Annotated in this window: 53 protein-coding genes (2 of these 53 only partly in view); 27 read left to right on the forward strand and 26 right to left on the reverse strand. The window is 69.0% G+C overall.

The genetic code is table 11. The features are described 5' to 3' along the window. On the forward strand, positions 1–128 hold the end of the coding sequence (locus NVS89_RS06145; protein WP_258731702.1) for an HlyD family secretion protein. It extends 1,060 nt beyond the left edge of the window; only the last 128 of its 1,188 coding nucleotides appear in the window; its start codon lies beyond the left edge, outside the window; it ends in the stop codon at positions 126–128. A 9-nt stretch (positions 129–137) separates the two neighbouring features. Continuing rightward, positions 138–1,703 (forward strand): DHA2 family efflux MFS transporter permease subunit, encoded by a 1,566-nt coding sequence (locus NVS89_RS06150; RefSeq protein ID WP_258731704.1) that lies wholly within the window; start codon positions 138–140, stop codon positions 1,701–1,703. 38 nt (positions 1,704–1,741) lie between these two features. Here the strand turns inward: NVS89_RS06150 and NVS89_RS06155 are convergent, their stop codons facing one another. The 4 genes from NVS89_RS06155 to NVS89_RS06170 are packed head-to-tail and all read right to left on the reverse strand — an operon-like array spanning position 1,742 to position 8,328. Further along, complete coding sequence (locus NVS89_RS06155; protein ID WP_258731705.1) at positions 1,742–3,796, reverse strand: hydantoinase B/oxoprolinase family protein; 2,055 nt, start codon at positions 3,794–3,796, stop codon at positions 1,742–1,744. Between the two features lie 11 nt (positions 3,797–3,807). After that, on the reverse strand, positions 3,808–5,967 hold the full coding sequence (locus tag NVS89_RS06160; protein ID WP_258731707.1) for a hydantoinase/oxoprolinase family protein: 2,160 nt from the start codon (positions 5,965–5,967) through the stop codon (positions 3,808–3,810). Positions 5,968–5,998: 31 nt separating this feature from the next. Continuing rightward, entirely contained in the window at positions 5,999–6,331 is a 333-nt protein-coding gene (locus tag NVS89_RS06165; RefSeq protein WP_258731708.1) for an acetone carboxylase subunit gamma, read from the reverse strand. Then, positions 6,328–8,328, reverse strand: a complete 2,001-nt coding sequence (locus tag NVS89_RS06170; protein ID WP_258731709.1) for a hydantoinase/oxoprolinase family protein — start codon at positions 8,326–8,328, stop codon at positions 6,328–6,330. The genes NVS89_RS06165 and NVS89_RS06170 overlap by 4 nt, the downstream gene beginning before the upstream one ends. 201 nt (positions 8,329–8,529) lie before the next feature. Between NVS89_RS06170 and NVS89_RS06175 the strand changes: the two genes are divergently transcribed. After that, positions 8,530–9,318 (forward strand): enoyl-CoA hydratase/isomerase family protein, encoded by a 789-nt coding sequence (locus NVS89_RS06175; protein ID WP_258731710.1) that lies wholly within the window; start codon positions 8,530–8,532, stop codon positions 9,316–9,318. Between the two features lie 15 nt (positions 9,319–9,333). Here the strand turns inward: NVS89_RS06175 and NVS89_RS06180 are convergent, their stop codons facing one another. Both NVS89_RS06180 and hutC read right to left on the reverse strand, forming a co-directional pair. After that, entirely contained in the window at positions 9,334–10,524 is a 1,191-nt protein-coding gene (locus NVS89_RS06180) for a CaiB/BaiF CoA transferase family protein (protein ID WP_258731711.1), read from the reverse strand. Positions 10,525–10,630: 106 nt separating this feature from the next. Beyond that, complete coding sequence (gene hutC, locus NVS89_RS06185) at positions 10,631–11,380, reverse strand: histidine utilization transcriptional repressor HutC (protein ID WP_258731712.1); 750 nt, start codon at positions 11,378–11,380, stop codon at positions 10,631–10,633. Positions 11,381–11,593: 213 nt separating this feature from the next. On the opposite strand from hutC, the gene NVS89_RS06190 reads away from it, so the two are divergent. The 4 genes from NVS89_RS06190 (at position 11,594) to NVS89_RS06205 (ending at position 16,998) form a co-directional block, all read left to right on the forward strand. Beyond that, entirely contained in the window at positions 11,594–12,520 is a 927-nt protein-coding gene (locus NVS89_RS06190) for an NAD(P)-dependent oxidoreductase (protein ID WP_258731713.1), read from the forward strand. A gap of 132 nt (positions 12,521–12,652) precedes the next feature. Further along, positions 12,653–15,037: a cytochrome c3 family protein gene (locus NVS89_RS06195; RefSeq protein ID WP_258731714.1), complete on the forward strand. Its 2,385-nt coding sequence runs from the start codon at positions 12,653–12,655 to the stop codon at positions 15,035–15,037. 285 nt (positions 15,038–15,322) lie between these two features. After that, positions 15,323–16,042: a hypothetical protein gene (locus NVS89_RS06200; protein ID WP_258731715.1), complete on the forward strand. Its 720-nt coding sequence runs from the start codon at positions 15,323–15,325 to the stop codon at positions 16,040–16,042. A gap of 239 nt (positions 16,043–16,281) precedes the next feature. Next, positions 16,282–16,998, forward strand: coding sequence for a sulfate transporter family protein (locus tag NVS89_RS06205; protein WP_258731716.1), 717 nt, complete (start codon positions 16,282–16,284; stop codon positions 16,996–16,998). Here the strand turns inward: NVS89_RS06205 and nth are convergent. Next, positions 16,955–17,824, reverse strand: coding sequence for an endonuclease III (gene nth / locus NVS89_RS06210; protein ID WP_374114531.1), 870 nt, complete (start codon positions 17,822–17,824; stop codon positions 16,955–16,957). The genes NVS89_RS06205 and nth overlap by 44 nt on opposite strands. Before the next feature lie 106 nt (positions 17,825–17,930). Between nth and NVS89_RS06215 the strand changes: the two genes are divergently transcribed. After that, positions 17,931–18,461, forward strand: coding sequence for a DUF2244 domain-containing protein (locus NVS89_RS06215; RefSeq protein ID WP_258731717.1), 531 nt, complete (start codon positions 17,931–17,933; stop codon positions 18,459–18,461). Positions 18,462–18,534: 73 nt separating this feature from the next. Then, positions 18,535–19,428 (forward strand): methylated-DNA--[protein]-cysteine S-methyltransferase, encoded by an 894-nt coding sequence (locus NVS89_RS06220; RefSeq protein WP_258731718.1) that lies wholly within the window; start codon positions 18,535–18,537, stop codon positions 19,426–19,428. A 15-nt stretch (positions 19,429–19,443) separates the two neighbouring features. Here NVS89_RS06220 and NVS89_RS06225 read toward each other — a convergent pair whose 3' ends face one another. The 3 genes from NVS89_RS06225 to dapB are packed head-to-tail and all read right to left on the reverse strand — an operon-like array spanning position 19,444 to position 21,259. Further along, a complete protein-coding gene (locus tag NVS89_RS06225; protein ID WP_258731719.1) occupies positions 19,444–19,785 on the reverse strand; it encodes an SMR family transporter in 342 nt (113 codons plus the stop codon). Between the two features lie 16 nt (positions 19,786–19,801). Next, positions 19,802–20,425: a 2,3-bisphosphoglycerate-dependent phosphoglycerate mutase gene (locus NVS89_RS06230; protein WP_258731720.1), complete on the reverse strand. Its 624-nt coding sequence runs from the start codon at positions 20,423–20,425 to the stop codon at positions 19,802–19,804. 18 nt (positions 20,426–20,443) lie between these two features. Continuing rightward, positions 20,444–21,259 (reverse strand): 4-hydroxy-tetrahydrodipicolinate reductase, encoded by an 816-nt coding sequence (gene dapB, locus NVS89_RS06235; RefSeq protein ID WP_258731721.1) that lies wholly within the window; start codon positions 21,257–21,259, stop codon positions 20,444–20,446. A gap of 328 nt (positions 21,260–21,587) precedes the next feature. On the opposite strand from dapB, the gene NVS89_RS06240 reads away from it, so the two are divergent. The 6 genes from NVS89_RS06240 to NVS89_RS06265 all read left to right on the forward strand — a co-directional run bounded on the left by NVS89_RS06240 (position 21,588) and on the right by NVS89_RS06265 (position 26,563). Beyond that, positions 21,588–23,348, forward strand: a complete 1,761-nt coding sequence (locus NVS89_RS06240) for an acetolactate synthase 3 large subunit (protein ID WP_258731723.1) — start codon at positions 21,588–21,590, stop codon at positions 23,346–23,348. Between the two features lie 155 nt (positions 23,349–23,503). After that, positions 23,504–24,019 carry an acetolactate synthase small subunit gene (gene ilvN, locus NVS89_RS06245; protein WP_258731725.1) on the forward strand — a complete coding sequence of 172 codons (516 nt, stop codon included), beginning with the start codon at positions 23,504–23,506 and terminating at the stop codon, positions 24,017–24,019. 165 nt (positions 24,020–24,184) lie between these two features. Next, positions 24,185–24,844 (forward strand): TetR/AcrR family transcriptional regulator C-terminal domain-containing protein, encoded by a 660-nt coding sequence (locus NVS89_RS06250; protein ID WP_258731726.1) that lies wholly within the window; start codon positions 24,185–24,187, stop codon positions 24,842–24,844. 14 nt (positions 24,845–24,858) lie between these two features. Next, positions 24,859–25,878 (forward strand): ketol-acid reductoisomerase, encoded by a 1,020-nt coding sequence (ilvC, locus tag NVS89_RS06255; RefSeq protein WP_258731727.1) that lies wholly within the window; start codon positions 24,859–24,861, stop codon positions 25,876–25,878. Positions 25,879–26,076: 198 nt separating this feature from the next. Next, positions 26,077–26,370 carry a BrnT family toxin gene (locus NVS89_RS06260; protein ID WP_258731728.1) on the forward strand — a complete coding sequence of 98 codons (294 nt, stop codon included), beginning with the start codon at positions 26,077–26,079 and terminating at the stop codon, positions 26,368–26,370. Next, positions 26,360–26,563 carry a hypothetical protein gene (locus NVS89_RS06265; RefSeq protein ID WP_258731730.1) on the forward strand — a complete coding sequence of 68 codons (204 nt, stop codon included), beginning with the start codon at positions 26,360–26,362 and terminating at the stop codon, positions 26,561–26,563. Before NVS89_RS06260 ends, NVS89_RS06265 begins: the two co-directional genes overlap by 11 nt. A 10-nt stretch (positions 26,564–26,573) precedes the next feature. Here NVS89_RS06265 and NVS89_RS06270 read toward each other — a convergent pair whose 3' ends face one another. The 7 genes from NVS89_RS06270 to NVS89_RS06300 form a co-directional block, all read right to left on the reverse strand. Next, positions 26,574–27,104 carry a DedA family protein gene (locus tag NVS89_RS06270; RefSeq protein ID WP_258731731.1) on the reverse strand — a complete coding sequence of 177 codons (531 nt, stop codon included), beginning with the start codon at positions 27,102–27,104 and terminating at the stop codon, positions 26,574–26,576. A 2-nt stretch (positions 27,105–27,106) separates the two neighbouring features. Continuing rightward, a complete protein-coding gene (locus NVS89_RS06275; protein ID WP_258731732.1) occupies positions 27,107–28,402 on the reverse strand; it encodes an NAD(P)/FAD-dependent oxidoreductase in 1,296 nt (431 codons plus the stop codon). Between the two features lie 40 nt (positions 28,403–28,442). After that, positions 28,443–30,323 (reverse strand): DNA mismatch repair endonuclease MutL, encoded by a 1,881-nt coding sequence (mutL, locus tag NVS89_RS06280; protein WP_258731734.1) that lies wholly within the window; start codon positions 30,321–30,323, stop codon positions 28,443–28,445. Positions 30,324–30,487: 164 nt separating this feature from the next. Then, positions 30,488–31,135, reverse strand: a complete 648-nt coding sequence (locus NVS89_RS06285) for a dual specificity protein phosphatase family protein (protein WP_258731735.1) — start codon at positions 31,133–31,135, stop codon at positions 30,488–30,490. Positions 31,136–31,278: 143 nt separating this feature from the next. Continuing rightward, on the reverse strand, positions 31,279–32,097 hold the full coding sequence (locus tag NVS89_RS06290; protein ID WP_258731736.1) for an ABC transporter permease: 819 nt from the start codon (positions 32,095–32,097) through the stop codon (positions 31,279–31,281). After that, a complete protein-coding gene (locus NVS89_RS06295) occupies positions 32,097–33,002 on the reverse strand; it encodes an ABC transporter permease subunit (protein ID WP_258731737.1) in 906 nt (301 codons plus the stop codon). The genes NVS89_RS06290 and NVS89_RS06295 overlap by 1 nt, the downstream gene beginning before the upstream one ends. Positions 33,003–33,011: 9 nt before the next feature. Further along, complete coding sequence (locus NVS89_RS06300) at positions 33,012–34,187, reverse strand: ABC transporter ATP-binding protein (protein WP_258731738.1); 1,176 nt, start codon at positions 34,185–34,187, stop codon at positions 33,012–33,014. Between the two features lie 191 nt (positions 34,188–34,378). Between NVS89_RS06300 and NVS89_RS06305 the strand changes: the two genes are divergently transcribed. Next, on the forward strand, positions 34,379–35,779 hold the full coding sequence (locus tag NVS89_RS06305) for a glutamine synthetase family protein (RefSeq protein WP_258731739.1): 1,401 nt from the start codon (positions 34,379–34,381) through the stop codon (positions 35,777–35,779). A 38-nt stretch (positions 35,780–35,817) separates the two neighbouring features. On the opposite strand, the gene NVS89_RS06310 is transcribed toward NVS89_RS06305, so the two are convergent. Both NVS89_RS06310 and NVS89_RS06315 read right to left on the reverse strand, forming a co-directional pair. After that, positions 35,818–36,867: an LLM class flavin-dependent oxidoreductase gene (locus NVS89_RS06310; protein WP_258731740.1), complete on the reverse strand. Its 1,050-nt coding sequence runs from the start codon at positions 36,865–36,867 to the stop codon at positions 35,818–35,820. A gap of 238 nt (positions 36,868–37,105) precedes the next feature. Next, positions 37,106–37,462, reverse strand: a complete 357-nt coding sequence (locus NVS89_RS06315) for a DUF1127 domain-containing protein (protein WP_258731741.1) — start codon at positions 37,460–37,462, stop codon at positions 37,106–37,108. Positions 37,463–37,647: 185 nt separating this feature from the next. Between NVS89_RS06315 and NVS89_RS06320 the strand changes: the two genes are divergently transcribed. Beyond that, the gene (locus NVS89_RS06320; RefSeq protein WP_258731742.1) at positions 37,648–38,532 is read left to right on the forward strand and encodes a LysR substrate-binding domain-containing protein; all 885 of its coding nucleotides are present in this window, start codon (positions 37,648–37,650) and stop codon (positions 38,530–38,532) included. A 27-nt stretch (positions 38,533–38,559) separates the two neighbouring features. Here the strand turns inward: NVS89_RS06320 and NVS89_RS06325 are convergent, their stop codons facing one another. The 3 genes from NVS89_RS06325 to NVS89_RS06335 form a co-directional block, all read right to left on the reverse strand. Next, a complete protein-coding gene (locus NVS89_RS06325; protein ID WP_258731744.1) occupies positions 38,560–39,930 on the reverse strand; it encodes a glutamate--cysteine ligase in 1,371 nt (456 codons plus the stop codon). A 162-nt stretch (positions 39,931–40,092) separates the two neighbouring features. Then, positions 40,093–41,214, reverse strand: coding sequence for a carboxylate-amine ligase (locus NVS89_RS06330; protein ID WP_258731745.1), 1,122 nt, complete (start codon positions 41,212–41,214; stop codon positions 40,093–40,095). 292 nt (positions 41,215–41,506) lie between these two features. Then, complete coding sequence (locus NVS89_RS06335) at positions 41,507–42,274, reverse strand: 16S rRNA (uracil(1498)-N(3))-methyltransferase (RefSeq protein ID WP_258731746.1); 768 nt, start codon at positions 42,272–42,274, stop codon at positions 41,507–41,509. Between the two features lie 129 nt (positions 42,275–42,403). Here NVS89_RS06335 and NVS89_RS22905 point away from each other — a divergent pair, with 129 nt between their 5' ends. From NVS89_RS22905 to NVS89_RS06385, 10 genes are all read left to right on the forward strand, one after another. After that, positions 42,404–43,228, forward strand: coding sequence for a hypothetical protein (locus NVS89_RS22905; RefSeq protein WP_309486523.1), 825 nt, complete (start codon positions 42,404–42,406; stop codon positions 43,226–43,228). A 9-nt stretch (positions 43,229–43,237) separates the two neighbouring features. Then, positions 43,238–44,179 carry a 4-hydroxybenzoate octaprenyltransferase gene (ubiA, locus tag NVS89_RS06345; RefSeq protein ID WP_258731747.1) on the forward strand — a complete coding sequence of 314 codons (942 nt, stop codon included), beginning with the start codon at positions 43,238–43,240 and terminating at the stop codon, positions 44,177–44,179. A gap of 92 nt (positions 44,180–44,271) precedes the next feature. After that, positions 44,272–44,904, forward strand: a complete 633-nt coding sequence (locus NVS89_RS06350) for a ribonuclease D (RefSeq protein ID WP_258731748.1) — start codon at positions 44,272–44,274, stop codon at positions 44,902–44,904. A gap of 196 nt (positions 44,905–45,100) precedes the next feature. Then, entirely contained in the window at positions 45,101–45,892 is a 792-nt protein-coding gene (lptC, locus tag NVS89_RS06355) for an LPS export ABC transporter periplasmic protein LptC (RefSeq protein WP_258731749.1), read from the forward strand. 41 nt (positions 45,893–45,933) lie between these two features. Continuing rightward, positions 45,934–46,608 (forward strand): LptA/OstA family protein, encoded by a 675-nt coding sequence (locus NVS89_RS06360; protein WP_258731750.1) that lies wholly within the window; start codon positions 45,934–45,936, stop codon positions 46,606–46,608. A gap of 340 nt (positions 46,609–46,948) precedes the next feature. Beyond that, positions 46,949–47,788 carry an LPS export ABC transporter ATP-binding protein gene (lptB, locus tag NVS89_RS06365; protein WP_258731751.1) on the forward strand — a complete coding sequence of 280 codons (840 nt, stop codon included), beginning with the start codon at positions 46,949–46,951 and terminating at the stop codon, positions 47,786–47,788. Between the two features lie 52 nt (positions 47,789–47,840). Continuing rightward, positions 47,841–49,517 carry an RNA polymerase factor sigma-54 gene (gene rpoN / locus NVS89_RS06370; RefSeq protein WP_258731752.1) on the forward strand — a complete coding sequence of 559 codons (1,677 nt, stop codon included), beginning with the start codon at positions 47,841–47,843 and terminating at the stop codon, positions 49,515–49,517. Between the two features lie 178 nt (positions 49,518–49,695). Beyond that, entirely contained in the window at positions 49,696–50,298 is a 603-nt protein-coding gene (gene hpf / locus NVS89_RS06375) for a ribosome hibernation-promoting factor, HPF/YfiA family (RefSeq protein ID WP_258731753.1), read from the forward strand. Between the two features lie 79 nt (positions 50,299–50,377). Further along, on the forward strand, positions 50,378–50,842 hold the full coding sequence (gene ptsN, locus NVS89_RS06380) for a PTS IIA-like nitrogen regulatory protein PtsN (protein ID WP_258731754.1): 465 nt from the start codon (positions 50,378–50,380) through the stop codon (positions 50,840–50,842). Between the two features lie 204 nt (positions 50,843–51,046). Further along, positions 51,047–51,373, forward strand: a complete 327-nt coding sequence (locus NVS89_RS06385; RefSeq protein WP_258731755.1) for a helix-turn-helix domain-containing protein — start codon at positions 51,047–51,049, stop codon at positions 51,371–51,373. 33 nt (positions 51,374–51,406) lie between these two features. On the opposite strand, the gene NVS89_RS06390 is transcribed toward NVS89_RS06385, so the two are convergent. The 4 genes from NVS89_RS06390 to rnpA form a co-directional block, all read right to left on the reverse strand. Beyond that, the gene (locus tag NVS89_RS06390) at positions 51,407–52,480 is read right to left on the reverse strand and encodes an NAD(P)-dependent alcohol dehydrogenase (RefSeq protein WP_258731756.1); all 1,074 of its coding nucleotides are present in this window, start codon (positions 52,478–52,480) and stop codon (positions 51,407–51,409) included. Positions 52,481–52,582: 102 nt separating this feature from the next. Continuing rightward, positions 52,583–53,236 carry a ribosome biogenesis GTP-binding protein YihA/YsxC gene (yihA, locus tag NVS89_RS06395; RefSeq protein ID WP_258731757.1) on the reverse strand — a complete coding sequence of 218 codons (654 nt, stop codon included), beginning with the start codon at positions 53,234–53,236 and terminating at the stop codon, positions 52,583–52,585. A gap of 160 nt (positions 53,237–53,396) precedes the next feature. Next, the gene (gene yidC, locus NVS89_RS06400; protein WP_258731758.1) at positions 53,397–55,244 is read right to left on the reverse strand and encodes a membrane protein insertase YidC; all 1,848 of its coding nucleotides are present in this window, start codon (positions 55,242–55,244) and stop codon (positions 53,397–53,399) included. Further along, on the reverse strand, positions 55,234–55,579 hold the 3' portion of the coding sequence (gene rnpA, locus NVS89_RS06405) for a ribonuclease P protein component (protein WP_258731759.1). The gene runs 65 nt beyond the window's last position; 346 of the gene's 411 nt are visible here — the last part of the coding sequence; the start codon falls outside the window, past its right edge; its stop codon occupies positions 55,234–55,236. Before rnpA ends, yidC begins: the two co-directional genes overlap by 11 nt.

Genomic DNA, 55,579 nt, shown 5'->3' on the forward strand with positions numbered 1-55,579 from the left:
GGATCGACCTCGACCCGACCGACCCGCTCGCCGGGCGGCTGCGCCCGGGCATGTCGGTGACGCCGACCATCCATATCGACCAGCGCTCGCCCGCCGCGCCGGCCACTCCCTCTCCCACCAGATCGTGAGGTGATGCCATGGACACGACCGCATCGCCTCCCCTCGTGCCGGCCGACGCCGAGCCGGGGGCCAGCCTCACCACCTGGATCGCCGTATTCGGCTGCATGCTCGGCGCCCTGATCGCCGTGCTCGACATCCAGATCACCAACGCCTCGCTGCCCGAGATCGAGGGCGGCATCGGCACCGGGATCGACAACGGCACCTGGATCTCCACCGCCTATCTGATCGGCGAGATCATCATGATCCCGCTGACCGACTATCTCAGCCGGGTGTTCGGCTTCCGCCGCTTCATCCTCGGCTCGGTGATGCTGTTCCTCGCCTTCTCGATGGGCTGCGCCTTCGCGACCAATCTCAGCGAGATGATCGTGATGCGCGGCTTCCAGGGCTTCTTTGCCGGCTGCCTGATCCCGCTCGCCTTCACCATGGTGCTGACCCGGCTGCCGCGACGCCAGCAGCCGGTCGGCATCGCCATCTTCGCGCTCACCGCCACCTTCGGCCCGTCGATCGGGCCGACCATCGGCGGCTATCTGACCGAGCAGTATGGCTGGCCCACCATCTTCTTCGTGAACCTGATCCCCGGCTCGGTGATGCTCGCCCTGCTCTACCCGACGCTGGAGCGCTCGGCGATGCAGCTCCACCTGCTGCGCGAGGGCGACTGGTGGGGCATCGGCTTCATGTCGATCGGGCTCGCCTGCCTTCAGACGGTGCTCGACGAGGGCAACAAGGACGACTGGTTCGGCTCGCCGCTGATCGTGCGGCTCAGCCTCGTCGCCGCGGCCTGCCTTGTCGTCTTCGTCGCCATCGAGCTGACGGTGGAGCGCCCGGCGGTGCAGCTCCGGCTGTTCCTGCGCCGCAACTTCGCGCTCGGCACGGTCGCCAACACCATCGTCGGCTTCGCCCTGTTCGGCTCGGTCTACGTGCTGCCGACCTATCTCGACGAGGTGCAGGGCTACAATGCACAGCAGATCGGCGCGGTGCTGGCCTGGGTCGGGCTGCCGCAGCTCGTCATCATCCCGTTCATGCCGTTCCTGATGAAGCGGATCGACGCGCGCCTGCTGGTCGGGGTCGGGCTGGTGGTGTTCGCGGTCAGCTGCTTCATGAACAGCCATCTGAGCTTCGACGATGGCGGGCAGCAGTTCATGCTCACCAACATCGTCCGGGCGATCGGGCAGGCGATCGTCATCTCCCCGCTCGCCAGCATCACAATGATCGGCACGCCGCCGGCGCTGTCGGGGCAGGCGTCCGGCCTGTTCAACATGATGCGCAGCCTCGGCGGGGCCGTCGGCACGGCGATCCTCGCGACCATCATCTCCAAGCGCGAGCAGTTCCACTCGAACATCATCGGCCAGTCGGTCACGCCGTTCGGCGAGCAGGTGCGCGACTTCCTGGACCGCATGCAGCACTATTTCATGACCCACGGCGTGCCCGACCCGGCGCGGGCCTACCACCAGGCGGAGGTGCTGCTCGGCAACCTGGTGGCGCAGCAGGCGCTCATCATGGGCTTTTCCGACACCTTCGCGGCGATGGGCGCGCTGCTGCTGTTCGCCGCCATCGCGGTGGCGCTCATCCGCAAGACGGCATGAGGCGTGTGGGGCGGACGCCACCCGCACGGGCGGTAGCCTCAGATGCGGATCACCTCGCGGTTCGGCTTGGCATCGGGCCACGAGCCGAAGAACTTCAGCGCCTGCGGGTGCGGGCGCTTGGCGCTCCATTCGCGCATGAACTCGCCATAGGGCTTGGCCCGGGCGAGGCGGGCGAGGCGCGCCTCGGCGCGGGCGGCCTCGGTCGCCTCCTCGTCCACCAGCAGCGTCTCGGGCTCGATCACCACATGGTAGACGCGCCGCGCCGTCTCCGGCGTGATCGCGCGGGTGCGCACATCCTCGGCGACCTCGGCGGCGGGGCGCTCCAGCACGTCGCCATAGCCGCCCCCGCCCTGGGTCGAGGAGCAGATGATCTCGCCGCGATGGACCACGCGCGCCGGGCGTGCCTGGTGCTCCATCACGATCGTGCCGCCGAACGGGTTCTCCTTCACGAGGTCGGCGTCGCCGTCGGCGAGCGCCAGCGCGCCGTCCTTCATCGCCGCGACGGCGTCGGTGCCGACCACGCGGATCGCCGGCACCACGGTCTCCGAATAGCCGCCGAACAGGCCGGTATGGGTGGGGAACTTCGATTCCTTGGTGGTCGCGGTGAACACCGCATAGGGCACCTTGTGCACCACATAGGCGATGGTCACGCCATTGCCGCCGCGCCAGCGCCCGAAGCCGCCGGAATCGGGCATGTTCTTCTGGTAGAGGTGCAGCAGCGGGAAGGCCCGCTCGATGTCCTCCACGTCCGGCCCCTTGCCCCACGGCCCGTGCGGGAAGCCGAAGGCGTCGATGCCGTCCATGTCGTGGCGCGCCGACAGGCCCCAGGCGTTGAGCGGGAAGCCCATGAAGTCGACCACCTTGGCGCCGTGCTGATTGGTGCAGGCGATCATCGGCGCCGAGGAATTGGACGAGCAGAAGCCGCAGACGAGGTCGCGCTGCGGGCTGTCATACATCATCTTGGAGATGGCGACGCCGAGCAGCGGGAACACTGCCGAGGCGGTGATCGGCGAGCAGGAGATCGCCGCTTCCGGGTCCGGGTCCATGATGGTGCCGTGCGGGATCACGAAGTCCACCGGCTCCATCGTGCCCGCCGAGATCGGGAAGTCGTGGAACGGGAACTGGTAGAGATTGACCGCGCAGTGCGCGCGCACGGAGGGCGCCAGCGCCTGGAACGAGCCCTCGTGCTCGGGCGAGGTGCCGGTGAGGTCGATAGTCAGCCGGTCGCCCTTCTTGTGGACCGCGATCGGCACCCGCAGCAGGCTCGCCTCCGAGCCGGTGGTGTCGATGAACACGACGTGGCGGTAGACGCCGTCGTTCCAGGTCGAGATGCGCTTGCGCGCGCCGTCCTCGGATTCCTTGATCATCTTGCGGAACAGGCCGGAGAGGAACCGCGCGCCGCGCCGGGCGGCAACCTCCTGCACCCGCAGCCGGATCCGGTCGCAGGCGGCGACGCGCGCCTTCACGTCCGTCACCTGCATGCGCGGCGCGCGGGAGATGAAGTTTTCCATCATCATCAGGATGTCGGTCTTCAGGCGGTAGTTCTCGCCGATCTTGATCGGCGTCAGCTTCATGCCCTCGTCGTGGCGGCTCACGGCGGTGGTGACCTCGCCGCCCGGCTCCTTGCCACCGGTCTCCGACTGGTGGGCGCCGACCACCACCCAGGAGACGATCGCACCCTCATGGAAGATCGGCATGATGGCGAACTGGTCGGGATTGTGGATCCCGCCATAGATCGCCTCGTTGCAGTAGAAGACGTCGCCCTCGCGCACGCCCACGCTCGGGTCCTGCTCGAAATAGCGCAGGATGAACTTCACCGGGATCTGCCCGGTGACGCAGTGCAGATAAGTGCCGCAGGCCGTGGTCACGAGGTCGCCCTCGGCGGTGTAGATGCCGGCCATGGTGTCGCCGGAATGGAGCATGGAGGAGATGCCCATCAGGGTCATCACCCGCTTGCCCTCCTCCAGGATCATGTTGAGCTTCTCGGAGAAGATCTCGTAGTCGCCGGGGCCGAGCTCCTCCATCGCCGCGAGCTGCTCGGGGCTGGGTGCGGTCGGCTTGAGGCCGGAGGTCACCAGTTCCATGTCGAACATCGCGCGCTCCTTCAGCCCTGCTGCGCGGGGGAACGCCCGCCCGCGCCGATGCGGCGGATCAGCCCGTTGCCGTATTCGTCGAGCAGGAAGCTCCAGCCCGGCTCGACGACGATGGTGGTGTCCGACGCCTCGATCAGCGCCGGGCCCTCGAAGCTGTTGCCGGGCGTGAGGCGCTCGCGGTCGTAGATGTCGGTCTCGTGCCAGCCGATGTCGCGCCAGTAGGCCGGGCGGGTGCCGGTGCGGGCGGCGGACGGGTCGGCGTCGCCGAGCGGCAGCGTCCTCGCCGCGGGCTTGGGCATGCGCACGGTGGCGCGGATGACGAAGTTCTCGATCTCCACCCCGGCCTCGGGGGTGAGGCCCATGGCGCTGTAGGCGGCGGCGTAGTCGGCCTCGAACGCCTTGTAGAGCGCGGCGACGTCGCCTTCCCCGTCGAGATGCAGCACCGGCGAGATGGTGCGGCTGGTGTTGAGCTGGCCGCCGAACTTCATGTCGAGCTCGAGCTGCCATTCGGCCTTGTCGGGATCGACGCCCTCGCCACGGAAGTCCTGCCGGCCGCGCTCGATCAGCGCGTCCACCACGGCGTTGAAGGTGGCGAAATCGTCGAAGGTGCGCCCGTTCAGGTCGATCAGGTGGAGATGGAGCGACTTCTCGTAGAGATGGACGATGTCCATGGTCGAGGAGCCGAAGGCGCAGAAGGTCGAGGAATAGGGGAACACCACCACGGTCTCGAGCTGTGCCGCCTCGGCGAATCCGGTCGCGTGGACCGGGCCGGCGCCGCCCAGCGCGAACAGGATGAAGTCGCGCGGGTCGAAGCCCTTGAGCACGGTCTCCTTGTAGATCTCCCCGCCCATCGTGCCGTCGATGACGCGCTTGGCGAGCAGCGCCGCCTCCTCCACCGGCACGCCGAGCGGACCCGCGACCTTCTCGGCCACCGCCTTGCGGGCGAGGTCGCGGTCGAGCGTCAGCCGCCCGCCATGGAAGGTGCTGGGGTTGAGATAGCCCAGCACGAGGTCGGCGTCGGTCACGGTCGGCAGGTCGCCGCCCTGGTCGTAGCAGGCGGGGCCGGGATTCGAGCCCGCGCTCTCCGGCCCGACGGTGAGCTGGTTGCCGAGCAGCGGGTTGACCTGGATGATCGAGCCGCCGCCCGCGCCGATGGAGCGCACATCGAGGATGGTGGCATCGACGGTCCAGGTGTCGATCACCGGCTGGAACTGGTAGAAGCGGGTCGAGCCCTCCGCCACCATGCCGATGTCGAAGCTGGTGCCGCCCATATCGGCGGAAATCACGTTCTTGTAGCCGTAGAGCGGGGCGAGGTGATAGCTGCCCATCACACCCGCCACCGGCCCGCCATTGAAGGTGTTCACGGCCGAGGTCTTCAGCACGGAGGCCATGCCGCCGGTGTTGTGCACCATCATCAGCGGCTTGCGGTAGGCGCGCTCGCGGAACTCCTCGGCGATGCCCATCAGCTCGTGATACATCGCCTGGTGCAGATAGCCGTTCAGCAGCGTCATCATGGTGCGCGGATATTCGAAGATCCGCGGCGACACCTCGCTGGAGAGGAACACCGGCATCGAGCCGAGATAGGCGTCGCCATATTCCTCGAGGATCAGCTCCTTGATGCGCTGCTCGTGGACCGGGTTCATGAACGACCACAGCAGCGAGACCACGAAGCTGCGCGCGCCGCGGTCCACCAGGCCGCGAAGCTGCTCGAGGAAGCGCGCCTCGTCGAGCGGGTAGATCACCTCGCCAGTGGAATCGACGCGCTCGGCGACGCCGACCACCATCACCCGGTCGACCAGCGGCTCGGGGCGCTTCATGCGCGCGATGTTGCGCGTCGTCTTGAACGGCAGGCCGTCGGCCCACTGGCTGCAACGGCCGATGAAGATCGTGTCCTCGAAGCCGTGGGTTGTGATCAGCGCGACCTTGGGGCCGTTGCGCTGGATCAGCTTGTTCATGGCGATGGTCGAGGAGTAGCGCACGATGCCGGTCTCGGCGAGCAGCTGCTCCACCGACAGGTCGAGCTTTGCCGCCCCCTCCTCGATCGCCTGCAGCGTGCAGACCGACAGGTCGTAGGCGGTCGTGCGCGCCTTGCACCACACGCTTTCCTCGCCGCGAGCGATGTAGCAGTCGGTGAAGGTGCCGCCGATGTCGATGTCGATTGCGGTGGTCATGCGTGCATCCCCGCGGAGGCGAAGCCGGGCGTCAGGCCCCGTGCCGGGCTTTGAGGGCGTCGATGTCGAGTTCGATGTCGTGGGTGATCGGATGGCCGGGCGGCAGGTACTCGACCTCGATCAGCGTGGCGCAGTTCGGGCAGTAGAACTCGACCAGCCGGCACCATTCCGGGTCGGGCGCGAAGGTGTACTCGCCCTCCACAACCGGCTCGTGCACCTCGCGCGGGTCGCGGTCGGCGACGAGGCAGCCTTCCTTGTAGTTGGCGCGCGCCGGCCCAAGGTCGTGGTCGCAGCGCCGGCACTGCCAGCGCTCGCGCGCGAGGTCGATGGCGAGATATTCGGTGATCTCAACCTTGCCGCTCATGATGTGATCTCCACCACGCCGCCGCCATGCGGATCGATCTCGAGCGTGCGGCCCGCCGGCACAAGGATCGAGGTGTGCTCGGTCTCGGCGATGGCCGGGCCGGCGATGCGCGCGCCGATCGGCAGCCGGTCGAAACGGTAGACGGGCGCGGTGACCCGGCCTTCGGCGGTGACGATCGCCCGCGTGCCGGCGAGCGCGGCGTCCGCCTCCGCCGCCCGCTCGCCGAGCGCGGCCAGCACCGGATGGGGAATGCGCCCGGTGGCGGTCAGGCGCAGCTCGACATAGCCGCCCGTGCCGCCGCTCGCATCGCCCGCCTGCGCGGCGAGCGCGCCGATCGCCGCCATCGCCTCCTCGCCCACGGGCAACGGGCCGATGCGCGCCGCGCTGGCGCGGCCGGCGAACACGGCCGCCTCGAGGGTGCTGTCGACCTCGGCCGGCAGGAAGCCCTCGCCGCGCATGTCGCGCGCCGCCTCCGCCTCCATGCCGGCGATCTTGCCGGCCACGGCGTCGGGTCCCGCACCCGCCGGCAGGATCGCCTCGTAATGATGGGTGACGTCGAGCGTCGAGGCTCCGAAGGCGGAGAACACCGGCGCGGTCAGCGGGAAATAGGCCCGCGCCGCGCCGAGCTTCTCGGCGACGCCGACGGTGAGGAGCCCGCCGCCGCCGCCCACCGCATAGAGCGTGACGTCGCCGAAGCCGGCGCCTTCGGACACGAAGCCGCCGTCGGAAATGTAGCGGGCCAGCCGCGCCTCCACCGCCTCCTTGGCGGCCAGCATCGCCGCCTCGGGCGCGAGGCCGAGCGGGCCGGCGAGCTCGCGCTCGACCGCGGCGCGGGCGAGGTCGCCCTTCAGCTTCTTGCGGCCGCCGAGATAGGCGTCGGCCTCGATCAGGCCGAGCGCCAGCCAGACGTCGGTGGGCGTCGCCATGGTGCCGCCGAGCCCGAAGCCGGCCGGTCCGGGCACCGCGCCCTGGCTGTCCGGTCCGACCGTCAGCGTGCCGTCCGCGGCGCGGATCTTCGAGCCGCCGCCGACGCCGTAGGAGATGATGTCGGGGATGCGCTGGAGCACGTCGACATCGCGGATCGGGCGCTGGCTGGCGCCGTTCGGCCGGCCGTTCTCGATATAGGCGACGTCCGAGGTGGTGCCGCCGACATCGATCACCAGCACCTTCGCATGGCCGAGCGCCTCGGCGGTGACGCCGGCGCCACGCACGCAGGCGGCGGGACCGGACTGGTAGGAATTGATGGCGCGCGTCTTGGCGACGCGGGTGCAGCCGAAATCCGCCGTCACAATCATCAGCGGGTGGCGGTAGCGGTTGCGGCGGACGAGGTCCTCGGCCTTGTAGAGCGACTGCGCCAGCGAACGGTGGAAATAGGCGTTGATCACCGTGGTGTTGGCGCGCAGCGCGTCGTCCGGCACCATTGAGATCTGGTGCGAGGCCAGCATCGGCACCGCGCCGAGATAATGGCGCGGGTACGAGGCCTCCAGCACCGCGCGCACCTTCTTCTCATTGGCCGGGTTGAGATGGGCGTTGGCGAGGCAGATGACGAGCATGCGCGCGCCCTGCTCCAGGATCTCGCGCGCCTTGGCCTCGATCTCGTCGGTCGAGGGCTCGCGGACCACCGCGCCGCCGGCATCCACCTCCTCGTCGAGGCCGACCACGAGCCGCGCCGGCAGGAAGGCGAAGAGCGGGTTGGCGCCGCCCGCGCCGTAGAGCGCTTCCTCCGCGCCGCGCGTCACGATGACGCCGAGCTTGGGGCCGGAAAGCTGAACCGCCGCATTGGTGGCGATGGTTGAGGAGAAGCGCACCACGCGGGTCTGCGCCAGAAGGTCGCTGGTCGGCAGGCCGATCGCCTTCGCCCCGCTCTCGATGCAGTTCCAGAAGCACAGGGTGAGGTCGTGGGGCGTGGTGTCGACCTTGACGCCGACCTTGCGGTCGGGACCCGCCACATAGCCGTCGGTGAAGGTGCCGCCGGTGTCGATGTCGATGGTGTACACCCGAGACTCCGCCGCTTCCGGAAGCCGCCCGAGAGGACATCGCCCACGAGCCGTTTCCGTCTCCGCCCGATCTGTATATACAGGTAAACATAGATGACGACGGGGCGGAAGATGCCGCCGAGGTCAAAGTTTAGGCACGGCTGCAATGACGCTGCCGCAATGGCACGCAAGGATGTGCCGGGCGTGCGGAGGGGACGAACGATGGCGGAAGCGGCGGATTCGCGCGGGCGCATCACACTCGAGATCGAGGACGGCATCGCGCGCATCGCGATCGACCGGCCGGCCCATCTCAACGCACTGAACAACGCGCTGCGCGCCGAGCTCGCCGGTGCGGTCGAGTGCGCCGCCGCCGCGCCGGAGACACGGGTGATCGTGCTGCGCGGCGCCGGCGAGCGGGCCTTCGTCGCCGGGGCCGACATCGAGGAGCTGATCGATCTCGACGAGGCGGGCTCGGTCGCGCTGTCCGACCGCATCGCCGACTTCCACGACCGGCTGGCGGCGCTGCCGGTGCCGGTAATCGCCGGAATCCGGGGCTGGTGCCTCGGCGGCGGGCTGGAGCTGGCGCTCGCCGCCGATATCCGCCTCGCCAGCGAGAATGCGCGCTTCGGCCTGCCGGAGATCAAGCTCGGCATTTTGCCCGGCGGTGGCGGCATCACGCGGCTGAAGCGTCTGGCGCCCGGCGCGGCGCATATGTGCCTCACCGGCGAGATCATCCTGGCCGAGCGCGCCCTCGCGGCCGGGCTGGTGAGCGAGGTCTGCTCGGAAGAGGCGTTCGAGGCCCGTCTCGACGCGCTGGCCCGCGAGCTCGCGGGCTTCAGCGCCCCGGCGCTGGCGGCGATGAAGGCGGCTCTGCGCCTCTCCCCCGCCCTCGATGTCGGCGAGGCGACACGGCGCGAGGGGCGCATCGGCGCCCCGCTCTACGGCACGCCGGGGCAGCGCACGGCGATGGCCGACTTCCTCGAGGCGCGGGCGCGGCGCCGGAAATCATAGCCGGCTACGTGGCCGCTAGATGATCCCGGCCCGGCGCAATTCCTCGCGCCGCTCCGCCGGCACGCCGAGCACCTCCTCGAGGATCGCGTCGGTATGCTCGCCGAGCAGCGGCGCCGGCGCCACCTCGCCGCGCGGCACGTCGTAGAACTGCACCGGCTGCTCCATCACCCGCATCGTGCCGGCGGCCGGATGGTCGACCTCGGCGAAAAGCCGGCGGAAGGTGACATGCGCGCTCGCCGCCGCCTGCTCCACCGACCAGATTGGCGAGACCGGGATGCCTTCCCGGTCGAGGATCGCGACCACCTCCTCGACCGAACGCGCGCGCGTCCATGCCTCGACCGCCGGCCGCAGCACCTCGGCATGCTCGGTGCGGCTGCTGTCGGTGGCGAAGCGGGGATCGTCCGCAAGCTCTGGCTGGCCCATGGCGGCGGCGAGGCGCGCGAACAGCGCATTGTTCGCCACCGCGATGATGACCTGCCCGTCGCGCGCGGCGAAGCTGCCGAAGGGCGTCGAGATCGCATGGTGGTTGCCGGTGCGCGTGGGGCTGGCGCCGGCGAAGAGCATGAGGCTCATCGGCGTGGGCAGGAGCGAGAAGATGGAATCGAACATGGCGACGTCGATCCGCCGCCCCTCGCCGCTGCGCAGCCGCCCGACCAGCGCCACCGCCACCGCCCAGGCGCCGTAAAGGCCGGAGGAGAGGTCGCCGAGCGCGTCGCCCACCCGGGTCGGCGGGCCGTCGGGGTCGCCGGTCATGCTCATCATGCCGGCCATGGCCTGGGCGACGATGTCGTAGGAGGGACGCTTGGCGAGCGGGCCCTCCTGGCCGAAGCCGGAAATGGAGAGATAGACGATGCCGGGGTTGATCGCCTTGGCCTGCTCGAAGCCGATGCCGAGCCGGTCGGCGACGCCGGGGCGGAAATTCTCCACGATCACGTCGCTCTTCGCGATCAGCTCATGGGCGAGCTCGCGCGCCGCCTCCTGCTTGAGGTCGAGCGCCATCGAGCGCTTGTTGCGGTTCATCAGCAGGAACAGCCCGCCCTCCCCGCCGACGAACGGGCCGATATGGCGGTAGTCGTCGCCCTGCGGCGGCTCGACCTTGATCACCTCGGCGCCGACATCGGCCAGCAGCGCGGTGCAGAACGGGCCGGCGAGGACGCGGGAAAAATCGAGCACGCGAATGCCGGCGAGCGGCTTGGATCCGGCCACTGAAATCTCCTGCGGCGGGCTGTCGAGAGGCGAGCGAGCTTAAGCGTCGCCACCCTATCTATACAAGTCTAGATCATCGCGCGGCGCAGCGCCCGGCGCTTCCGCTTCAGTCCCGCGTCGTCGTGCGGCCGGAGAGGCTGTAGCGCGAGCCGGGATGGACGAAGGTCATGTAGTTGGTGACGGTCGGCCCGACCCAGGTGCGGCGCTTGACCACGAGGCACGGCTCGCCCGGCACGATATCGAGATGCCCGCACCATTCCTCCCGCCCGGCCACTGCCTCGATCAGGTGGTCGGCCTCGGTGGGCGGGGTGATCGAGAACAGATAGGCGGTGGTGCTGCCGGTCTCGTAATTCTGCTTCAGAAAGTCGGGGGCGAAGGCGGGCAGCACATAGCGGTCCTCGAGCTGCACCGGCACCTCGTTCGCCGCATGGACGATGAGGGCGCGGTAGAGCTTCGCCTTCTCCGGCGTCGCCATGCCGAGGCTGACCTCGCGTGGGGGCACCACGGCGCGCAGCTCGATCACGCGGCTCGAATGCACCTCGCCGCGCGAGCGGATGTGGTCGGCGATGTTGTGAATCTCCACCACCGCCGAGGCCGGCTTGGCGCTGGCGACGAAGGTGCCGACTCCGGGAATGCGGTCGATCACGTTGCGGCGCGCCAGCTCGCGCATCGCCCGGTTGATGGTCATGCGCGAGATGCCGAGCAGGCGCGAGAATTCCGGCTCGCTCGGCAGCCGGTGGCTGGCGCCCCACTCGCCCGACTCGATCTTCCCGAGAATGAAGCGTTCGACCCGCTCGTAGAGCGGCGCCGGATCCTGCGGGAACTGGTCGAGGGAAATGGTCACTGCGCCGTCCATCCTGCCTTCCAGCCGCCCGCCGGTCGCCCTTCGTCCAGCCCGGCCATGCGACGCATCGCTCCGTTCCCGGGGATTCGGCCACGACGATCCATGGGCAAATCTAGCCATGGCACGGTCCGATGCCCGATTCCAGAGGGTTTTTCCAAACCTGTCTAGACATGTCTTTGGTGCACCCTAAGATGGAATGCCTCGCGAGCGACAGGGGAGACGGCCGTGGCTGAGCGTATCGGGTTCCTTGGCACCGGGCTGATGGGGCGACCGATGGCCGAGCGCCTGCTCGCCGCCGGCCTGCCGCTCGCCGCCTGGAACCGGACGCTGGAGAAGGCCCGCCCGCTCGAAGCCCTCGGCGCCACGATCGCGCCCACCCCGGCCGCGGCAGTCGAGGGCGCGGGAATCGTCTGCATCATCCTCGAACATGCGGCGTCGATCGAGGAGGTGCTGTTCGCGCCCGCGCTGATCGAGGCGCTGGCCCCCGGCACGGTGGTGGTCGATCTCACCTCGCTGCATCCCGACGCCGCGCGCGAGAACGCCCGGCGCCTCGCCGGGCACGGCGTCGTCTATCTCGACGCGCCGGTGTCGGGCGGCCCTCCCGGCGCCGTCGAGGGAACGCTGGCGATCATGGTGGGCGGAGAGCCTCGCGGGTTCGAGCGCGCGCAGCCGGTGCTGAGCCGGCTCGGCCGTGCCATCCATGTCGGGCCCTCCGGCTCGGGCCAGATCACCAAGCTCGGCAGCCAGATCATCTCCGGCGCGGCGCTGGCGGCGGTCGCCGAGGCGCTGCTGCTGTTCTCGCAGACCGGGGTCGCGGTGGAGCGCGCACGTGAGGCGCTGTTCGGCGGCTATGCCGACAGCAAGGTGCTGCGCCTGCATGGCGAGCGGATGATCGGGCGCCATTTCGAGCCCGGCGGCCATGTCCGCACCTTCCTGAAGGACCTCAACGCCGCCGCCGACCTCGCCGCGCGCGCCGAACTCGACCTGCCGGTCGCCACCCTCTCGCGGGCGATGTTCGACGCCCTGTCGCGGGACGGCCACGGCGAATGCGACATCGCCGCCATGGCGCTGGAGATCGAGCGGCGCAATGCGGGACGGCGCATCGGCGCGCTCCCTGCTGGCGAGGCGGCGACCGGGGAGACGTCGCGCTGAGGTGGCTGAACCTCCATCTCCATACCTCACCCCCACACCTCCATTCCTCCCGCCATCTCGCAATCCGCCGCGAAGCGGATAAGCTGCTGCCGTTGCGGCGTGTCGGGAGCGCCGCGCTTCGAATGTGAGTGCATGATACCGAGGGACGAACTGAAGGCACCGCTCGCCGCCATACTGGTCGGCGCGTTGACGGCGCTTGTCCTCCTGCTGCTTCCGCTCGCGCGCGAGCCGGGGATCGTCACCCCCGCGGCGGCCGATTCCGCCGAGCTGGCGGCGGGCGGCATCGGTGCGCTCACCCCCGGCGCGCCGGCTGGCTTTGCCGGCTCGGCGGCCTGTGCCGGTTGCCACGCCCCGGAAGTGAAGGCCTGGCTCTCCTCCCAGCATGCCGAGGCCATGAGCCTCGCCACGGCAGAGACCGTGCGCGGCGATTTCGACGATGCGCGGGCGGGCAAGGAAGGCGCGAGCGCGCGCTTCTTCCGCGACGGGGGGCGCTATGAGGTCGAGATCGAAGGCAAGGACGGTACGCCGTCCCGCTTCACCGTCACCCACACCTTCGGCCTTTATCCGCTGCAGCAATATCTGGTCACCATGCCCGACGGGCGGCTGCAGGCGCTGCCCTTCGCCTATGACACGCGCCCGAAATCGGAGGGCGGGCAGCGCTGGTTCCACCTCTATGCCGACGATCCGCCGGCGCCCGGCGACCCGCTGCACTGGACCGGGCCGCAGCAGAACTGGAACTTCATGTGCGCGGAGTGCCACTCCACGGCGCTGCGCAAGAATTACGACGCCGCCACCGACACGTTCCACACGACGTTTTCGGAAATCAGCGTCGGCTGCGAGAGCTGCCACGGCGCCGCGGAAGGCCACATCGCCTGGGCCAGGCAGGCGCGGGAAAAGGGCACAAGCGACGCGACGACGCCGAACAAGGGCTTCGCGAGCGTTGCCGCGGTGCGCCTACCCGCCGACTGGACGATCGACCCCGCGACCGGGAGCCCTGCCCATGGCGTCTCGCGTCCTGCCGGCGACGTGGTCGAGACCTGCGCGCGCTGCCATGCCCGGCGCGGCGTCTTCTCGGAGAACTGGCAACCCGGCCAGCCGCTGACCGACACGCATGTGCCGGTGCTGCTGGGAGAGGGGCTGTTCGAGGCCGACGGCCAGAATCTCGACGAGGTGTTCAACGACCACGCCTTCAAGCAGAGCCGCATGTATGCGAAGGGCGTGACCTGCACCGACTGTCACGATCCCCATACGGCGCAGCTGCGCGCGCCCGGGGCGCAGGTCTGCGGCCAGTGCCACATGCCCGAGCGCTTCGATACCGAGGCCCATACCGGCCACGCGCCCGGCCCGAACGCGCCGGACTGCATCGCCTGCCACATGCCCGCGCGCACCTACATGGTGATCGACCGCCGGCACGATCATTCCTTCCGCATCCCGCGCCCGGACCTTTCGATGACGCTGGGCACGCCGAACACGTGCAATGCCTGCCACACCGACAAGCCGCCGAGCTGGGCCGCGGCAGCGATCGAGCGCTGGCACGGACCCGAGCGCAAGGGCTTCCAGAGCTGGGGCCCGGCCTTCCACGACGCCCGCGCCGGAGCGCCCGAGGCGCGCGAGGAGCTGATCGCGCTTGCCGGCACGCCGTCCGTGCCGGGCATCGTGCGGGCAACGGCGATCGGCGAACTCGAGCGCTTCCCCTCCGTCGCCAGCGACGAGGCGGCGCGGCGCGCGCTGTCCGATCCCGACCCGATGGTGCGGGTTGCGGCGCTGCGCGCTCAGGCCGGGCTTCCTCTCGACCAGCGCTGGCGCCGCGCCGGCCGGCTGCTCGACGATCCCTCCCCCCTCGTCCGGCTGGAGGCGGCCAGCCTGCTCGCCGACCAGGCCCCCGCGACGCTCGATCCCGCCGACCGGGCGCGGCTGGAAGCCGCCTTCCGCGCCTATGTCGAGGCCCAGCAACTCGCTGCCGACCGGCCGGAGGGCCATGGCAATCTCGGCCTCTTCCTCTCGCGCCGGGGCGATCTCGCGGGTGCGGAGAAGGAGCTGCAGCAGGGGCTGGCGCTTCATCCGCTTGCCTCGACGCTCCGGCTGAACCTTTCCGACCTGTACCGGGCCCAGCACCGCGAAGAGGAAGCCGAACGCGTGCTGCGCGAGGGCCTCGCCCTGCACGAGGAGGCCGATCTGCACCATGCGCTGGGCCTCGCCCTGGTGCGGCAGAAGCGCTACGACGAGGCGCTCGCCGAACTCGCCCGCGCGAGCGCGCTGGCGCCCGACGCGCCGCGCTATGCCTATGTCTACGCGGTCGCGTTGCAATCGCGCGGAGAGCAGGCGCAGGCGCAGCGCGTGGTGGCCGGGGCGCTGGCGCGCCATCCCAACGATCCCGGCCTCATCAGCCTCGCGCTCGGGCGGGCGCTCCGCACCCGCGACATCGAGCGGGCACGCGGCCTCGCCCGGCGCCTCGCTGCGCTGCAGCCCGACAATGCCGACATCGCCCGCCTCGCCGCCCAGCTCGAAGGGCGCTAGCGGCGCGGCGCAGGACGCGACCGCCATGGGGTAACGTAAACCTGCATGGCGTTACGTAAACCGACAGGGCGTGACGCAAAATGCAAAGCAGGCCGCGCGATCCTGCGCCATCATTTCGCGTCATGCGTGCGCCCGCGGGAAGGCGCGCGCCATACGGGGGCTTCCATGCGCATCGTCGGCATCGTTGCTGGTCTTCTCTGCGGCACCGTCCTCAGCGGCGCCCTCACATGCGGCGCGCTCGTCTGGAGCGCGCGGACGGCCGCAGCGGCGGACCTCGGGCCCTCGGTGCCCGTGGCCACGGGGCCGGTCGAGATTCCCTCCTCCGACTGGCGCTACCAGCTCACATTCTATGGCTGGCTGACCGGGCTCAACGGGCATGTCGGCGTGCGCGGCCTGCCGCCCGCCAATGTCGACATATCGGCGAAGGACGCGCTGGAGGACCTCGACGGTGCCCTCATGGGCTCGTTCCTGGCCCAGAACGACAAATGGACCCTTCTGTTCGACCTCATCTATACCGACGTCACCTCGCAGGCGACCTTCGGCCCGCTCGGCGGCAGCACGGCGCGGCTCGGCCTCACCCAGGTCATCGTGCAGGGCCTCGCCGGCTACGCCCTGCCGGTCGGCCTGCCCGAGGGCGCCACGCTGAGCGGCACGGTCGGCTTCCGCTACCAGCACCTCGACAGCGACTTCAATTTCACCAACGCCTATGTGCCGCTCGCGATCTCGAGCAGCGGCACACAGGACTGGATCGACCCCACCGTCGGCCTGTTCCTGCAGTACAAGATCAACGACAAGTGGTTCTTCAACGCGCTCGGCGACGTCGGCGGCTTCGGTGTCTCCTCCAAGCTGACCGCGCAGGGCTTCGCCTCGCTCGGCTATATGTGGACCGACTCCCTCTCCACCGCGATCGGCTATCGCGCGATCTACACCGACTACGAGGATGGCGGCTTCGTCTACGACGTGACCCAGCACGGCGTGTTCATCAGTGCCGCCTATCACTTCTGAGGCCGGCGCCACAGCCCCCAAGCCCGCGCCCCCCGGCCCCGGCCAAGTCCTTGATCGGAATCACTCTTTGTTCACGCCGGAACGAATCAGGACTCCCTGGGCGATTCACGCAATGCAAGCGGAGAATCCGAATTCGCCCGCGGCGGGGCGGACCGCGCCCGCCGTCCGGGCCGCCTCCCGAGGAGGCTTGAGACCGGCGCGGCGAGGGTTTACCTGAGGACATCACAGGTGAATCGTCCATGCTCCAGGATGCCGTAAGATCCTTCGTCCAGACCTTCTCGCGCGAGTACCGGCGTTTTCTCTGGCGGTCGATCATCCTCGCGGTCGGACTTCTCGTGGCACTGGGCATCGGCAGCTATTACGCCCTGACCTATTTCGTCTCCCTGCAATGGGACTGGGCGAACGTCACGCTGGACATACTGGCGGCGGTCGGGATCTTCGCCGGCGCGGTGTTCCTGGTGCCGCCGGTGACCTCGCTGATCGCCGGCCTGTTCGTCGACGAGGTGGCCGAGCAGGTCGAGGCCAACGAGTTCAACGACATACAGGTCGGCCGCGCGCTGCCCGCCGGCCGCGCGCTGGTGCTCAGCCTGCGGTTCTTCGGGCTCACCCTCGCGGTCAACCTGGTGGCGCTGCTGCTCCTGCTGGTGCCCGGCGTCAACATCGTCGTGTTCTACGTCGCCAACGGCTACCTGCTTGGGCGTGAATATTTCCAGCTCGCGGCGCTGCGCTTCCGCACCGAGGACGAGGCGGCGCTGGTGCGGCGCCACCATGGGCTCGCGGTCTTCGCCGCCGGCATGATCATCGCCCTGGTGGTCTCCGTGCCGATCCTCAACCTCATCACGCCGATCTTCGCCACCATCTTCATGGTGCGGCTGCACAAGCGGCTGACGCGCTCACGCTCCTACGCCGCCGCTAGGCGGGGGTCTTCTCCGGCCAACGGCACAGGTCCGAAATGAGGCAGCGCGGGCAGTCCGGCTTCAGCGCCTTGCAGACATAGCGCCCGTGCAGGATGAGCCAGTGATGGGCGTGGAGCATGAACCGCGCCGGAATCGCTCGCTCGAGCCCCATCTCCACCTCCAGCGGCGTCTTGCCGGGCGCGAGGCCGGTGCGGTTGGCGACCCGGAACAGGTGGGTGTCGACCGCGATGGTCGGCTGGTGGAAGGCGATGTTGAGCACGACATTCGCCGTCTTGCGCCCGACGCCGGGCAGCTTCTCCAGCTCCGCGCGGTCGGCCGGCACGGTGCCGCCATGCTCGGCGATGAGGCGGCGCGAGAGTTCGACCACGTTCTTCGCCTTGCCGCGATAGAGACCGAGGGTGCGGATATGCTGTGCCACCCCTTCCTCGCCCAGCGCCACCATGGCCTCGGGCGTCGGCGCCGCCTTGAACAGGCCGCGCGTCGCCTTGTTCACGCCGGCGTCGGTCGCCTGCGCGGAGAGCACCACGGCGACCAGCAGGGTGAAGGGGTCGACATAGTCGAGCTCGCCCTTCGGCTCGGGATCGGCGGCCTCGAAGCGGGAGAAGGCGGTCTCGACCTCGGCCGCGCTCCAGGGGCGGAAGGCGCCGCCGAGCGCCGCCGCCGCGGCATTGGCGACGGCACGCTTCCGGGCCGGGCGGGCCGTGGCCTGCTGCTCCAACGCCGCCTTGGCGGAAGCCGACGCGCGGCCGGCCTTGCCGGTGTTCTTGGCCGTGCCGCCCTTTCCCGCCGCTGAAGGCTTGACGGCTGACGACTTGGCGCCAGCACTCTTCGCGTCGCGCCCCTCGATCGCACCACCCTTGCCCACGCGGCTCCTGCCGGCCGGCGCGGCCTTTGCCGCCATGCCGGCGCGCGGGCGGCGCGGCGCCGAATCCCTGTCCTTTTCAGCCATTTTCGACCTATAATGTGTGTCCATGAGCGCTGCCAAGATCGCCCCGCCCCCAATCGATGTCGGCGACGCCGAGCCGACGCTTTACGTGGCGCGGCTCGAACCCTACCGCTCGCTCGACGAGCGCGGCTTCCTCATCGTCATGCTGGTTGTGGCGGCGATCAGCTTCGTGTGCGGCACCACCTTCCTGCTGATGGGTGCCTGGCCGGTGTTCGGCGTGTTCGGGCTCGACGTGCTCGCCATCTGGTGGGCGTTCCGGATGAACTTCCGCTCCGCCCGGGCGCGCGAGGAGATCACCGTCACGCCGAGCCTCATCACCGTGCTCAAGGTCGATCCCGCCGGCCGCGCCGCCGAGGCGCGGATGAACCCGCTCTGGACCCGGCTCGACAAGGAATCGATCGAGGATTACGGCCTCCAGCGGCTGATGCTGCGCTCGCGCGGCGACGGCGTCGAGGTCGGCGGCTTCCTGCATACGGCGCAGCGCGAGGAACTGGCGGACGGGCTCGGCTCGGCCCTCAGCACCGCCAAGCGCGGTGTGGTACGCTCCGCCCTCTGACCGCCGCCGTCGAAATCGGGTGGCCCGGCGTAGGACGCCGTGGTTCTCTCGTTCCAGCAGGAGGAGATTGCCCGTGCTCGCGCCCAATCTTGATGCCGCCCATCCGCTGGAGATCGCCGCCGCAGACTACGAGATCGTGCGGCGTGCGGTCGAATATGTGAACCTGCGCTTCCGGGACCAGCCGGAAGTGGAGGAGATCGCCCTCGCCGCAGGGGTCAGCCCCCGCGCGCTGACCGACCTGTTCCGCCGCTGGTGCGGCCTCACGCCGAAGGACTTCCTTCAGGCGGTGACGCTGGACGCCGCGCGGCGGGTGCTGACCGAATCGGACAATGTGCTCGACGCCGCCTATGAGCTCGGCCTTTCCGGTCCGGGCCGGCTGCACGACCTGTTCGTGGTGCACGAATCCATGTCGCCCGGCGAATGGAAGACCGGCGGCGCGGGCCTCGTGATCCGCTACGGCTTCCACGCCTCGCAGTTCGGCTCGGCGCTCGCCATGGCCACCTCGCGCGGCCTGTGCGGCCTCGCCTTCGCCGACGAGGGCGAGGAGGATAAGGCGCTCGCCGACATGCGCCGGCGCTGGCCGAACGCGACCTATATCGAGGACCCCTACGCCACCGCACCCTATGCGGCGCGCATCTTCGACCGCAGCACCTGGAATCCGGACGACCCGCTGCGGATCGTGTTCATTGGCACCGATTTCGAGGTGCGGGTGTGGGAGACGCTGATGCGCATCCCGCTCGGCAAGGCGACCACCTACTCGACCATCGCCGACCGGATCGAGAAGCCGAAGGCGGCCCGCGCGGTCGGCGCGGCGGTGGGCAAGAACCCGATGTCCTTCGTCGTTCCGTGCCACCGTGTCATCGGCAAGAGCGGCGACCTCACCGGCTATCACTGGGGCCTCACCCGCAAGCGGGCGATCCTCGGCTGGGAGGCAGGCCAGCTCTGCAAGGAGTGGGGCGCGCCCTGAGCCCCGCCGCCCCCTTCAGTGGGTGACCGATTTCGAGAACAGGTTCACCACCAGCACGCCGGCGATGATGAGGCCGAGGCCGAGCATCGCCGGCATATCCAGCTTCTGGCCCTGGAACAGCCAGGCCACCAGCGCGATCAGCACGATGCCGAAGCCCGACCAGATGGCGTAGACGATGCCGGTCGGCATGGTGCGCAGCACGATCGACAGGCACCAGAAGGCGATGGCGTAGCCGACCAGCGCGACCAGCGTCGGCACCAGGCGGGCGAAGCCGTCCGAGCGCGCCAGCGCCGTCGTCGCGACCACCTCGGCGGCGATCGCGACCAGCAGCAGCAGATAGACCAGCCCCGCGCTCATCAACCGGGCGCCGGCATCAGTCGGCGAGGTCGATCACGCTCTCGACCGTCGAATCCGGCTTCAGCCGGTAGATCACCGGCACGCCGGTGGCGAGCTCGCGCTTCATGATGGTCTCGGGCGTGTGCTTCTCCAGCACCATGATCAGCGCCCGCAGCGAGTTGCCGTGCGCCACCACCAGCGTGCGCTGGCCCTGCAGAACCTTGGGCAGAATCTCGGTGACGTAGTAGGGTAGGGTGCGGGCGATGGTGTCCTTCAGGCTCTCGCCGCCGGGCGGGGGCACGTCGTAGGAGCGGCGCCAGACATGCACCTGCTCCTCGCCCCACTTGGCCCGGGCGTCGTCCTTGTTGAGGCCCGACAGGTCGCCATAGTCGCGCTCGTTGAGGGCGAGGTCCTCGACCGTGGCGAGCCCGCTCTGGCCGAGGTCGCCCAGCGCCAGCTCCAGCGTCTTCTGCGCGCGCGAGAGCTTGGAGGTGAAGGCGATGTCGAACTGGTAGCCCTCCTCCTTGAGCCGACGACCCGCCTTGTGCGCCTCCTCGACGCCGAGCGGCGTCAGGTCGGGGTCGCGCCAGCCCGTGAACAGGTTCTTCAGGTTCCACTCGCTCTGGCCGTGGCGGACGAGGACGAGAAGGCGTTCGGACATGGGATCGGTCTCCATCGGTCAGAAATCGGACAGGCCGAGAACGTCGGCCATCGAGTAGAGCCCGGGCTTGCGCCCGCGCGCCCAGCGGGCGGCGGCGAGCGCGCCGCGCGTGTAGATTTCCCGGTTCTCGGCCTTGTGGGCGAGCTCGATCCGCTCCCCGGTGCCGGCGAACACCACCGTATGGTCGCCGATCACCGTGCCGCCGCGCAGCGTGGCGAAGCCGATGTCGCCCGCGCGCCGCGGGCCGGTGTGGCCATGGCGGGCGAAGACGCCTTGGGTGCCGATGTCGATGCCGCGCCCTTCCGCCACCGCCTGCCCGAGCAGCAGCGCCGTGCCCGAGGGCGCGTCGATCTTGCGGTTGTGGTGCATCTCGACGATCTCGATGTCGTAATCCTCGTCGAGCGTGCGCGAGACGCGCCGGACCAGCGCGGCGAGCAGGTTGACGCCCAGACTCATATTGCCAGACTTCACGATCGCGGCATGCCGGGCGGCAGCGGCGATCTTCTCCTCGTCCTCGGGCGAAAAGCCGGTCGTGCCGATCACATGGACGATGCGCGCCTGGGCCGCGAGCGCGGCGAAGGCGACGCTGGCGGCCGGGACGGTGAAGTCGATCACCCCGTCGGCGGCGGCGAAGGTCTCGAGCGCGTCCGTGCCGACCCGCACGTCGAGCGCCGGCAGCCCGACGAGCTCGCCCGCGTCGCGGCCGATCAGTTCGCTCCCCGGTGGCTCGATGGCCCCGGCGAGCGTCAGGTCGGACGCCTCAGCGATGGCGCGGATAAGGGCGCGCCCCATGCGCCCTCCGGCGCCGACGACCACCAGCCGCATATGCGTCATGAATGCTCTCCCACCGATGGCATGGCGTATAGCGGCGTTCGAATGTCACGAAAAGTGCTTGTTTGGACGCCATTCTGCGCGCTTACTGGTCGAACGCTTGACGCGCGCCCCTTGCCCCTGTACAGGTCGCGCAACTTTACGAAGGAAGGGCGCCCGGATGCGCAACAATGTTATCCTTATCGTAGGACGGCGCGTCGCCGCGGAGCTTGCCTGACGGCCGCTCCGCCCATTGGTGACGCGCGAAAATGGCCCCTGACGGGGCCTTTTGATTTTCTGGACCACCCCTTCCGATCCGCCACGAGACCGATACGTCATAAGGAACACGACCATGATGCGCGAGATGACCGGCGCCGAAATGGTGATGCAGGCCCTGATCGATCAGGGTGTCGAACACATGTTCGGCTATCCCGGCGGCGCCGTGCTGCCGATCTACGACGCCATGTTCCACCAGAACCAGGTCCGCCACGTCCTCGTGCGCCACGAGCAGGGCGCGGTGCACATGGCCGAGGGCTATGCCCGCTCCTCGGGCAAGGTCGGCGTCGTGCTCGTCACCTCCGGCCCAGGCGCCACCAATGCGGTGACCGGCCTCACCGACGCGCTGCTGGATTCGATCCCGGTCGTGTGCATCACCGGCCAGGTGCCGACCCATCTCATCGGCTCCGACGCGTTCCAGGAATGCGACACGGTCGGCATCACCCGGCCCTGCACCAAGCACAACTACCTGGTCCGTGACGTGAACGATCTCGCCCGCGTCATGCACGAGGCGTTCTATGTCGCCCAGAGCGGGCGTCCGGGGCCGGTCGTGGTCGACATCCCGAAGGACGTCCAGTTCGCCAAGGGCATGTATGTCGGGCCGGAGAACATCCAGCACCGCACCTACCAGCCGCGACTGAAGGGCGATCCGGAGAAGATCCGCCAGGCGGTGGAACTGATGGCCGGCGCCAAGCGGCCGATCTTCTACACCGGCGGCGGCGTCATCAATTCGGGGCCCGAGGCGAGCCGGCTGCTGCGCGAGTTCGCGCGCCTCACCGGCTATCCCGTGACCTCGACGCTGATGGGCCTCGGCGCGTATCCGGCCTCGGACCGGCAGTGGCTCGGCATGCTCGGCATGCACGGCACCTACGAGGCCAACATGGCGATGCACGATTGCGACGTCATGGTGTGCGTCGGCGCGCGCTTCGACGACCGCATCACCGGCCGCGTCGACGCGTTCTCGCCGGGCTCGACCAAGATCCACATCGACATCGACCCCTCCTCGATCAACAAGAACATCAAGATCGACATCCCGATCATCGGCGACGTCAAGCATGTGATCGAGGACATACTGACCGTGTGGTGCTCGATGAAGGCCGAACCGGACCGGCAGGCGCTGGCCGGCTGGTGGCGCCAGATCGACGGCTGGCGCGCGCGCCGCTCGCTGTCCTTCCAGCCGGGCGACCGCATCATCAAGCCGCAGCAGGCGGTGAAGGCGCTCTACAACGCGGTGAAGGACAAGGACGTCTACATCACCACCGAGGTCGGCCAGCACCAGATGTGGGCGGCCCAGCACTTCCACTTCGAGGAGCCGAACCGCTGGATGACCTCGGGCGGCCTCGGCACGATGGGCTACGGCCTGCCGGCGGCGATCGGCGTGCAGGTGGCCCATCCCGGCAGCCTCGTCATCGACATCGCGGGCGAGGCCTCGATCCAGATGTGCCTGCAGGAACTCTCGACCGCGCTGCAGTTCAACCTGCCGGTCAAGATCTTCGTGCTGAACAACGAGTATATGGGCATGGTGCGCCAGTGGCAGGACCTCCTGCATGGCGGGCGCTACTCGCACTCCTATTCGGAATCGCTGCCCGACTTCGTGAAGCTCGCCGAGGCCTATGGCGGCAAGGGCATACGCTGCGCCGACCCGGCCAAGCTCGACGGCGCGATCCAGGAGATGCTCAACACCGACGGGCCGGTGCTGTTCGACTGCATCGTCGACCAGAAGGAGAACTGCCTGCCGATGATCCCCTCGGGCAAGCCGCACAACGAGATGATCCTGCCTGATCATCCCGAGGCGCTGGACGACGCGATCAGCGAGGAAGGCAAGATGCTGGTGTGAGGCCGGCGACGGCCGGCGTCCGCGCCTGACGCCCCCACCGCTCCACCCGCGAGCGGCAGGGGATGGGCGCGGCGCCGGAGATCCCTCACCCGTCCCTCTTCCCGCCGGGGAGAGGCAGACCGCGCGACCCATTCCAGCCCTTCGAGTAGCTTGCCATGCCTCCCGTCAGCGAACCCGCCGAGCGCCACACCCTCTCCCTGCTGGTCGACAACGAGCCGGGCGTTCTCGCCCGCATCGTCGGCCTGTTCTCCGGCCGCGGCTACAACATCGACAGCCTCACCGTCTCCGAGGTGAGCCATGATTCCCGGCGCTCGCGCATCACGGTCGTCACCACCGGCGCGCCGATGATCATCGAGCAGATCAAGAGCCAGCTCGACCGGCTGGTGCCGGTGCACCGGGTGGTTGACCTCACCGTGGAGGGCCGGGCGCTGGAGCGCGAGCTCGCCCTCATCAAGGTGCGCGGCAAGGGCGAGCTCAGGCGCGAGGCGCTGCTGATCGCCGACAGCTTCCGCGCGCGCACCGTCGACACGACGCTGGAGAGCTTCGTGTTCGAGATCACCGGCAAGCCGGACAAGATCGACCAGTTCGTCTCGCTGCTTGAGCCGCTGGGCCTGGTCGAGGTCTCGCGCACCGGCGTCGCCGCGATCGGCCGCGGTCCCGAGCCCATGTGAAGTCGGCGGCGGGGGCGGCGCCGGACGGTCCTTTGGACCGGGGCGCCGGCCCGTTCGCCGCCTCTTTCCTGCCCTCCCGCCTTATTCCCGCCCCATGCCGGCTTGCGCGGACACGGGCGTTCCTATAGCAGAACCGTAACGTACGGTACGGATACGGCAGCACTGATGACCCATCCCGATACAGCGGGCGAGACGCTGACGGCGCGCCAGCGCGCCGTGCTCGACGCCGTGCTGGCGCTGATGGTCGAGCGGGGCGGCGACGTCACCATGACCGCCGTCGCGCGCCGGGCGAGTTGCTCGAAGGAAAGCCTCTACAAATGGTTCGGCGACCGGGACGGGCTGCTGACCGCCACCGTGCGCTGGCAGGCCTCCAAGGTGCGCGCCGGCAATTATGACCGCACGCGGCTCGACGCGCTGGCGCTGCGCGACAGCCTGATCCGCTTCGCCGCCAACTGGCTCGCCGTCATCTCCAGCCCGACCTCCATCGCGCTGAACCGCTTCGCCATCGGCGAGACCGGCGCGCGCGGTGGCAATCTCGGCGCGATCATGCTCGCCAACGGGCGCTTCGCCATCGGCGAGCGGCTCAAGCCGGTGCTGGAAGCCGGCCGCGAGGCGGGGCTGGTAGCGTTCGACGACACCGAGATCGCCTTCCGCACCTTCCTCGGCCTCGTCGGGCGCGACGTGCAGATCCGGCTGCTGCTGGGCGACGCACTCTCGCTCCGCGCCGAGGAGATCGAGCGCGACGCCGCGCGCGCCACCGACCAGTTCCTCTCCCTCTACGGCACCGGGCGCACCGCGCCGGGCCGGGACAAGATCAACGCGTGACACAGGAGACACCCATGCGCGTTTACTACGATCGCGATGCCGACCTGAACCTCATCAAGGGCAAGAAGGTCGCCATCATCGGCTATGGCAGCCAGGGCCGCGCCCACGCGCTGAACCTCAAGGAATCCGGCGTCAAGGAGATCTCCATCGGCCTGAAGCCGGGCTCGGCCACCGCCAAGAAGGTCGAGGCCGACGGGCTCAAGGTGCTCACCGTCGCCGAGGCGGCCAAGTGGGCCGATCTGATGATGATGGCCACCCCGGACGAGCTGCAGGCCGACATCTACCGCGACGAGATCGCCCCCAACATCCGCGACGGCGCGGCGATCGCCTTCGCCCACGGCCTCAACGTGCATTTCGGCCTGATCGAGCCGAAGGCGTCGGTCGACGTGCTGATGGTCGCCCCCAAGGGCCCCGGCCACACCGTGCGCGGCGAGTACCTGAAGGGCGGCGGCGTGCCCTGCCTCGTGGCCGTGCACCAGGACGCCTCGGGCAACGCGCTCGACCTCGGCCTCAGCTACGCCTCGGGCGTGGGCGGCGGCCGCTCGGGCATCATCGAGACCACCTTCAAGGAAGAGTGCGAGACCGACTTGTTCGGCGAGCAGGTGGTGCTGTGCGGCGGCCTCGTGGAGCTGATCCGCGCCGGCTTCGAGACGCTGGTGGAAGCCGGCTACGCTCCGGAGATGGCCTATTTCGAGTGCCTGCACGAGGTGAAGCTGATCGTCGACCTCATCTATGAGGGCGGCATCGCCAACATGAACTACTCGATCTCCAACACCGCCGAGTGGGGCGAGTACGTCTCCGGCCCGCGCATCATCACCGCCGAGACCAAGGCCGAGATGAAGCGCGTCCTGAACGACATCCAGACCGGCAAGTTCACCTCGGACTGGATGCAGGAGTACCGCGCCGGCGCCGCCCGCTTCAAGGGCATCCGCCGCATGAACGACGCGCACCAGATCGAGCAGGTCGGCGAGAAGCTGCGCGGCATGATGCCGTGGATCGGCGCCAACAAGCTGGTCGACAAGACGAAGAACTGAGCCTTCATCGGCTTACATCTGCCGACGTCATGGCCGGGCTCGTCCCGGCCATGTGCGTTTGCGGGTAGCGTTCCATTCCCAGTTGTTCACAGCCGGCTAGGCTGTGGAAAATGGGGAGATCGGGGAGCCGGTTGGTTTCGTTCGGTTATCGGCTCCGGCGTCGACTATTTTCATTGTCGGGGGCGCATTGGAGAATCGATGGGCGAGACCGACGACTTCGAGTGGGACGACGACAAGGACGCGGCGAACCGGACCAAGCACGGTTTGCCGCTCACCTTTGGAACGTTCATATTCGATGGCCGCCCCCGGCTGGAACGGGCATCTCCCAAGATTGTGCTGGGCGAGCCGCGCACCGAAGCCATGGCCGAGCTGGCCGGGCGTGTTATACTCTGCGTCTTCGTGTGGAGGGGGCGTCGGCGGCGCCTGATCTCCGTAAGACGAGCGCATCGGAGCGAGAGACGTGTCTTCGCACAAGCCATCGATGGAAGCTGATCGGCTGCTACGCGATTTCGACTGGTCGAAGGTCGACGCGTTGACGGACGAGCAGATCATCGCGGCGGCCAAGGCGGACCCTGACAGCTCGCTGCCCACCGAAAAAGAACTCGCCGAGTTCGATCTCGTCATCCCGGCCAAGGCCCGACGCGAGAAGAAGCACGGCAAGCCGCCGAAGGAAGCGGCCGAATAGCGCTCCCCGCCTATCCCCCGGTCCAGAACTTCACCGCCGCCGCGCCCGGAGCCAGCAGCAGGAACGCCCACAGCATCGCCGAGGCGATGTTGGCCATCTGGAACACGAACTGCGGCATAGCGAACATGCCGGCCACCAGCGGGATCACCGCCCGGATCGGCCCGAAGAAGCGGCCGATGAACACGCTCCAGCTGCCATGGCGGTGGAAGAAGTGTTCGCCGCGCACCAGGATCTGCGGGTGGCGGCTAAACGGCCAGATGTAGCGCGCCCGCCCCTTCAGCCGGAAGCCGACCCAGTAGGACACCGCGTCGCCCAGCGCCGCACCCGCGGCCGCCCCGGCCCACACCGGGAGCAACGCGATGCCGCCCGCCTCGATGATCGGCCCCATGCCGATGAGGATGACGGTCGCCGGCACGAACAGCGAGACCACCGCCAGCGACTCGCCGAAGGCGAGCAGGAAGGCGATATAGGGCGTCCAGTGCGCATGGGCCTGAACGAAGCCAAGTGCGTCCTGCGCCCAGTGCTGAACCTCGGGGAACATGGCTAGAGCCGGTCGCGCAGCGCGTAGTAGCTCATGCCCGCGACCAACAGAGGCCAGCGCATGAGCGGGCCGCCGGGGAAGGGCGGCACGGGCAGCCGGCCGAGCAGGTCGAATTCGCCGAGCTGGCCGCGGATCGCCTCCGCCAGCAGCCGCCCGAAATAGGGCGCGAGCATTACGCCCTGCCCCGAATAGCCGGCAGCGGCGAGGACGCGCGGCGAGAGCCGGCGCACGAAGGGCATGCGGCTCATGGTGATCCCGAGAATGCCGCCCCAGCCATAGTCGATGCGCGCATCGGCGAGCTGGGGGAATATCTTCAGCATATACGGCCGCACGAAGGCGCCGGGGTCGGGGCGCAGCCGTCGGGTATAGCTCTCGCCGCCGCCGAACAGCAGCCTTCCGTCCGCGCTGAGCCGGTAGTAGTTCACGACGAAGCGGCTGTCGGCGACGGCCGCGTCATTGGCGATGATCTCCCGCGCCCGATCGCCCAGCGGCTCGGTGGCGGCGATGTAGTTGGCGATCGGCATGACGTGGGTGTCGACCCGGCGGTCGAGCCCGTCCTGCAGCCCGTCGCCGCATTCCAGCACCCAATCGGCCTCCACCACGCCGCTCGCGGTGGACACGCGCACCTTCGCCCCACCCTCGTGGATCGACAGGGCGCGCGAATGCTCGAACAGCCGCGCGCCCGCGCCCTGCGCCGCCCGAGCGAGGCCCAGCGCCAGATTGAGCGGGTGGAGATGCCCGCCGCCATGGTCGATCATGCCGCCATAATAGGCGTCCGAGCCGACCATCGCCCGCAGCTCCTCGCGCGAGAGCGGGGCGGCGTAAGGGTAACCGTAGACCTCGTTCAGCTTCCGCGCATAGGCGTGGCTGTGGGTGACATAGGCCGGCTTGTGGTCGGCGACGACGAGCCCCGGGCGTACGTCGCACTCGATGGCGTGGTGCGCGATCAGCGCGTGGAGGAACGCCTTCGCCTCCTCCGCCATGCGCCAGAGCGCGCGGGCGTCGTCGAGGCCCATATGCTCCTCGATCCAGTCCTGGTCGCGGCGCTGGCCGCTATGGATCTGCCCGCCATTGCGGCCCGAGGCGCCCGAGCCGAGCTTCGCCGCCTCGAGCAGCGCCACGTCCAGCCCGGCCTCGGCGAGGTGGAGCGCGGCGGCAAGCCCGGTATAGCCGCCGCCGATGACGCACACATCCGCCCGCACTGTTCCCGCCAGCGGCGGAAAAGCGGGCATGGGATGTGCCGTCGCGGCGTACCAGCTTTCCGGGTGGCCGGTTCTCTGGGAAGTGTCGAACGCCATGCTCGTCAATCTTGCCTGCGCGGCCAATCTAGCGGAAAGCTCAGCGCCGCGCGAACAGGCGCTCGATGTCGGCCAGCGCCAGGGTGATGAAGGTCGGCCGGCCGTGGTTGCACTGGCCCGCGTTCGGGGTGGTCTCCATCTCGCGCAGCAGCGCGTTCATCTCCTCCACCCGAAGCCGGCGGCCGGCGCGCACCGAGCCGTGGCACGCCATGGTGGCGGCGACGTGCAGCAGGCGCCGCTCCAGCGGCAGCGCATCGTCCCATTCGGCCGCGTACTCGGCGAGCTCGCGCACCAGGGCGGGAATGTCCGCCTCGCCCAGCAGCGCCGGCACCTCGCGCACCAGCAGCGCGCCCGGGCCGAACGGCTCGATCACCAGCCCGAACCGCTCCAGCGCCTCGGCCCGCTCGGCGAGGCGCCCGGCCTCGGCAGGGTCGAGTTCGACCACCAGCGGCACCAGCAGCATCTGGCGCGCCAGCCCGTCGCGCTCCATCGCCGCCTTGAGCCGCTCATAGACGATGCGCTCATGGGCGGCATGCTGGTCGACCACGACCACGCCGTCGCGCGTCTGGGCGATGATGTAGGTCTCGTGGAGCTGCGCCCGCGCCGCACCGAGCGGGCGCTCCAGAAGGTCGGGCGCGGCGGGGGCGGCATCGGCGCGCGCATCCGCCGACGGCGCCAGAGCGAGGCCGAGTGCGAGGCTCGCCACGCCACCCGCCATGGCGCCCTCGCCCGCGATCGAGCCGAAATCGAACCGCGCCGGCGCCTCGCGCACGCCGCCCGGCGGGACGGCACCGTCCCCGGGGGCGGCCCAGGACCGCGACCAGTCATAGCTGCCGCGCGGGCCGTCGGGCGCGCCCTGCGGCCGCCAGCCTTCCGGGCGGGCGAGCTGGGCCAGACGGTCGGCGCCGGTGGAAGCGGTGCGCGGCACGCCGGCGGTGAGCGCATCGGTCAGCGTGCGCACGATCAGCGCGCGGATGAGGCCGGGGTCGCGGAAGCGCAGCTCGGTCTTGGCCGGATGGACGTTCACATCGACCTCGCGCGGGTCGAGATCGAGAAACAGCACGGTGACCGGATGGCGATCGGACGGCAGCAGGTCGGAATAGGCGGCGCGGATGGCGCCGATCAGCACCTTGTCGCGCACCGGGCGCCCGTTGACGAACAGGTATTGCGACAGCGAGTTGGCCTTGGAATAGGTCGGCAGGCCGGCGAGGCCGGTGAGCCGCGCCCCCTCGCGCAGGCCCTCTATGTCGAGCGCGTTGCGCGCCACCTCATGGCCGAGCACGTCGGCGATGCGCGCGCGTCGGCCCGCAGCGTCCGGCCCGCGCGCGGGCCATGTCGCCGGCACCTTGTCGTCGGTGACGAGGGTGAAACCGATGTCGGGCCGCGCCAGGGCGAGGCGTCGCACCGCGTCGACCGCCGCCATAGTCTCGGCGCGCTCGGACTTCAGGAATTTCAGCCGGGCCGGGGTGGCGAAGAACAGGTCGCGCACCTCGACCCGCGTGCCGGGGCCGAGCGCGGCCGGGCGCACCGGCGTCTTCACCCCGCCCTCGACGCGGATCTCGTACGCCTCGCCATTGCCCGCCGGGCGGCTGGCGATGGAGAGCCGCGCCACCGCGCCGATCGAGGCCAGCGCCTCGCCGCGGAAGCCGAGCGTGGCGATGGCCAGCAGGTCTTCGTCGTCGAGCTTGGAGGTGGCGTGGCGCTCCACGGCGAGGGCGAGCTCGTCCGCATCCATGCCGGCGCCGTCGTCGGTGACGCGCAGCAGGCGCCGGCCGCCGCCATCGATGACGATCTCGATCCGCCGCGCGCCGGCGTCGATCGCGTTCTCCACGATCTCCTTCAGCGCCGCAGCCGGCCGCTCGACCACCTCGCCCGCGGCGATGCGGTCGACCAGGGCGGAAGGGAGAAGGCGCAGCGGCATGGCGGACCGGAGAAGCGTTGTCGGGACGGCGGCGATTCGAACCGCCCTAGCCTACACCCTCGCGCCGCCGCACGCGCCCGCACACGCTCGCGCCGGGCGCTGGAGATCGAATGCGGGAGAATTGAGCGCCGGAGAATTGAGCGCCTGGGACGGGCGCGGCTCCCTCAGGAGCCGGTATAGCCGAGCATGGGCTCGATGCGCTCGAAGGTCTCGTCCATCGCCCAGGCCGGGAAATAGGGGATGGGGAAATGGCCGTAGAACAGCGAGAGCTGCCATTCCGCCGCTTCCTCGCTGCCTTTGGCGATGGCGGCGACATAGAGCGCGGAGGCGATGCCGCTGCGGTCCGCCCCGCCCTTGCAATGCACCAGGATCGGCTTCGGCGCGTCGCGCATGATGGCGATGAGCTGCTCGACCTGCTTCGGCGTCAGCTCCTTGCCGGCCGAGAGGCCGTAATCGATGTGCTCGATGCCGAGCCGCTCGCTCTCGGCGATCTCGGCGACGTGCCAAGGCGCCTTGGAGGCGCCGCGCAGGTTGATCACCGTGCGCACGCCATACTTCTTCTGGATCGCCTCGAGCTCGTCCGCGTTGATCTGGGCGGAGCGGTAGAGCTCGCCGGGGATCACGGTGTGGAAATTGCCGACGAGCTGCTCGACGATGAGATAGGCGCCGATCAGCAGCGCGGCCGCGCCGAGGCCCCAGCCGGTGCCGCGCAGGAAGCGGCGGAAGCGCCCCGTCGACGGGGCGGCCTCGCCGTTGCCGAAGACGGGTCCGGCCGGCGGGATCTGTGCGGGCGAGACGTCGGACAGGCTCATGGATTCAGGCTCGCGGGACGGTCTGGTCTGACGGCGGACGTGCAGGAGAACAGGCGGTAGGCTGGTCTTTTTTACAGCGCGGCTCGGTGATTGCAACGGGCATTTTGGCGCCGTCGTTCCTTCGCGCAAAATCGTGGCGGCAATCAGCCGGCGGCGGCGAGCCGCTCGGCCTTCTGGCGTTCGACTTCCTGACGTTTGGTGATGATCGAGGCGCCGATGACGACCACCGTCACGATGCCGATGAGGATGGTGCAGACCGCGTTGATCTCCGGCGTCACGCCGAGGCGCACCTGCGAATAGATCCGCATCGGCAGCGTGGTCGCACCGGGGCCGGTGGTGAAGCTCGCGATGACCAGATCGTCCAGCGACAGGGTGAAGGCCAGCATCCAGCCCGAGACCACCGCCGGCAGGATGATCGGCAGCGTGACCACGAAGAAGGTCTTGAGCGGCGGGCAGCCGAGATCGAGCGCCGCCTCCTCGAGGCTGCGGTCGAAGGTGACGAGGCGCGACTGCACCACCACGCAGACGAAGCACATGGTGAAGGTGATGTGGGCGAGGGTGATGGTCCAGAAACCGCGGTCGAAGTTCACCGCCACGAACAGCAGCAGCAGCGACAGGCCGGTGATCACGTCCGGCATCACCAGCGGGGCATAGATCATGCCGGAGAACAGCGTACGGCCGTAGAAGCGGCCGTAGCGGGTCAGGGTGATCGCCGCCATGGTGCCGAGCACGGTGGCGACGCAGGCGGTGATGAAGGCCACGCGCAGCGTCACCCAGGCGGCGTCGAGAAGCTGCTCGTTGCGCAGCAATTCGCCGTACCAGTGCGTCGAGAAACCGGCCCACACCGTCACCAGCCGCGAGGCGTTGAAGGAGTAGATCACCAGGAGGACGATCGGCAGGTACAGGAAGGCGAAGCCGAGCACCAGCGAGGTGACGTTGAACCAGGAGAGCTTGCGGTCCATCAGCGCCCCTCCACCTCGCGCTGCTGGACGTTCTGGTAGAGCACGATGGGCACCACCAGCACCAGCAGCAGAAGCACCGCCACCGCCGAGGAGACGGTCCAGGAGCGGTTCACCGAGAACTCGGTCCACAGCACCTTGCCGATCATCAGCGTGTCCGAGCCGCCGAGCAGGTCGGGGATGACGAACTCGCCGACCGCGGGGATGAAGCACAGCAGGCACCCGGCGAACACGCCGGGCAGGGAGAGCGGCCAGGTGATCTTCCAGAACGCGGCGAAGGGCGTGCAGCCGAGATCGGCCGCCGCCTCGAGCAGCGTGTCGTCCATCTTCTCCAGCGCCGAATAGAGCGGCAAGATCATGAAGGGCAGGTAGGAATAGACGATGCCGATATAGACCGCGGTGTCGGTCGCCAGGATCTCCAGCGGGTGGTCGATGACGCCGAGAAAGAAGAGGAACTGGTTGAGCAGCCCCTCCGGCGACAGGATGCCGATCCACGCATAGACTCGGATCAGGAACGAGGTCCAGAACGGCAGGATCACCAGCATCAGCAGCGTCGGGCGCAGCGCCTTGGACGAGCGCGCCATGGCGTAGGCGATGGGGTAGCCGACGAGCAGCAGCAGCACGGTGGAGATGCCGGCAATCACGAGGCTCGATCCATAGGCCTCGATGAACTCGTTGTCCCAGCTCAGCACATAGCCGTAATTCTCGAAGGAGAGCTCGCCGAGGCTCTCCTTGATCGCCGCCCAGCCCTCGGAGAGGGCGAAGGTCGGGAAATAGGGGGGCTGGGCGATCGCGTCCTGGGACAGGCTGATCTTGAAGACGATCAGGAACGGCACCAAGAACAGCGCCAGCAGCCACAGATAGGGAACGGCGACGACCAGCCAGCGCCCCTTCGCCTTTGCCGCCATCCGAGCCTCCTAGCGCGTCAGCACCACGCCGGCATCCGGCGTGAAGGAGACATAGACCTTGTCGTCCCAGGTGATGGGCCGCTCGACCATGCGGGTGAGGTTCGGCTTGGCCGCCTTCACCCGCACCCCGTTGGGCAGCTCCACATGGTAGATTGACAGGTCGCCGAGATAGCCGATGTCCCAGATCGTGCCGGATAGGCAGTTCAGGCTGGCGTCGGCCGGCGGCTCGAGGTCGACGCGCAGCTTCTCCGGCCGGACCGCGAGCGAGACGCTGTCGCCGGGCTTCGCCTCGCCGCCCTGGCTGATGCGCATCGGCATGTCGGGCGCCGCCTCGGCGCGCAGGGTCAGCCCGCCCGCGTCGACGCTCTCCACCCGGGCGTCGAGGATGTTCACATCGCCCACGAAGTCGGCCACGTAGCGGCAGTTGGGCTGCTCGTAGATCTCGGCCGGCGGGGCGACCTGCACCAGCTTGCCGTGGTTCATCACGGCGATGCGGTCGGCCACGGTCATCGCCTCCTCCTGATCGTGGGTCACGATCAGGAAGGTCATGCCGAGCTCCATCTGGATGTCCATGAGCTCGAACTGGGTCTCCTCGCGCAGCTTCTTGTCGAGCGCGCCGAGCGGCTCGTCGAGCAGCAGTACCTTGGGGCGCTTGGCGAGCGAGCGGGCGAGGGCGACGCGCTGGCGCTGGCCGCCGGAGAGCTGGTGCGGCTTGCGCTTGGCGAAGCTCTCCAGCTTCACCAGCTTGAGCATCTCCTCCACCCGCGCGGCGACGGCGCCCTTCTCGACCCGGTCCTGGCGCAGGCCGAAGGCGATGTTGTCCCACACGCTCATGTGCGGGAACAGCGCGTAGGACTGGAACATCATGTTGACCGGCCGCCGGTAGGGCGGGGTGCCGACGAGGTCCTCGCCGGCGAGGGTGATGCGGCCCTCGGTCGGCTCCTCGAAGCCGGCCAGCATGCGCATCAGCGTGGTCTTGCCGCAGCCCGACGGGCCGAGCAGCGCGAAGAATTCGCGTTCGTAGATGTCGAGTGACAGGCTGTCGACGGCGGTGAACTCGCCGAAGCGCTTGGTGACGTTCTCGTAGCGGATGAGCGGAACCGCCGTCGGGTCAGTCCAGGGGGAGAACTTGCGGCGAATGCCGCCGATGGTCTTCTGCGTCTTTTCGGCGACGCCTGTGCTCATGCTGTGCCCCGTTGCCCGCGGCCGGATGCCCGGCTCTTGACCCGACGCTAACCGGGTTCGCGCGGCGGCTCAACGGCACAATGCAAACAATTTTACCATGCCCGGAAATGTGCACGAGGCGAGCGCTTGACGGCTCGCGCAGCGGCATGATTGCCTCCATGCGGCGCAACAGGCGCATCAGGGTAGTTATCATGGCCAAGAAGAAGCGTCCCGAAAAGGACGTGGTTCAGTCCATCCGCGGCGTCACCTCGCTGGAGGAAGCCAAGGCGTGGATGGCCGCGCGCGGCATCACCGAGATCGAGTGCATGGTGCCGGATCTTGCCGGCGTCGGTCGCGGCAAGATCATGCCGGCGTCGAAATTCCTTTCCGGGCCGGTGATGAACCTGCCGCTCTCCGTGTTCCTGCAGACCATCTCGGGCGACTATCCGCCCTATGAGGGGCTGGTCGATTCGGTGGTGGCGGACAGCGATCTCGTGATCCAGCCCGACTTCACCACACTGTGCTCGGTGCCGTGGGCGCAGGACCCGACCGCGCAGATCATCCACGACGCCTATCACCGCGACGGGCGTCCGGTGGAGATTTCCCCGCGCCAGGTGCTGAAGAGCGTGGTCGACCTCTACACCCACAAGGGCTGGAAGGCCGTGGTGGCGCCGGAGATCGAGTTCTATCTCGTCGAGCCCAACACCGACGCCGACTATCCGCTGAAGCCGCCGATCGGGCGCTCCGGCCGGCCGGAGATCGGCCGCCAGTCCTATTCGATCCAGGCGGTGAACGAGTTCGATGCCCTGTTCGAGGACATGTACGACTATTCGGAGGCGCAGGGCCTCGAGATCGACACGCTGATCCACGAGGACGGCGCGGCGCAGATGGAGATCAACCTGCTGCACGGCGACCCTATCATGCTCGCCGACCAGGTGTTCCTGTTCAAGCGCACCATTCGCGAGGCGGCGCTGGCGCACAAGATCTACGCCACCTTCATGGCCAAGCCGATCGCCGAGGAACCCGGCTCGGCGATGCACATCCACCAGTCGATCGTCGACGCCGAGACCGGCCGGAACATCTTCTCCGACGCCAAGGGCGACCCGACGCCGGAATTCTTCTCCTTCATCGCCGGCCTGCAGCGCTACATGCCGGCGGTGATGTCGATCTTCGCGCCCTACGTGAATTCCTACCGCCGGCTCACCCGCGATTCGATGGCGCCGATCAACGTCCAGTGGGGCTATGACAACCGGACGGCGGGCCTGCGCGTGCCGCCCTCCCCGCCAGCGGCGCGGCGGGTGGAGAACCGGGTGCCCTCCTCCGACGCCAACCCCTATCTCGTCATGGCCGCCTCGCTTGCCTGCGGCTATCTCGGCATGATCGAGGGGCTGCGCCCGACCGAGCCGCTGGAGGCCGACGCCAAGTTCCTCGACTTCGAGCTGCCGCGCGGCCTGCTCGATGCGGTGGCGGCGATGCAGTACTCCGAGGAGATCGCGACGGTGCTCGGCCCGTCCTTCGTGAAGACCTACACCGCCGTGAAGCAGGCGGAGTTCGACATCTTCATGCAGGTCATCTCGCCCTGGGAGCGCGAATATCTGCTGCTGAACGTGTGAGCGCGGCGGAGGGTCTCCGGCCCTCCGCTACCCAACACTCAGCCCTCCGCCAGCATCTCGCGCACCAGCGGGATGACCCTGCGCCCGTAGAGCTCGATGCAGCGCATGGCCTTGTCGTGGCCGAGCGGGCCGGCGCTGTACTTCATGTCGAAGCGCGACAGGCCGAGCGTCTTCGCGGTCCGGGCGATCTTCGCCGCCACCGTCTCGGGCGCGCCGAGATAGAGCGAGCCGTGCGAGATCTCGCGCTCGAACGCGTCGCGCCCATAGGGCGGCCAGCCGCGCTCGGCGCCGATGCGGTCGTGCATGCGCTTGTAGTCGGCGTAGAACTCCTCGCGCGCGGCCTCGTCGCTCTCCGCCACATAGCCGTGCGAATGCACGCCGACCGGCTGCACGGTCCCGCCGAGCTGGTCGATCGCCTTGTGGTAAAGGTCGACATAGGGCGCGAAGCGGCCCGGATTGCCGCCGATGATGGCGAGCATAAGCGGCAGCCCGTAGCGCGCCGCGCGCACCACCGATTCGGGCGAGCCGCCGACGCCGATCCAGGTCTTCAGCGTCCCGCTCTCGGCCGGCGGGAACACGTGCTGACGGTCGAGCGGCGGGCGCAGGCCGCCGCGCCAGCTCACGCCGTCCTTGGTCGCATTGTCGCGCAGCAGCGCGGCGAACAGGTCGAGCTTCTCGGAGAACAGCGCCTCATAGTCCTTGAGGTCGAAGCCGAACAGCGGGAAGGATTCGGTGAAGGATCCCCGCCCCAGGATCACCTCGGCGCGTCCGTTCGACAGCGCGTCGACGGTGGAAAAGCGCTGGTAGACCCGGATCGGGTCGTCGGAGGACAGCACGGTGACCGCCGAGCCGAGCCGGATGCGGCTCGTGCGGGTGGCCATCCCCGCAAGCACGACCTCGGGCGCGGAGACCGCGAAATCGTCGCGATGGTGCTCGCCCACGCCGATGAAATCGACGCCCGCCTCATCCGCCAGCACCGCTTCCTCGACCAGGTTGCGGATCACCTGCGCGTGCGGGAGCGCGCGTCCTTCGCTGTCAGCGGTGACGTCGCCGAAGGTGTCGAGCCCGAGTTCGAGATGCTGTGCCATCGGATGCCTGTGGGTCCACCTGATCCGCCGGCCGCGCGCCGGCGGTGCTCATATGGACCGCATCGCACGCCCACGCATCCGTGCCGCTGCAAGGACGGTCTTTCGCCGTTGCAAATTCGCGCGTCCCGCCCGGGACCGAGGCATAAAAAAAGCCCGCCGGAAGGATCCAGCGGGCTTCAAGTTGGCGGCATGAGGGGGTCAATACCGCCGGTAATTCGATCGGGACCGCCTGGCATGATCACTCGCAGGCCAGGTAATCGTTACGCCCTTTGACGCCGGCCTCGCGCTGCGTCTCGCGCGCGATCAGGCGGCGACCCGCACGCCGCTCGACGGCACGCACCACCAGCACCGAGGTGGGGTCCTTCCACAGCGGCCCCGACGAGGCGTCGCGCAGGTCGGCGCGGGTCAGGCCGATGTCGCGCAGCATGTGGTCGTCGAACTCGCCGAGCTGGGCGATGAGACGGCGCCGGCCGAACGCCTTGAGAAACTGGACCGTACCCGAGGCGACAACGACGAGCGCGGCGCTGGCCGCGGCACCAAACGAGGAGAACGCCGTTCTCCGGACTTCGCCAATATACGACATCGATACCTCCATCCGTCTGTCGGCCACGCAGCGGTGACGGTGGGTTTATCGATATCGGCGGCGACCGAAGCCACCCGATATCAGCGCCACCCGTTCGCGGCACAATCGTTATGACTCGGCGGCATTGATCACACTAGCGAATGTTTCTGATTTGACCTATCATTCCCAGTGATACGAACCGCGGGAGGATGCCGGCCATGTCCGTGCTGCTCGATATTGATCAATTAAGAACATTCATAGCTATCGCTGAAACCGGCAGTTTCACGAAAGCGTCCGAGGTCGTTCACAAGACCCAGTCCGCGGTCTCGATGCAGATGAAGCGGCTGGAGGAGCGGGTCGGGCGGCCGATCTTCGCGCGCGACGGGCGCGCCTCGCGCCTCACCGACGAGGGCGACCGCCTGCTCGACTACGCCCGGCGCATCGTGCAGCTCAACATGGAGGCGATGGCGAGCCTCGCCAGCGCCGAGCTGTCGGGCCGGGTACGCCTCGGCGTGCCGGACGACTATGCCGACCGCTACCTGCCCGAGATCATGGCGCGCTTCTCCGCCACCCATCCCAATGTCGAGCTGACCGTGGTGTGCGACCCGTCGACGGACCTCGTCGACCGCATCGACACCGGCGACCTCGACCTCGCCATCGTCACCGATTGCGAGATGATCAATCGCGAGCCGGAGATCATCCGCCGCGAGCAGCTCCTCTGGGTCGGCTCGATGCGCCATTCCGTGCATCTGGAGGACCCGGTGCCGCTGGCGCTCGGCCGGCAGAACTGCAACTGGCGGCAGGAGGCGATCTCCATGCTGCAGGCCAATGCCCGGCCGTTCCGCATCCTCTACACCTCGTCGAACAGCACCGCGGTCTCCGCGGCCGTGCTCTCGGGCCTCGCCATATCGGTGCTGCCGGAATCGGGCCTTCGCCCGGGCATGCGGGTGCTCGGACCCTCGGAGGGCTTCCCCGCGCTGGCGCCGTGCCGCATCGGCCTGCTGCGCAACCGGCACGAATCCTCGCAGCTCGCCGAGGCGCTCGCCAATCACATCATCCAGGGGCTCGACAACATCTCCGAGGTCTCCATCGCCGCCGAGTGAGGCGCGACGGCGACCGTCCGGGATCGCCTAATAGGCGCACTCGTCGAAGATCGGCTCGACCGAGCGGTTCCAGTCGGTCTCATAGCGCTCGAGCAGCGCCTCGGCGGGCGTGCGCCCGGCTTCGAGGCTCTCCTCCAGCGGGCCGAGGAAGCGGGTCTCGTCGCGGCCCTGGCTGTCGCGTACGTCGCGCCGCTTCAGGCCCTCGCGGGCGATGGCGACCACGTCGCGCGCCAACTCCAGCACCGGGCGACCGGCGATCTCCGCCTTGAAGGCTAGGCGAGGGACATCATCGCGCAGCGCCTGCCGCTCGGCCGCGCTCCAGCCGCGCACCAGCTCCCAGGCCGCGTCGAGGCTCGCGCCGTCATAGAGCAGGCCGGTCCACAGCGCCGGCAGGGCGCAGAGATTCGCCCACGGCCCACCATCGGCGCCGCGCATCTCGAGGAAGCGCTTGAGCCGCACCTCGGGGAAGATGGTGGAGAGGTGGTTCGCCCAGTCCGACACCGTCGCCCGCTCACCCGGCAAAGCGGGGTGACGTCCGGCCAGCAGGTCGCGGAAGGAGGAGCCGGCGACGTCGATGTAGCGATCGCCGCGCTTGACGAAATACATCGGCACGTCAAGCGCATAGTCGACGTAACGCTCGAAGCCCATCCCCTCCTCGAAGGCGAAGGGCAGCATGCCGGCGCGTGCATTGTCGGTGTCGCGCCAGATCTCCGAGCGGAAGGAGAGGAAGCCGTTCGGCCGCCCCTCGGTGAAGGGCGAGTTGGCGAACAGCGCGGTCGCCACCGGCTGCAAGGCGAGGCCGACCCGCAGCTTCTTCACCATGTCGGTTTCGCTGGAGAAGTCGAGATTCACCTGCACCGTGCAGGTTCGGTACATCATGTCGAGCCCGTGCGTGCCGACCTTCGGCATGTAGGCGGTCATGATGTTGTAGCGGCCCTTGGGCATGCGCGGGGTCTGGGCGAGCGTCCATTTCGGGCTCATGCCGAGGCCGAGGAAGCCGAAGCCGAGCGGCGTCGCCACCTCGCGCACCTGGACGAGGTGCGAGTTCACCTCGGCGCAGGTCTCGTGGATCGAGGCGAGCGGCGCGCCGGAAAGCTCGAACTGCCCGCCCGGCTCCAGCGAGATCGCCCCGCCGCCGATCGTGTCGGCGAGACCGATGATGGTCTCGCCCTCCATGATCGGCTCCCAGTCGTTGAGCGCGTGCATGCCCTCGAGCAGGGCGCGGATGCCGTTCTCGCCCTCATAGGGCACCGGCTCGTGCCCCTTCAGCGTGAAGGGAATCTTCTCGTGCTCGGTGCCGATGCGGAATTTCTGCGGCGCCTTGCACCCCGCTTCCAGCCACGCGACGAGATCGTCGCGGCTTTCGACGGGCTGCGTATCGATCTGGTCTCGCGCCATAGAAAACTCCGGCCGGCTTGCTGCGGCGCGAGACCATACACAGGCCGCGCCGCCGCGCAAATCGCCGTAAATGCCGACCGCATCTTCCGTTAAGGCAGACCTCGCGCGGGCCTCATGGGCGTGCGGCGGCCCTTTGCGGGGAGCCGCCGTGCCCGTATGCCGCTACTGCACCGAGGCGTGCGTCAGCCAGGTCTTCACCGCCCGCAACGCCTCGTTGCGGTTGCCGGTGCGGTGCTCCGCCTCCTGGTAGACGGCGATCTGGATGTCGGCGCTGGTGCCGCCGCCCAGAATGGTGCGCAGATGCTCCAGCTCGGCCGTCCCGCCGAGCTCGCGCGCATCCTCGCTCACCATGTCGATCAGTGATTCGACCGCCTGAGCCACGGGCACCGCCTCGCGCGCATGGCGGTCGACGATACTGCCGTGGATGCCGTAGCGCTGGGCGCGCCACTTGTTCTCCGAGGCGATGGCGCGGTCGACCGCGTCGATGCCGGCATTGACCTCGGGATGGCGCACCAGATGGCGCACCAGCGCGCGGTAGAGCGCGGCGATGGCGACCGAATCCTCCACCCTCGTGCAGCTGTCCGGCGCGCGCAGCTCCAGCGTCGGATTCTTGCGCGAGGGACGGATCGTCCACCAGATGTAGCTCGAATCGCGGATCGCCCGCGCCGCCACCAGCGCGTCGACATAGGCCTGGTAGTCGCGCGCGCTCTCGAACAGCTCCGGCAGGCCGGTGCGCGGCAGCTCGTCATAGGCGGCGAGGCGGTAGCCCATCAGCCCGGTGCGCCGCGATTCCCAGAACGGCGAGGAGGTCGACAGGGCGACGAACACCGGCAGGTAGGGCAGGATGCGGCGCATCACGTCGATGCGCAGGTCCGCGTCCGGCAGCTCCACATGCACGTGCAGCCCGCACAGCATGTTGCGCTCTCCCAGCATCTGCAGGTCGTGCATCAGCCCGTCATTGCGCTGGGTCGGGGCGCGCTTGCCGCTCTGCCAGGAGGCGGTGGGGTGGGTGCCGGAGGCGAAGAAGGCGAGGTCGAACTCGCCGGCCACCTCGCCCAGCGTGCGGCGCAGCCCGTGCAGCTCCGCCCGCGCCGCCGCGGCTTCCCCGTGCGGCGTCGACATCACCTCGAGCTGGGACTGCGGGAGCTCGCCCATGACGCGCGGGCCGAGCACCTCGCGCGCCTTTTCAAGGAAGGCCGGCGGCATGCGCTTGAGGGCGCTCTTGGTCTCGCCGTCGACGATGAAATACTCCTCCTCGATCCCGATTCGGTAGTCTTCCGCCATGGTATCCCCTCCGCCAACTGCCCCCGCACCCCTGGCGCGTGAAGTTTAGCCAGCACAGAATCAAGGGCGCTCTGCGTGGTGTGCTAGATGATGAAGAAGTGAGACCGGAATATGACCGGGTTTTAGCGCGCGCACGACATAGTTTTATTATAAGAAATTTAGGCTGGACCGGGCCCGCGCGTAGAATTCAACTTTACCAAGCGCGCACGAGACACCGTTCCGCATGGTGCGGCGCCAGATAACGCGCAACGGCGCGACGGGTTCCGACGGCCTCGGAAAAAAAGCGCCCGGGTCAGCCCCTCGCCTGCCGGGCGGCCTCGACCAGGGCGAGCGCGGCCACGGCGGCGGTGTCGGCGCGCAGGATGCGCGGGCCGAGCGAGAGCACGATGGTGCCGGGCCGGCGCGCGATCTGGCGCCGCTCGGCCTCGTCGAACCCACCCTCCGGGCCGATCAGCACGGCGAGCGGGCCCTCGACCGCCGCTCGCAGCGCGGCGAGCGGATCGGCCTCGGGCGCGGCCTCGTCGCAGAACACCAGCGTGCGCCCGGGCGCCAGATCGGCGAGCCAGCGCGTCAGCGTCACGGGCTCCTCCACCGGCGGCGGGGCCAGGATGCCGCACTGCTCGGCCGCCTCGATGGCGTTGGCGCGCATGCGGTCGGTGTTCACCCGGTTCGGCTGGGTGTGGTGCGTCATCACCGGCACCAGCCGGCCCGCGCCCATCTCGACCGCCTTCTGCACCATGTAGTCGAGCCGGGCGTGCTTGAGCGGGGCGAACACGTAATCGAGATCGGGCCGCGCGGTCTGGCTGCGCAGCCGCGCCTCGCAACGCAGCACCGCCTCTCGCCGTCCGCCGGCTTCGCGCACCGCGCGCCACTCGCCATCGCGGCCGTTGAACAGATGAATATGTCCGCCGACCGGGAGCCTGATCACATCCCCGACATAATGAGAGCGTTCACGATCGAGCCGGATGACCGCGTCCGGGCCGAGATCGTCGGTGACGAAGAGGCGCTGGGCGCGGAAATCATAGTGCTCGTCGGGCGAGTCGTTCTCGGGGCGAGCCATGGCAGGGGCCGTGTCGAAGGAATGACGATAGGAAAGATTGACGTAACGGCGCACTCGCCGCGATGTTGCCCAATCTTTAATGCCTCTGTATCACCCTCGGTCAAGAATGCTGAAGAGGCGGAAAACAGCATGATATCGTCGCAGTCGGATCGCATCGCCAGACGCACGGCGCATCTGCGTGCCGGAGCGAGCGCGCTCGCGGCCGGCGTGCTGCTGGCCGGTCTCACCCTCGCCAATCCGGCCGGAGCGCAGTGGATCGGCGCCGCGGGCGGTCAGAGCGACACGGGTTCCTCCTCGTCGAGCGCCGCGCCATCCTCCAGCGCCACCATTCCGGGCGACGTGTCGACCAGCATCGCGCCGGGCGGCACCGGTGCGCAGGGCCTGGCGCCGATGGAGTCCGAGATGGGCACCGGCATGGGCGGCATGGGTGCGCCCGGCGGGCTGGGCATGAGCGCGCCGGGAATGGCAGCGCCAGGCATGGGTGCACCGGGTATGGGCGCGCCGGGTGCGGGCGACGGCCCTTCCCCCGCCGAGGCCGCCAACATCGCCGAATGCCAGTCGCAGGTCGACACGCTGCGCGGCGAGGTCGAGACCCGCGGCAAGGAGCTGCAGAAGGCCACCAAGCGCAAGGCGTCGCCGGTCGAGCTGTGCCCGATGTTCCGCAACTTCGTGTCGACGCAGCAGAAATTCATCTCCTACCTGACCAAGAACCAGTCCAAGTGCCACGTGCCCGACGAGGCGCTGAAGGAGCTGAAGACCAACGCCTCCGGCGTCTCCGGCGTGCGCGACAAGGTATGCCAGGTCGCCAAGCTCGAGAGCGAGGGCGGCGGCGCGCCGGGCCTGCCGCCGCAGGGCTCGCTGTCGGCCGGCCTCGGCCTTTCCAGCGGCCTGCCCTCCGGCAGCCAGGAAAAGGGCGGCGTGTTCGACACGCTCGTCGGCGACGCCCTGCACTGACGCCCGGCGATGAACGCGCCCCTCTCCGCGCCCGCCGACGCCACCACCACCTGGGTGGACCGGCGCGCGCCCGCGTTCCTGCGCCCGTTCCTCCGCCTCGCCCGCGCCGATCGCCCGATCGGAAGCTGGCTGCTGCTGATCCCCTGCCTGTGGTCGACCGCGCTCGCGGCCGGCATCAGCGCCGGCGAGGGCGCGCCGCGCCCGGTCCAGGCGCTTGGCCTGATGCTCCTGTTCGCCATCGGCGCGGTGGCGATGCGCGGGGCGGGCTGCACCTGGAACGACATCCTCGACCGCGACATCGACGGGCGGGTGGAGCGCACGCGCCTGCGCCCGCTGCCCTCGGGCCAGGTCGGGCTGCTGGGCGCCTTCGTATTCCTGGGCCTGCAGGCGCTGGTCGGCCTCATCGTCCTGCTCTGCCTGCCGCCCTTCGCCATCGTCACGGCGCTGTCCTCGCTCGGCGTGGTGGCGATCTACCCCCTGATGAAGCGGGTGATCTGGATTCCCCAGCTGGTGCTGGGGCTCGCCTTCTCCTGGGGCGCGCTGATGGGCTTCGCCGCCCTGATCGAGGCGCTGCCGCCGGCCGCCTTCCTGCTCTATGCGGGTTCGATCCTCTGGGTGGTCGGCTACGACACCATCTATGCCCATCAGGACCGCGAGGATGACGAGCAGGTCGGCGTGAAGTCCTCGGCCCGGCTGCTGGGCTCCGCCACCCGCCCGTGGCTCGCCGTCCTCTATGCCGGGGCGGCGCTGCTGATCGGGGCCGCGCTCGTCGCGGCGGGGGCGGGACCGCTCGCCTATGCCGGCCTTGCCGCCTTCGCGCTGCACCTCGCCTGGCAGGTCCGCCGCCTCGACATCGACGACCCCGCGCTGTGCCTCGTCGTGTTCCGCTCGAACCGCGACGCTGGACTGCTGCTGTTCGCCGGCCTCGCCGCCGCGGCGCTGCTCGCCTGACCCGGCCCGACCACGACACAGGCCCGGTTCCGGTTGCCCCGCCGCCCCGGCGGGTGCTAAGGAGCCGCGCGTTCTCAAGAAATGGCCTCCCGATGAGCATCCGCCTGCACCGCGGCGACCTGGTCGATCTCTCCCGCTACCGCGCCGAGACCACGCCCTTCGTCGCCATCGACACGGAGACGCTCGGTCTCAACCCGCACCGCGACCGGCTGTGCGTGGTCCAGCTCTCGCCGGGCGACGGCACCGCCGACATCGTGCAGATCCCGGCTGGCGCGGGCCCGGGCAGCGCGCCCCATCTCGAGGCGCTGCTCACCGATCCCGCGATCGTGAAGCTGTTCCACTTCGCGCGCTTCGACATCGCGGTGCTCGGCAAGACCTTCGACCTGACGGTCACGCCGGTTTGGTGCACCAAGATCGCCTCGCGCCTGACCCGCACCTATACCGACCGGCACGGGCTGAAGGAGATCACCCGCGAGCTGCTCGGCATCGACCTGTCGAAGCAGCAGCAGAGCTCGGACTGGGCGGCCGAGGAACTGACCGACGCGCAGCTCCTCTACGCCGCCTCGGACGTGCTGCACCTGCATGCGCTGCAGGTGAAGCTCGCCGCCATGCTGGAGCGCGAGGGCCGCACCGGGCTGGCCGAGGCCTGCTTCGGGTTCCTGCCGACCCGGGCGAAGCTCGACCTCGCGGGCTGGCCGGAAGAGGACATCTTCTCGCATTCCTGATCGGCTTCCCGATCCCGGCCGCACCGGGCCCTCACGGCTGCCGCATTGTCGCGCGAGAAGGCCGGCCGCACGGCGCGTTCGGTGCGCCTATGGCGCCCGCAGTATCTTGCGCGCAGCGTGTTAAGCCGCCATCTTCAATCCGGCCGCGCTGGGGGTCGGCCGAGCCCGGGATTCGCCGACACGCATGAACCGACACGTGGAACCTCCTGTGCGCCATGGCGCGGCGGCGACGGGCCCGAAGGCTCGTCATGCCCCCGTGCGCCGGGACGCCAACCATTTCCGCGCGGCACGGCGCCATAGCGGATTCGTTCGCTTCTTCCGCTGGGCGCTGCCGGCCGGCGTTCTTCTCGTGCTCGGCGCCATCCTGGCGGCGAACTACCTCAACCCGTTCCGGCTTGGCGTCGACCTCCCCTTCGACCTCGGGCGGGTCTCGATGTCGGGCACGCGGGTGATGATGGAGCTGCCGCGCCTGCACGGCTTCACCTCGGACAATCGCGGCTACGACGTCTCGGCGGAATCGGCGACGCAGGACCTGACCCAGCCCGACCAGATCGACCTCAACACGATCAAGGCGAAGCTCGAGCTCGCCGACAAGGGCTGGGCGAAGCTCACCGCCAGCACCGGGCGCTACGACACCAAGACCGAGCAGCTCCAGCTCGGCGGCGGCGTGCACTTCGACACCTCCGCAGGCTATGCCGGCACGCTCAAGGAAGCGTCGATCGACGTCAAGGACGGGCGCATGGTCTCCGACCATCCGGTCGAACTGACCTATGTCGACGGCAAGCTGACCGCCGATCGCATGGAAGTGACCCAGAAGGATTCCCGGGCCCTGCTCACCGGCCATGTGCAGCTCAACTTCCGCCTGCCGCCGCCCGACGACGGCAAGGCTTCGAAAAATGGCAAGGGTGCGGATAAGGGCGGCGCGCCGGGCGGCCAGGGCAGCGCCGCGCCCCGGCTGCGGGGCGCCGATGCGGGGCAGGTGCCGTGACGACATTGAATGCGCGCGCAGGCGCGGGTAGACATGGGTTCATGAACCCGTTCCCGTGCCCCGGCCTCACCCGTTCCCTCCGCCTGTGCGTGCCGGGCCTCGCCCTGCTCGCGGCCTTCGGTATGCTCGCCGTGGCGCCGGCAGAGGCGCAGGTGAGCAACAACGTGCCCAACGCGCTGCAGGGCTTCGCCACCAACCGCGACGAGCCGATCCGCATCGACGCCAACAGCCTCGAAGTGCGCGACCAGCAGAAGCAGGCGGTGTTCAGCGGCAATGTCGTGGTCCGGCAGGGCGATACGACGATGCGCTGCAAGGAGCTGGTCGTTTTCTACGACGGCAAGGGTAATGGCGCGCCCGGCAACGGCGCGGCGGGGAATGGCGGCAAGGACAGCGGCGGCGACAGCAGCAGCGCGATGGCCTCCGGCAACCCGATCAACTCCTCCTCGGTGCGGCGGCTGGAGATCAACGGCTCGGTCGTGGTCACCACCAAGGAGCAGACCGCGACCGGCGACCAGGGCGTGTTCGAATCCGCCGCCAACACCATCACCCTGACCGGCAACCCGGTGGTGCTGAGCCAGGGGCCGAACGTCATTCGCGGCAAGAAGCTCACCGTCGACCTCACCACCGGCACCTCGCGCTTCGAGGGCGGCCGCGTGGAAAGCCTGCTCGTGCCCAACAGCATGAAGCAGCAGGGCAAGCCGGGCGCCAAGCCCTGATCCGGCGTGCGCCGGTCGCCGCGCCCGCTCGAGTGCCGCAGGGGCACCCGAGGCCCCGCAAAAGGCGCGCCCCGCCCGACTGAAGGGGCGCCGCCAAGCCCCCTCGAAGCCCTGCCAACCCACTTTCGGCCCGCTTTTTGCATCTGGCATTTGCCAGCGCGGCGCGGAGCGTCTATCACCTTCGTAAGTGGGTTACACCACGGAGGTGCGCGTGGGATTTTTGTCCGGACTCGGAGTCCGCGGCGGCAGGTCGTCGCCGGCTGGCAGCGTATCGTCGGCGGAAAAGGCGTCGCGTGGATTCGGCTCAGGCGGCCGGCGCGGAGCGCCTGCCGAGACGGGCATGGAATCCGCATATGAAGGTGACGGGCATTCCCCCGGGTTTGCCCCGTCCGACTATCCGCCGGACCCGCCGCCGCAGGCCACATTGACCTCCCATATCGAGCAGCCGGTCTCGGGCCGGGGCGTGCTCAGCGCCGTCGTCCTCGCCAAGAGCTATGGCGGGCGCAAGGTGGTGCGCGAGGCGAGCCTGCATGTGCGCAGCGGCGAGGCGGTCGGCCTGCTCGGCCCGAACGGCGCCGGCAAGACAACGATCTTCTACATGATCACCGGCCTCGTTAAGGCCGATGCCGGGCGCATCGAGCTCGACGGGCACGACGTCACCCACCTGCCCATGTACCGCCGCGCCCGCCTCGGCGTCGGCTACCTGCCGCAGGAGGCCTCGATCTTCCGCGGCCTCTCGGTCGAGGACAATATCCGCGCGGTGCTCGAGGTGGTGGAGCCGAACCGCAAGCGGCGCGAGCGCGAGCTCGACGCGCTGCTGGAAGAGTTCCGCGTCACCCATGTGCGCAAGTCACCCTCCATCGCGCTGTCCGGCGGCGAGCGGCGACGTGTGGAGATCGCCCGCGCCCTCGCCACCCGCCCGAGCTTCATGCTGCTGGACGAGCCCTTCGCCGGCATCGACCCGATCGCGGTGGGCGACATCCAGACGCTGGTGCGCCACCTCACCCAGCGCGGCATCGGCGTGCTGATCACCGACCACAATGTGCGCGAGACTCTCGGCCTGATCGACCGCGCCTACATCATCCATTCCGGAACCGTGCTCATGGAAGGCTCGCCCGACGACATCGTCGCCAGCGAGGACGTGCGCCGGCTCTATCTCGGCGAGGAGTTCCGGCTCTGATGACGCCCGCCGCGCCCTTCGCCCCGCTCGACGCCTCCGGAGAACGCGTTTCATGCCGCTGAGCCCGCGCCTCGAGTTCCGCCAGACGCAGTCGCTGGTGATGACGCCGCAGCTCATGCAGGCGATCAAGCTGCTGCAGCTCTCCAATCTCGACCTCGTCGCCTATGTCGAGGCGGAACTGGAGCGCAACCCGCTGCTGGAACGTCAGGTCGAGCCCAATGGCGAGCGCAGCGCGGAAGGCGAAGGCGGGGGCGAGGACGGCGGCAACCGGGAGGGCGCGGATCCGCATTCGGCCCATGACGGGCATGATGGTCACGAAGGCCATGAAGGCCGCGAGGCGCACGATTCCCAGGACCCGCACGACCCGCACGACCCGGACGGGCGCGCCGACGGGCTGGGGTCGGAGCGCGATTCCCAGGTCACCGACTGGCTGGAGGAGCGGCTCGGCGCCAGCCGCAGCACCATCGAGGACCGGCTCGACACCACGCTGGACAATATCTATCCCGACGACAACGGCCGCGAGCAGGCCAGCCCCCCCACGCCCATGGGCGAAGGCCCGGCCTATTCCGAATGGGCGGGCGTCGGCACCGGCGGGCGCGACGACGAGGGCTACAACCTCGAAGCCTTCGTGCCGGCGGAGACGACGCTCGCCGAGCACCTCGAGGCCCAGCTCTCGCTCGCCATCACCGACCCCGCCGAGCGGCTGATCGGGCTCAACATCATCGACCTCATCGACGAGGCCGGCTATCTCTCCGCCGACATTTCGGGCGTCGCCGAGCGGCTCGGCGCGCCGGTCGAGACGGTGAACCGGGTGCTGGAGACGATCCAGACCTTCGACCCGCCGGGCATCGGCGCCCGCTCGCTATCCGAATGCCTCGCCCTGCAATTGCGCGAGCGCAACCGCTTCGACCCCGCCATGGCGGCGCTGCTCGGCCATCTCGAACTGCTGGCGCGGCGCGAATTCGCCATGCTGAAGCGGGTCTGCGCCGTCGACGACGAGGACCTCGCGGAGATGGTCGGCGAGATCCGCCGGCTCAACCCGAAGCCCGGCCTCGCCTTCGGCTCCGGCGTGATCCAGCCCATCGTGCCGGACGTGTTCGTGCGCGGAACGCCGGACAACTGGCTGGTGGAGCTCAATTCCGACACGCTGCCGCGGGTGCTGGTGAACCAGGCCTATTACTCGCGGGTGCAGAAGGCGACGCGCAACGACCGCGAGAAGGCGTTCCTGACCGACTGCATGCAGACCGCGACCTGGCTGACCCGCTCGCTCGACCAGCGCGCGCGCACCATCCTCAAGGTCGCGACCGAGATCGTGCGCCAGCAGGACGCGTTCCTCACCCTCGGCGTGCAGCATTTGCGGCCGCTGAACCTGCGCATGGTGGCGGACGCGATCGGCATGCACGAATCCACCGTTTCGCGCGTCACCTCCAACAAGTACATGGCGACGCCGCGCGGCATCTTCGAGATGAAGTACTTCTTTTCGTCCTCGATATCCTCCTCGGATGGGGGGGAGGCGCATTCCGCCGAATCGGTACGCTTCCGCATCAAACAGATGATCGACGCGGAATCGCCGGACGACGTGCTCTCCGACGACACGCTGGTGCAGCGGCTGCGCGAGGCCGGCATCGACATCGCCCGGCGCACCGTCGCCAAGTATCGCGAGGCGATGCGCATTCCTTCCTCGGTGCAGCGGCGCCGGGAGAAGCAGGCGGCCCTTTCCGCAGGCTGAGGAAAGCCCTTGCCGCACAAGGTTTTGCGGCAGCTATCCACCGTCCTCGTTGACACTTTCCCTCGCGGCTCCTACCACTTTCAAGCACCGGCCGGGCAAGTAGGGGGTTCGGGCAGGCTGCGGAGGCTACGTTAGGTCATATCCACCGCCGCCAGCTCCAGCAGAGGAACTAGTCACGATGCCGCTGCGGGTTTCTGGGAAAAATCTTGATGTGGGTGAGGCGCTGAGACAGCGGGTCTCGGATCGCGTCGCCGGAGCCATGGACAAATACTTCGACGGCGGCTGGTCGGGCCACGTGACCGTCGCGCGGGAAGGGTCGGGCTATCGCTCGGACTGCGCGCTGCATCTCGACAGCGGCACCATCCTGCAGGCCCATGCCGATGCGCAGGACCCCTATTCCAGCGCCGACGCGGCAGTGGGGCGCATCGAATCGCGCCTGCGCCGCTACAAGAGCCGCGTGAAGCGCCGCGCCGTGAATGGCGAGGAGGCGCCGCTGCCGGCGGAGATCATGCCGCTCACCGTGCTGTCCGTTCCCGACCATGACGAGGCCGAGGAGATGGACCTCAGCGGGTGGAGCCCGACCGTTGTGTGCGAGGCGAATGCCGACCTGCCGCAGCTCTCGGTCAGCGACGCGGTGCTCGAGCTCGATTTCTCCGGCGCCAGCGCGGTGGTGTTCCGCCATGCCGGCCATGGCCGGATCAATGTGGTGTATCGCCGTGCCGACGGTCACGTCGGCTGGGTCGATCCGCCGGCCCACGCCAAGGCGGATGACGTGCATTGACCTGCCACCCAGCCGACCGGCGCGCCTCCGCGGCCAGGGCCGCGCGCGCGCCGCGGTCCGTCACGATCCGGATTCTCCCATGGCGCTGAACGACATTCTGGCGGTGTCTGCCGTCTTTCCGGCCTTGCGGGTTGCGAGCAAGAAGCAGGCGCTCCAGGACCTGGCGGCCCACGCCGCCGGGATCCTTCAGCGGGACGAGCGGGAGATCTTCGAGACGCTGAACCAGCGCGAGCGGCTCGGCTCCACCGGCGTGGGGAGCGGCATCGCCATTCCCCACGGCAAGCTGGCCAAGATGGACCGGCTGTTCGGCATGTTCGCCCGGCTGGAGAAGCCGATCGATTTCGAGGCGCTCGACGGCGAGCCGGTCGACCTCATATTCCTGCTGCTCGCCCCCGAGGCGGCGGGCGCCGACCATCTCAAGGCGCTGGCGCGCATCGCCCGGCTGCTGCGCGATCCGGAAGTGGCGAAGAAGCTACGCGCCTCGCGCGATGCCGCCACCATCTACGCCATCCTCACCGGCGAGCAGGCGACCGACGCCGCCTGACGCCGGGCCCTCGCGCGCCGCCCGAAGGCGGATTCCGGCACGGGACGGAGCGTGGGGACTGCTTTGACGAGGCCGCTTGCCTTGGCGCGGCGGGACATCCACCCTAATTGAAGAGGATCACGCCCGCACGGTGCGGGCGCGACCGCCCCGAGGACGGCCGCCGGGACGAGGCGGTCGAGAGACGCCCGCCGAGGAACGACCGTGATGGACGACACCGCCCTGCCCGCAAACCTCGCCCTCGCGCCGTCGCAATGCCGGGCGGCGCGGGCCGTGCTCAACTGGAGCCTCGAGGACCTCGCCGCGCGCGCCCATGTGACCGCCGACTGGCTCGAGGCGTTCGAGCAGGGCCGCGAGCGCGCGGGCGATGCCGATCCTGGTGAGGCGGAGCGCCTGCGCCGCGCCTTCGAGGAGGCCGACATCGACTTTCTCGAGGCCGGCGAGGCGAGCTCGGGCGGCGGGCCGGGCCTGCGCATGCGCCAGAAGGCCGGCTATATCCCGGCCGAACGGCTGAGCTCGGCGAACGACGTCTGAGCCCCTGCGCGGGCTAGGCCGGCTTTTCCGCCCTCAGGGCGTGATCGCCACCTTCAGCACCCCGTCGCGCTGGTGCGAGAACAGCTCATAGGCCGCCTCGATGTCGTCGAGCTTGAAGCGGTGCGTCACCAGCGGCTTCAGATCGACCCGGCCGGAGGCGATGACGTCGATCAGCCGGCGCATGCGTTCCTTGCCGCCGGGGCAGAGCGTGGTGACGATCCTGTTGTCGCCGAGCCCGGCCGAGAAGGCGCCGAGCGGGATGGTGAGGTCCGACGAGTAGACGCCGAGCGAGGACAGCGTGCCGCCCGGGCGCAGCACCTTAAGCGCCGATTCGAACGTGTTCTGCGTGCCCAGCGCCTCGATGGCGACGTCGACGCCGCGCCCGTCGGTCAGCGCCATGATCTGCTCGACCGGGTCGCCGGCCTTGAAGTCGACCACGTCAGAACAGCCGAGCTGGCGGGCGATGGCGAGGCGCTCGGGCACCGTGTCGACGCCGATGATCCGGGTCGCGCCCTTCAGCTTCGCCCCGGCCACCGCGCACAGGCCGATCGGGCCGAGCGCGAACACCGCCACATGGTCGCCGATGCGAACCGCCCCGCTCTCCGCGCCGGAGAAGCCGGTGGACATGATGTCCGGGCACATCAGCACCTCCTCGTCGGTGAGGTGGTCGGGCACGGGGGCGAGATTGGCGAGGGCGTCGGGCACCAGTATGTAGTCGGCCTGCGCACCGTCGATGGTGTTGCCGAACTTCCAACCGCCCATGGCCTTGAAGCCATGCTTGGTGCCCGGCCCGTCCTGCGAGCCGCAGCCGCACAGGCAGGCATAGGAATGGGCGCTCGGGGTGATGGCGCCGGCGATGACCCGCTGGCCTTCCCAGTAGCCGGTCACGGCAGAGCCGAGCTTCTCGATGACGCCGACCGGCTCGTGGCCGATGGTGAGGCCCTTCTCCACCGGGTACTCACCCTTGAGGATGTGCACGTCGGTGCCGCAAATGGTGGTGGTGGTGATCTTCACCAGCGCATCGAGCGGGCCGACATCGGGGATCGGCTTCTCGTCGAGCACGATCCGTCCCTTGTCGACGAAAATCGCGGCCTTCATCTTCGCCATCACGTCCTCCTCATACTGACGAAGCGTCACTATGGGGAGAAAGGACGTGGGGACCATGACACGGGTCAAGGCCGGCTCGGAAGCCGACCGATCCGGAAGGGCTCAGCCGACCCCGCGCTCGGCCATCAGCCGCACCACGGCGGCGCGCAGCTCGGCGATGCCGCTGCCCTCGCGGCTGGAGGTGACGAAGACGGTCGGGAACGCCGCCGGCCGGCGCGCCAGCGCCGCCTCGGTCTCGGCAATGCGGGCCTCGAGCGCGGCCGGCTTGAGCTGGTCCACCTTGGTCAGCACGACGGCGTAGGAGACCGCGGCCTTGTCCAGTCCGTCCAGCACCTCGCGGTCGATCGGCTTCAGCCCGTGGCGGGAATCGATCAGTACGAAGACGCGGGCGAGGTTGGCGCGCCCGCGCAGATAGGCATGGATCAGCGCCGTCCAGGCGTCGACCTTGTCCTTGGGCGCCTTGGCGAAGCCGTAGCCGGGCATGTCGACGAGCGTCAGCTCGGGGCCGAGGCGGAAGAAGATCAGCTCCTGCGTGCGTCCCGGCGTCACCGAGGTGCGCGCCAGCGCCTTGCGCCCGGTCAGCGCGTTGACGAGGCTCGACTTGCCGACATTGGAGCGCCCGGCGAGCGCGATCTCGATCCCCTGCATCGGCGGCAGGGTCGGAATCGAGGGCGCGGCGGCGATGAACTGCCACTCGCGCGCGAACAGCTTGCGCCCCGCCTCGATCAGGTCGTCGGAAATCTCGGTCTCGCTCATGCTGCGCTTATCGGCTGGCCGGCGCCGCCGCGCAAGGCGTCAGGGCACGGCGCGGGGGCGGGGCGGTTCGCCCGCCCGAATGAAAGGCGGCGGGGACAGCCGCTCAGGCCGTCCCCGCCGCCGGGTCCGTGGGTGCCGTGGCGGCGCGCCGGGCGCGCGCCTATCCGGCGGTCCGCTTCTTCTTGCGGACGAAGGTGCTCTTCAGATTGTCCCACAGTTCGACCTTCACGCCGTTGCGGCGCATGATGATCGACTGCTGGATCACCGAGAGCGTGTTGTTCCACGCCCAGTAGATGACGAGGCCCGAGGCGAAGCGCGCCAGCATGAAGGTGAAGATCAGCGGCATCCAGTCGAAGATCGCCTTCTGGGTCGGGTCCGGCGGGGCCGGGTTCAGCTTCATCTGCGCCCACATGGTGCAGCCCATGATGATCGGCCACACGCCGAGCATCAGGAAGTGGCCGATCACCGGCACGGTCGAGGGATCCCAGGGGATCAGGCCGAACAGGTTGAACACCGTCGTCGGATCGGGCGCGGACAGGTCCTTGATCCAGCCGAAGAACGGCGCGTGGCGCATTTCGATGGTGACGAACAGCACCTTGTACAGGGAGAAGAAGACCGGGATCTGGATGACGATGGGCAGGCAGCCCGCCACCGGATTGATCTTCTCCTTCTTGTAGATCTCCATCATCGCCTGCTGGAGCTTGACCTTGTCGTCGCCGTAGCGCTCGCGCAGGCCCTGGATCTCCGGCTGCACCGCCTTCATCTTCGCCATCGAGGCGTAGCTCTTGTTGGCGAGCGGGAAGAAGATCAGCTTCACCAGCACCGTCACGATGAGGATGGCGACGCCGAAATTGCCCACGACGTGGTAGATCCAGTCGATCACCGTGAACATGGGCTTGGTGATGAAGTAGAACCAGCCCCAGTCGATCAGCAGCTCGAAGCGGTCGATGTTGTACTGCTTCTGGTAGCCGTCGACGACGCGCACCACCTTGGCGCCGGCGAACAGGCGCCCGTCGCGCTGCACGTTCTGGCCGGGGTCGATCGTCACCGGCTCGCCGAGGAAGTCGGTCTGGTAGGTCAGGTCGGCACCGGTCTGGGCGGCGGAGAAGCGTGCCTGCACCTTCTCGTCGGTGCCGGGGATGACGGTAGCGGCCCAGTACTTGTCGGTGATGCCGAGCCAGCCGCCGACCGAGGAGAAGGTCTCGCTCTTCTTCTCGGCGATGTCCTTGTACTTGACCTCGTGCAGCCCGCCCTCGCTGGTCACGCCGATCAGGCCTTCATGCAGGATGTAGTAGCCGAGCGTGTGCGGCGTGCCGTGGCGCGAGACCAGCGCATAGGGATGCAGCGTCACCGCCGCGGTGCCGTTGTTCTCCACCGCATCGACGACGTGGAACATGTAGTGCTCGTCGATCGAGATGGTGCGGTGGAAAACCTGGCCCTCGCCATTGTCCCAGCTCAGTGTCAGCGGGGTGGTTGGCGTCAGCTTCGCGCCGTCGGGAGCGGTCCACACCGTGTCGCTGGCGGGCAGCTTCACGGTGGAGCCGGAACCCGCGACCCAGCCGAACTCGGCGTAGAACGGATCGGGCGCGCCCGTGGGCGACAGCAGCACGATGATCGGGCTGTCGGGGTCGACCGTCTCGCGATAGTCCTTCAGCGAGAGGTCGTCGATGCGCCCGCCCTTGAGGTTGACCGAGCCGACCACGGTCGGCGTCTCGATGGGAACGCGCGGGGCGAGGGCCAGCGCCTCGGTGCGGGTCATGGCCTTGGGCGGCGCGGTGGCCGGGGTCGGCGCCGTGGTGCCCGCGGCGCCGGGCGCCTGCGCGCCACCGGCCGTGTCCTGCCCGGTCGCGGCGCCCTGCCCGCCCGCCGCCGGCTGCTGCGCGGTCTGCTGGGCCTGCTGCTGGCGCTGGGCTTCCATCTGCGGGATGCCGGAGAAGAACTGCCAGGCGATCAGCACTGCCATCGACAGGACGATGGCAATGATCATGTTGCGGTTTTCACTGGTCATGGGCAGTTCTCTCCGTCGACGCCGGGATCGGCGGCGGCGCCATGTCTGGCGTCGCGGGCCGTGGCCGGCGCCGGCTTCCTGAGTGAAGGCGGGCGATGCCCCGCTCTATGTCGTTAATGAGATCGGTGAAAGGCGCGGCAAGCGCGGTACGGCGGGCGACGATCACATAGTCGAAACCCGTCCGCCCGGCACGCGGCAGAACATCGCGCACGGCCGCACGCAGGCGCCGCCGGATGCGATTACGCTCCACGGCGTTGCCCTGCTTCTTGGTAACGGTGAGACCGATGCGCGGCGGCGTTTCGTCCGCGCGGTCCCGGGCCTGCAACAGCAGGGAC

The sequence above is a fragment of the Ancylobacter mangrovi genome, assembly GCF_024752355.1.
GTDB lineage: Bacteria > Pseudomonadota > Alphaproteobacteria > Rhizobiales > Xanthobacteraceae > Ancylobacter > Ancylobacter mangrovi.

Excerpts from the sequence above, each read along its gene's own strand:
- NVS89_RS06275 (WP_258731732.1), bottom strand. The coding sequence starts at position 28,402 with ATGGCGTTCGACACTTCCCAGAGAACCGGCCACCCGGAAAGCTGGTAC.
- ptsN (WP_258731754.1), top strand. The coding sequence starts at position 50,378 with ATGGCGCTGAACGACATTCTGGCGGTGTCTGCCGTCTTTCCGGCCTTG.
- NVS89_RS06195 (WP_258731714.1), top strand. The coding sequence starts at position 12,653 with ATGATACCGAGGGACGAACTGAAGGCACCGCTCGCCGCCATACTGGTC.
- NVS89_RS22905 (WP_309486523.1), top strand. The coding sequence starts at position 42,404 with ATGATATCGTCGCAGTCGGATCGCATCGCCAGACGCACGGCGCATCTG.
- NVS89_RS06270 (WP_258731731.1), bottom strand. The coding sequence starts at position 27,104 with ATGTTCCCCGAGGTTCAGCACTGGGCGCAGGACGCACTTGGCTTCGTT.
- NVS89_RS06165 (WP_258731708.1), bottom strand. The coding sequence starts at position 6,331 with ATGAGCGGCAAGGTTGAGATCACCGAATATCTCGCCATCGACCTCGCG.
- NVS89_RS06150 (WP_258731704.1), top strand. The coding sequence starts at position 138 with ATGGACACGACCGCATCGCCTCCCCTCGTGCCGGCCGACGCCGAGCCG.
- NVS89_RS06385 (WP_258731755.1), top strand. The coding sequence starts at position 51,047 with ATGGACGACACCGCCCTGCCCGCAAACCTCGCCCTCGCGCCGTCGCAA.
- NVS89_RS06215 (WP_258731717.1), top strand. The coding sequence starts at position 17,931 with ATGAGCGCTGCCAAGATCGCCCCGCCCCCAATCGATGTCGGCGACGCC.
- NVS89_RS06205 (WP_258731716.1), top strand. The coding sequence starts at position 16,282 with ATGCTCCAGGATGCCGTAAGATCCTTCGTCCAGACCTTCTCGCGCGAG.
- hpf (WP_258731753.1), top strand. The coding sequence starts at position 49,696 with ATGCCGCTGCGGGTTTCTGGGAAAAATCTTGATGTGGGTGAGGCGCTG.
- NVS89_RS06285 (WP_258731735.1), bottom strand. The coding sequence starts at position 31,135 with ATGAGCCTGTCCGACGTCTCGCCCGCACAGATCCCGCCGGCCGGACCC.
- NVS89_RS06175 (WP_258731710.1), top strand. The coding sequence starts at position 8,530 with ATGGCGGAAGCGGCGGATTCGCGCGGGCGCATCACACTCGAGATCGAG.
- ubiA (WP_258731747.1), top strand. The coding sequence starts at position 43,238 with ATGAACGCGCCCCTCTCCGCGCCCGCCGACGCCACCACCACCTGGGTG.
- rpoN (WP_258731752.1), top strand. The coding sequence starts at position 47,841 with ATGCCGCTGAGCCCGCGCCTCGAGTTCCGCCAGACGCAGTCGCTGGTG.
- hutC (WP_258731712.1), bottom strand. The coding sequence starts at position 11,380 with ATGGACGGCGCAGTGACCATTTCCCTCGACCAGTTCCCGCAGGATCCG.
- yihA (WP_258731757.1), bottom strand. The coding sequence starts at position 53,236 with ATGAGCGAGACCGAGATTTCCGACGACCTGATCGAGGCGGGGCGCAAG.
- NVS89_RS06360 (WP_258731750.1), top strand. The coding sequence starts at position 45,934 with ATGAACCCGTTCCCGTGCCCCGGCCTCACCCGTTCCCTCCGCCTGTGC.
- NVS89_RS06320 (WP_258731742.1), top strand. The coding sequence starts at position 37,648 with ATGTCCGTGCTGCTCGATATTGATCAATTAAGAACATTCATAGCTATC.
- NVS89_RS06315 (WP_258731741.1), bottom strand. The coding sequence starts at position 37,462 with ATGGAGGTATCGATGTCGTATATTGGCGAAGTCCGGAGAACGGCGTTC.
- NVS89_RS06250 (WP_258731726.1), top strand. The coding sequence starts at position 24,185 with ATGACCCATCCCGATACAGCGGGCGAGACGCTGACGGCGCGCCAGCGC.
- yidC (WP_258731758.1), bottom strand. The coding sequence starts at position 55,244 with ATGACCAGTGAAAACCGCAACATGATCATTGCCATCGTCCTGTCGATG.
- NVS89_RS06260 (WP_258731728.1), top strand. The coding sequence starts at position 26,077 with ATGGGCGAGACCGACGACTTCGAGTGGGACGACGACAAGGACGCGGCG.
- NVS89_RS06330 (WP_258731745.1), bottom strand. The coding sequence starts at position 41,214 with ATGGCGGAAGACTACCGAATCGGGATCGAGGAGGAGTATTTCATCGTC.
- NVS89_RS06305 (WP_258731739.1), top strand. The coding sequence starts at position 34,379 with ATGGCCAAGAAGAAGCGTCCCGAAAAGGACGTGGTTCAGTCCATCCGC.
- ilvN (WP_258731725.1), top strand. The coding sequence starts at position 23,504 with ATGCCTCCCGTCAGCGAACCCGCCGAGCGCCACACCCTCTCCCTGCTG.
- NVS89_RS06335 (WP_258731746.1), bottom strand. The coding sequence starts at position 42,274 with ATGGCTCGCCCCGAGAACGACTCGCCCGACGAGCACTATGATTTCCGC.
- dapB (WP_258731721.1), bottom strand. The coding sequence starts at position 21,259 with ATGACGCATATGCGGCTGGTGGTCGTCGGCGCCGGAGGGCGCATGGGG.
- NVS89_RS06295 (WP_258731737.1), bottom strand. The coding sequence starts at position 33,002 with ATGGCGGCAAAGGCGAAGGGGCGCTGGCTGGTCGTCGCCGTTCCCTAT.
- NVS89_RS06310 (WP_258731740.1), bottom strand. The coding sequence starts at position 36,867 with ATGGCACAGCATCTCGAACTCGGGCTCGACACCTTCGGCGACGTCACC.
- NVS89_RS06155 (WP_258731705.1), bottom strand. The coding sequence starts at position 3,796 with ATGTTCGACATGGAACTGGTGACCTCCGGCCTCAAGCCGACCGCACCC.
- NVS89_RS06325 (WP_258731744.1), bottom strand. The coding sequence starts at position 39,930 with ATGGCGCGAGACCAGATCGATACGCAGCCCGTCGAAAGCCGCGACGAT.
- NVS89_RS06290 (WP_258731736.1), bottom strand. The coding sequence starts at position 32,097 with ATGGACCGCAAGCTCTCCTGGTTCAACGTCACCTCGCTGGTGCTCGGC.
- NVS89_RS06160 (WP_258731707.1), bottom strand. The coding sequence starts at position 5,967 with ATGACCACCGCAATCGACATCGACATCGGCGGCACCTTCACCGACTGC.
- NVS89_RS06350 (WP_258731748.1), top strand. The coding sequence starts at position 44,272 with ATGAGCATCCGCCTGCACCGCGGCGACCTGGTCGATCTCTCCCGCTAC.
- NVS89_RS06240 (WP_258731723.1), top strand. The coding sequence starts at position 21,588 with ATGATGCGCGAGATGACCGGCGCCGAAATGGTGATGCAGGCCCTGATC.
- lptB (WP_258731751.1), top strand. The coding sequence starts at position 46,949 with ATGGAATCCGCATATGAAGGTGACGGGCATTCCCCCGGGTTTGCCCCG.
- ilvC (WP_258731727.1), top strand. The coding sequence starts at position 24,859 with ATGCGCGTTTACTACGATCGCGATGCCGACCTGAACCTCATCAAGGGC.
- mutL (WP_258731734.1), bottom strand. The coding sequence starts at position 30,323 with ATGCCGCTGCGCCTTCTCCCTTCCGCCCTGGTCGACCGCATCGCCGCG.
- NVS89_RS06300 (WP_258731738.1), bottom strand. The coding sequence starts at position 34,187 with ATGAGCACAGGCGTCGCCGAAAAGACGCAGAAGACCATCGGCGGCATT.
- NVS89_RS06225 (WP_258731719.1), bottom strand. The coding sequence starts at position 19,785 with ATGAGCGCGGGGCTGGTCTATCTGCTGCTGCTGGTCGCGATCGCCGCC.
- NVS89_RS06230 (WP_258731720.1), bottom strand. The coding sequence starts at position 20,425 with ATGTCCGAACGCCTTCTCGTCCTCGTCCGCCACGGCCAGAGCGAGTGG.
- NVS89_RS06265 (WP_258731730.1), top strand. The coding sequence starts at position 26,360 with ATGGAAGCTGATCGGCTGCTACGCGATTTCGACTGGTCGAAGGTCGAC.
- NVS89_RS06390 (WP_258731756.1), bottom strand. The coding sequence starts at position 52,480 with ATGGCGAAGATGAAGGCCGCGATTTTCGTCGACAAGGGACGGATCGTG.